This is a genomic window from Streptococcus parasanguinis (genome assembly GCF_047463195.1).
Taxonomy (GTDB): domain Bacteria; phylum Bacillota; class Bacilli; order Lactobacillales; family Streptococcaceae; genus Streptococcus; species Streptococcus parasanguinis_R.
Window position 1 is genome coordinate 1 of record NZ_JASHEI010000006.1, and the last position, 57,671, is coordinate 57,671.

The following is a 57,671-nucleotide window of genomic DNA, read 5'->3' on the forward strand; positions in this document are numbered from 1 at the left end:
GGTTCGCTATCTCCGTTCTGTCTGCGTGCTAGCACTTGTCAATCACGGACAGCTATCGCATGGGCGGAAGTAAATGCTAATCTTCGTCGTTTTACTCCTTGACTAGCAAACTTACCGCCTCAACATGTGGAGTTAGTCAACATCTATATTATATAACAAAAATGAGTGAGTTGTTGTTTAAAATTAAACTGTAGAATGAAAATATTTAAAAAAAGTAGATCACTTTTAGAAGTGTCCTACTTGTATTATTTTCATTTAAAAAGGTATAAATTCTCAACAAAAGGGGGTTACTCCCGCGCCTGCGGGAAGGACAGAAAAGAAATGCCGCCAAATCAAAGTTTTATTTTTGAAATTTATTAGAAAATACCCACTCTTTTTTTACTTACAATTATTTTAATAAAAAAAGAACTTACCTGTCAAACAAAACGTTAATTTATAGCATCTTTGTCTATCTTAGTTATAATGTTTATCAAATCTGATTTGAGCATTTCTTTTGCTTATCTTATCAAGACCGCGATAGCCCCGATTGGCACTTCCGCTTGGTCATAGGCTTTCTGGGCTTCCTTCAACGCTTCCCGCATAAAGAATTCTTATTGCTGAAGTTCCATGTTCTTACTGATAGACGCGCTTTGTCACAACTAGACTATGCGGTCTCTCAAACTCCTTATCTAAGTAATTTTGGTACGTCCCTGGGGAAATAAATCCACGGGCGCTTAAAATATCCGTTCCTGCTGTTCCGACAATCGTATCGGCTAGCAGTACACAGTTGGTACTCATCACAAAATACGTCTTGAATTTTGAAGAGGTGAATTTATATAAGAGTGCATCTGCTTCTTGTTTTAGCTTGTAGGCATACATTGGTTCTTCTTTGTCAATTCCTGGGTGCTTCGGTTTTACCATTTGCGGTGGATCCCAAGGCACTGTCAGCGACATCAGTTTGGCGATTTCCTTATCGATGGCCGCAAGTTGTTCGTCCGACAAGGCGAGGCCATAGCCAAGTAAGGTCTTATGGTTTTCGCGTTTACAAAATTCGATGTATTTTTCACGGTCGGCACTGAAAAGGACCCCGTCCCCCATCGATCCAAAGAGGCGCTCTGAATTCGTATCGTAGTTCCCAAATGAAATAATGCGTCCCTTATAACATAGGTCGACATGCCCCATGGCTCCAAACCCGTCTTTTGTGACGTGAATAAACATCTCTAAGTTTGGTTCTGCATTTTCTTTGGCACGGTCGTAAATTTCAGAAGCTGTTTCGCCTTCATTTAGTTCAAGGGCATCATTGATTTTTTGTAAGGTTGCTCGAGGAATCAGTGCAGCAAACACGAGCGGCATCCCACGACGCAAGCGTCTGCGAAGGACTTTCTTTCCAACTTCGGCCTCGAAGAACCAGCCGTCCCGAATATTGCTAATTCCAAGCCCGATGAAATAGAGCGAAAGGAAGAACATTTGCAAGTTGCCGTCGCCCCCAAGCGCAATTAAAGTAGCTACCCCTACAACTGAAAGCCAAATCGTATCAAAGAGCAAGCGAAATCGCGGACGAATTCGGTCTTTACGATAAATATAGTAGGTCACACCGCTAATACCAGCATTCATAACCTGGTTAAGTCCCATCAAGAAGCTTACAATCGAAATCGGCAATGATAGGAAGAATTGGTTTCCTGCTAAAAATCCGTAAAGGAAAAATTTAGTAATATTCAGCCATAACGGGTCTTTAGCCGCCGCCTTACTAAACCAACGGAATAAGAAATTCCATAGTTCATAAATCCATAAGAATGTTAAAAACAGACGTAACATCAATTCTGGGACGCTTGGTCCGAATATAAGGAGCAACATCCCAACAACAAGGAACGCAATCCCTTCAAAGAGGAGCTTTCTCCCCGTAATTCCTAAGTCGCTAATTTTCTTCATCAATAATACCTCCTACAGCTACCACTGAAGCAGCTTGTTCATGTTTCTCCACCCATTCTTTCACGAAACGGTAAATCACGGCAAAAATTGGTATGAAGAAAATCATTCCTACTAAACCAAAGAGATTTCCACCGATTAACGCAGCAGCAAGGGTTAGAATCGTTGGCAAACCAACGGAACTGCCGACAACCTTCGGATAGACGACATTTCCTTCCACTATTTGAACGATCATAAAGACGACAAGTGAAATGAGTGCTTGAATTGGGCTTTCTGTAAAGGTGAAAAGCATTCCAATTCCGCACGCCATAAACGGCCCGATATACGGAATGAATGAGAGTACTCCGGACAGCACCCCAACAAGTCCTGCATATGGCAACCCTACAAGAGAGTATCCAGCAAAAATCATAACCCCAACGATTCCCGCCTCGATGATTTGACTCATCAAGAAACGGTCATACGTATCCACGATGACTTCCCCAACATAAGTAATGTGCTCGATTTTATCTTTTGGCAAGACCACATTAAGAATGCGAAGCGTTAAACGTGCGAGCATTTCCTTACTTGCGAGAATATTAATCATGAAGAAAATCCCCATAATTACAGAGAACACATTTGAGAAGAGCCCTGAAATATTCGTTGTAAATCCGCCAAGGAATGTAATGACAGACGATACGATATTGCTTTGACTTAGTGAGTCGGTAATCTGACTCACTTCACTGGATTGCATTAATTTTGAATGTTGTACAAAATCCGCAACCACGAATAGTAAGTGATTTACACTATCGCCCAGTTGCGACACGGTTTTAGCAATCATCGGCGCAATAATCCAAATCAACAGCGAAATAATCAGAAGCAGAATCACAATAATGCTCAGGATTGCGACACTTCTACGCAGCTTTTGCGGGAAGTTTATCTTCTCCAACACTTGTTCAATTCGCTTCATTGGCACGTTTAAAATAAATGCCAAAATCATCCCTAAAATAAGCGGGAACATCATCCCAATAAATTCGGAAATCCATGTGAGGATGGCGCTAAAATTCAAGACGACAAGTAACGAAACAGCCGCCAGAGCAATCATTGAACTGCACCCTAAAAGTTAGACAGAAAAATCTAATTTTTGGGGTGCTTTTATTATGAAATTAACTTTTGAAGATAAAGTTCAAATATATGAATCAAGAAAGCAAGGAGAGAGTTTTAGGCGACTTTCAAATCAATTTGGGATAAAGATTTCTAATCTTCAGTACATGATTAAATTGATTGATCGTTATGGAATAGAAATCGTAAAAAAAGGAAAGAATTGTTACTATTCTCCTGAACTAAAACGAGAAATCATTGATAAAGTCTTACTTGAAGGTCGTTCACAAAGAAGTGTAAGCCTTGATTATGCTCTTCCAAACCAAGGAATGCTTCCAAATTGGCTGGCACAATACAAGAAAAATGGGTATACTATTGTTGAGAAAACAAGAGGAAGGATACCTAAAATGGGACGTAAGCCAAAGAAGAAACCTGAAGAGATGACTGAGTTAGAGCGTCTTCAAGCAGAAAATGAATACCTGAGAGCGGAGAATGCTGTTCTAAAAAAGTTGAGAGAACTCCGATTGAAGGAGGAAAAAGAGAAAGAAGAAAGACAGAAATTGTTCAAGAATTAATCACTGAGTTTTCGTTAGATATTCTTCTAAAGGCCGTTAAACTCGCTCGTTCGACCTACTATTATCATTTGAAACAGCTAGACAAACCAGATAAGGATCAAGGGCTTAAAGCTGAAATCCAATCTATTTTTACTGAACACAAGGGAAATTATGGTTATCGTCGGATACATTTAGAATTAAGAAATCGTGGCTTTTTGGTCAATCATAAGAGGGTTCAGCGGTTGATGAATGTCCTCAATTTACAAGCTAGAATCCGGCAGAAGCGAAAGTATTCTTCTCACAAAGGAGATATTGGTAAGAAAGCCGACAACCTTATTCAACGCCAGTTTGAAGCTTCAAAACCAATGGAAAAGTGCTACACAGATGTGACAGAATTTGCCATTCCAGCAAGCACTCAAAAACTCTACTTATCACCAGTATTAGATGGTTTTAACAGTGAAATCGTCGCTTATAATCTTTCGACGTCGCCAAATTTAGAACAAGTGAAAGCTATGTTAGACCAGGCCTTTACTGAGAATCATTACACAAATACAATTCTCCATAGTGATCAAGGATGGCAGTATCAACACCAGTATTATCATCGTTTTTTAGAGGATAAAGGAATTCAACCGTCCATGTCACGTAAGGGTAACAGCCCAGACAACGGCATGATGGAATCCTTCTTTGGCATTCTTAAGTCCGAAATGTTTTATGGGTATGAGAAGACGTTTCAGTCACTTGAGCAATTAGAACAAGCTATTGTAGACTACATTGATTATTACAACAATAAACGAATTAAGGTCAAACTAAAAGGACTCAGTCCTGTGCAATACAGAACTAAATCCTTTGTGTAAATTCATTGTCTAACTTTTTGGGGTCAGTACACATCACTGCCCAATCTTTTCTAATCTTATCCATACTATAATTCCTTTTTTAATTGTTCTAAGAGCGCATTGCATCCCAATGTCACATCGCGGTACGTCGCATCAAAGTCTCCTGTATACCACAGATCGGCAATATCGCGTGCAACTCCTGCCACTTCTAATAAGCGAGCCCGTTTACGTGTTCTTCCGACTTGACGAAGCCTTACCGTAACCGTTCCTTCAGAGTCACAATACTTGTTAGCATTATCCACAAGGAGAGTTACAAGTTCAAAGAGAGACTTTTCCTCGGCTTTCACATGGATATCTGGGGTAATATCCATAACGAAGGATTTGCCATCTCGGACGACAGGTCCCTTAAAGTCCTCGGCTGCATCCTCTGTAATATAGGAAAAATCCACATCTTGAAGAACAATGTCCGGCTGCTCCTCCAGACGAGATAAAGCCACAAGAGATTTAATTAGATTGGTCAAACGTGTCACCTGGTCGTTAGTAGACTTGGTCCATTCGTTTTCTCCAGTCATGAGTTCCTGTAGCTCCGTATTAGCAGAAATAATAGCTAACGGGGTTTTCAATTCATGACCGGCATTGGTGATAAAACGCCGTTGCTTTTCATATTCTCTTCTAGCAGTGTTTGGCAATAAGGTCACGGACTTTATGCATTGCTTTTCCTGGCTAAGTATGCGATTATCTCACTATTAATAGCAGCAACATGATTTCTGATGAAATTACTATCATCACTATATCCAGGATGCCCATTAAGCGAATAGAAAACAATAAGCATCAGAAAAGGTAGGGAAATTAAAAAAATAATCAGCTTATTGGATTTTAACACGGGGCTCCTCGTTACTTTTTTACATGTTTACAACTCCTCAATTTTAATTAAGGATAAAATCTTGTAGTACTCTGGAATTTGTGACATTCTCATAAACACAAAACCAAACCAGGATATAAGGCCATTCACAATCAATAATGCCCCCTTCGGTACCATTACTAGTTCCAATTTTAAAATATCCTTACAAAATGACTGTAAAAGTGATGGTGTCATCTTTGTAGGAGGCAAAGAGACGCCCTTTAAATAATTTGACCATGCTTTGAGCCATGGATAGGCCTATGCCAAAACCTTTAATTTCCTTGTTATTATGAGATTCTTCGATACGATAAAAGCGCTCAAAAAACTTACTATAATCGACTGTCTTACCATCTTTATAGGTATTTGACACTTCTAAGCGAGCCCGTTTACGTGTTCTTCCGACTTGACGGAGTCTTACCGTAACCGTTCCTTCAGAGTCACAATACTTGTTAGCATTATCCACAAGGAGAGTTACAAGTTCAAAGAGAGACTTTTCCTCGGCTTTCACATGGATATCTGGGGTAATATCCATAACGAAGGATTTGCCATCTCGGACGACAGGTCCCTTAAAGTCCTCGGCTGCATCCTCTGTAATATAGGAAAAATCCACATCTTGAAGAACAATGTCCGGCTGCTCCTCAAGCCGAGATAAAGCCACAAGCGAATTGATTAGAGTGGTCAATCGTGCCACCTGGTCGTTAGTAGACTTGGTCCATTCGTTTTCTCCAGTCATGAGTTCCTGTAGCTCCGTATTAGCAGAAATAATGGCTAAAGGTGTTTTCAATTCATGACCAGCATTAGTGATAAAACGCCGTTGCTGTTCATAATTTCGAATGAAGGGGCGAATGACAATTCCTGATAAGGCACTGACAATGATGACAAAAAAGATTAAGGCAAACAGTGATAAAAGAATAGAAAGATTGAACAAGGATTGGGAAGAATTATAATAATAGGTCGTGTCCAGAAAGACTACCAAAATCTTATCTTTACTGACCTTGCTAACTTGATAGCTAAGATTGATATTTTTTTCTCTAATCGTTCCAAGATTATTGGTCAAGCGACAAACTTTCAGGGCATATCTAGCCGCTTCCTCGTCGTTTATTAGAGACGTATGACTGGTATCCTGGCTAACAACCTTATCACCCGACAAGGTCACGCTGAAAAATTGAAAACTGTCCGAAGGAATCTCAAGTCCTTTATTGGTCTCAATTTCTGTGGTTTTTCCAAAGCTTCCATTATTTTCCGTGAGTGTGTTGAGGACCTTGCTAATTTCCTGCTCCGTCTGAAAGGAACTCACAGCATTGATGATTCCTACCGTAAAGATCAAGATAAAGAGGATAGACAAAGAAGCAATTGTTATAAACTGAAGTCGTAAACGTCTAAACATGGACTACTCCTTTCTAAATTTGCAGAAGGCAGAAGTCACCACCCTTTTCACCAAGAATACTGATATCAGCTTGAATAGCTTGCAATTTCTGGCGCAGATAGGAAATATAAACCCAGACAATTGACTCGTCCACATCTTCCTCATCATCCCAGATAGTTTTAAAAAGGTGATCAGTGGTTAATTGCTTAGCAGGGTTGAGCATGAAGTGGGCCATTAACTTGGTCTCTCTACTTGAAAGTCTTATAGCGTTGCCAGCTACCAACTCCTGCTCCTCTTGGTCCAAGCGAACAGAACCAAGGGTCAAAATTTTGGCAGTAAAGGTTTCACTAACACGACGCTCTAGCGACCGCAGACGAGCCAAAAGTTCCTTTAGGGAAATCGGCTTGGTCAGGTAATCATCTGCCCCAGCATCAAGTCCTGTCACACGATCATCAACTTCAGCCATGGCCGTCAACATAATGACATGAGTAGTATTCCCAGAGGAGCGAATCTCTTTCAGGGCCTCAATACCTGTTTTGATAGGCATCATAATATCCATAATGATTACTTGATAGGCATTCTGTGCAGCTAGGTCGACTGCCTTTTGACCATTAAAAGCCTGATCAACTTCAAAACCTTGATGCTCAAGTGCCGCCTTGTAAACTCGAGATAAGGCTTCCTCGTCCTCAGCCAATAAAATTTTCAGAGCCATTCTAGTCACTTCCTTCTTGAATTAAGTTACGGATGGTCTGCATGGTCAGGTCACATGAAGCTAATTCATCTGCACAGCGCTTAAGCTCACGGGTAATCATTTCTGAATTCTTGATGTCATGTTTATACTTCATCTGATGCTCCAAACTGGCCCACGAGTCCTGAGCGATGGTCCGAAGCTGAACCTCAACAAAATAGGTCCCTTTATCATTGCCTAGGACATCTGGAAAATTTGTCTCCATTTGCAAAATGAGGTGATAAGAGCGATAGCCGTTAGGCTTGGCAGTTGAAATATAATCCTTCTCATTGTAGACCATGACACCAGGAATAGCCTTGATTACTTCGATGATCTTGTAAATATCATTGACAAAACCACAAATAATACGGATTCCAATGCTGTCACGAATTTCCTTAAGGGCAGACTGGCTGGTCTCAGGCAAATTCTTCCTACGACACTTTACACGCATGGAGTCGCTTTCCTTAATCCGTGAAATGAAATGTTCATAGAGTTTAAAACCTGTTTCTTTTTTGCTAGCAATATTAGCCGCAATAATGGGGTCTGTTATTTCTTGTAAAATTTTGGGGAGGTATTGAGCATACTCCCCATAAATATTTTGATTTGACATATACACCTTCTCTAATAGCTTTTCTTCATTATAACATAGATTGGCTTAAAAATAAGGAATGAGCATGAGATTGTGACTATGACTTTTATGCCCACCAAATCCAAACTTACTTAGTCCATCATTAACAAGCAAATCACCGTATCTAATCAACAGGGCTAGGCATTCCTCTCTTGAACAACCATCAATATAATAAACATCCTTATGGGATTCCTTGATAATATTCTTTGCTATCAGTTTTTCTCTATCAATACTGACAGGCAATTCCAAAAAAAAAACAATGGCTCGTCATGAATCGCAATAAAGTGTTGAAAAACCTCTAATATTTTTTCTGCGTGTACATTCGCCGTCAAATGATGTTCAGTTAACTTTGTAAATGCTTCAAACAGGTTTTCTACCAAGCTAACTCGGTGACCTTTTACTAAATTCAACATTACACTTCCTCCAGAGAATTTAAACAATATTCACATTTATAATTTCATTATACCATTAAACCCCTAAAAAGACTGCAACTTCCCAGTCACAGTTTCTTATAAAAATACCTCAGTTCCTTCAAGGAAAGTTACTACAATTTGTCCAGCTTCTGAAATAGATTGATAGCATGTCAGACTATAGTATCCAGAAGCCATACTTGAACTATTACTCTGATTCTTACCCTCTATTCGATTAGAGAAGCTACCTTCACGCTTTTCATTCTCCCTTTCGTTCAAAGGTTTCTAATCTTTTACAAGCAGTGATACCGCCTCAACGTGGGTTTTAGAGGACTAAATGGAGTCTGAATTGCCTGATAGAGATGTAGTATTGATTAAGCAATCAACAAATAATGTACAAAACAAAAATAAAGTACACTGCTTAATGAGTGTACTTTATCCTTCTAATTCAGTTTTATCAATGGTTTAGCTCTAGTTAAGTCGATTAGTTAAATGAATTTAGGCTATTGCTTTTTATAACGACTATAAATTGTATGCTCAATGCTATAATTTATCTTCCGAATCTACTTCTTCATAATTTATCGGAATTAAAGCAACTTCACTGCTTAGACTAGTTTGTTTTTCATTTTCACTTATTTGAATGGCATTTTTGAGTGAAAAAATAACTTCTCTTACAAGATTTAATAAATCTAATGCAAACTCTTGAAGTTCAAATTCAGTTAGATACAGTCTAGTTTCATTATTATCATCACTTCCATCAAAAAAATTCAATGTTATATTAGTAAATCTGTGCTCTAAATAATTTCTAATAATTTTCAATCGCTTTGAGTTTGGATTAGCTGTTAAAGAATTATCACCATTATCAAAATCTTTCTCTATCCAAAATATAGATGACAGACCAATATTCTTATTCAAACATTTATTTAAATCGCTATTAGGCCTCCAAATTGAATGAAAATTTACTTGTCTAGTCTCAATTTTTAGAGAATAATATTCATTTATAAACATTGCAACTTTATCTAATAATGAATATAGTGTTTTAAAAGCAGCTTTTAAACCTTCAACTCTGATAGAGTATTGTACGTAGTCTAGACAATCAATAAGATTAACATTCTCGTCAGCATAATGAACCGAATCAATCTCAATGCTATCAAAACAGAGGTAACGCGCATAAACATATTCTTGCTTAATTTGATTAAACATAGAAATATATTTGTTTAAATCTTCATCCGATTGAAATAATAAACTTGGTAGTAAAAGATTGTCATCATATCTATTTATATCGTCAGCTTGTAAGTCATTAAGTGGATTAAGATACAGCCCGTTGTTCCAACACCATTCACGATACTTTTGTGAATTAGGATTATAATCAATTGTTTTACAAGAACATTCATCTAAATCTTTATAATCAAGATATTGTTCGTAAAGTTTAATAAATTGCTTTTCTGCATTATCAACTCTGTTTGGATCTGAAACAGTTATGCTTGTTTCTATTAAACTCTTAATTTTTTTAATAAAGTGAAGGTGTTCGTTATCACTCAAAAAATTACGATAATGATGTAAACAAATAGCCAAGTTACCACTAGCCATTGTGAATTTTGGATTGATTTGTATACATTTACAATACATCTTAATAGCTAACTGTTTTCTACCACAAGCATCTAATAGATTTGCGTAATTGGTGTATAGTGAACATAATGATGGGTGAACAAATCTATTGTTCTCAGGATTTATATCAATATTATTTAAAATTTCGATAGCTTTTCTAAAGTAATAAATTTGTTGAACTATACAATCGGTATCTATGTTGAATACTAGGTTATCACTTAGTTCAAATATATCACCATATGCTGTCCCAATAGAATAAAATAAATGAATTTTGGAAATATCATCAATAGTATTTTCCATATTTTTTCCAAATTCTATTAGTCTATGGATTTCCTCTATATTTTTATCTTTAAAAGCATTATCGAAATCCATTGACAATTTAAGTACACTATGATTAATTGGATTATTTGTTAACATCTTCATCCCAAACTAAATATTTCGATTTTAAATTTGATTTTCCTTTATTTTCTTGTTCTTCAACTAATATATCAGATAAAAACTCTTTTATCATGTCCCAATTAAAATTCTCTTTAAATCCTCTACTACCATCAGAAGGAACATTTAATGAAAATGTTGCAAATACGGTTTCACAAGTTCTTCTTGGAAATTTTGCTAAGTAAGAATCAAAAAATGAATTTGAATACCTATAATGATGGCTATGAATAAAGTCTTTCCATGTATTTAGCATAGTCTCTTCGTCTATAATATCTATTACGGAAACTTCTTCAAGTGGTCGGTCTTCAATATTTCCCCATGCTTTTTTCATTAAATTAACAGCATCTACATCGCTCTTAGGAGCACTGTATCCAAAAATAGTTAACATATATGAATGATCGACAAAGTAATCTAATGCTTTCCAACACCAATTTATGTATCCATCGGAAGAATAGTCTTTGTTTTTTACGGGATACAATAATTTTGTTGGATTTAAATTTTTATAACATGTTGGGCAATAGTAATCTACTGTTCCAAACTCAGTATGTTCTTCACAAAAACCGACAGCTACATTCCCATGTAAACAAAGAATTTGTGGCAGGTTCAGAGTAATTTTTGAACAGCGAACATAAGCTTGTATAAGTAAAGGGTCCCAATTAAACGTAGCTATGCAATCTTTATTAGTTAAACTTAATATTAAAAGATCATAAATTGTTGGTTCATCAGGTAACTCCAACGAAGCAAAATAATCATAGAGTCTTTCTTCTAGCTTCCTAACTATTTCAGAGCACTCTTCTCTCTCAAATAATTCTGAATAGATATCTTCCAAATTTTCGCTCTTTGTCTGTAATTCAACACCGGCAAGAATTTCTTCTAAATTAAGTTTTTTTAGCAATCCATTCATAACTGAAGAGCTTTTCCCATTTTTATCACCATCTGGAATTGCTGCAATAGTAGCACCAGCGCCTAGAATAACTGTATGCGATCTCATCTCATTTCTCCTGAAAGTCTTTTGACACTATTATACCACTGTATCTACTTTATCTATGCTTCAAATACTATTATTATAGCCATAAATATTTTAAATAAAATGCACAATTGAACCGTCACTCCTTCTACTGTTACTTGAGTAAAAAATGTACAAATCAATTTCTTAGATTTGATTATATGATGCACTATAAAACATACAAAATACCACTCTAGAATAATGTACAAAACAAAAATAAAGTACACTTTTTAAAGAATGTACTTTATGCTTCTAATTCAGTTGTATCAATGGTTTAACTCATGTTAAGTCAATTGTACATAAACTTTTAGTTTTTATAGGTTTGTTTTGTATCTCTTTCTATCCTAGATCCCTTTTAAACACAATAAAATCAGCAAATCTCATGGATTTACTGATTGTTTTCTTCTGTAACTTATTTTTCTACATATCGAAATGGAATCTTGCTACCACAGAGCCAATTATAGACTCGATCATTGACTTGAACATTCATAGCTTCGTGGGCATATTCTGGCATGAATAAATGCTCTTTTGGACATTCTAATCGATTATAAATGGCAAACTGCGTTTCAGGATAACAGACATCATCATCCAACCCTGTAATCATGTGAACCTGTCCTTTGATGCGATGGGCAAAATTTTTCACATCAATATAGGCCAATGTCTGCATCAAACGATCTTCCGTTTCATGAAATGGATCGTGGAACTTGAAAAAACGGAAAAGCTCATCATAGGCTTCGCTGGTGTTCCCAATCTCTAATACACGTCTGAAATCCGATAAGAATGGATAAATGGCTACCGTTCGTTGGATTCGGGGATTCAATCCAGCAGCAACCAGAGCAAGGGCACCGCCTTGAGATGCTCCGTAGCTGGCAAGTTTGCTGTCATCTACTTGAGGAAGGCTGGCTACAATTTCAATTAACTGGTAAAGATCTAAGTAGACATCCTTATAAAAGAGCTGATCCGGACCTTCCACGGCTCCGCGTATAATCTGTCCTTTTACCGTATTTCCAAGTGGTGAACGATCTCCGTCTGTTGAATAGCCTGACTGCCCTCTTACGTCCATAGACACAACACCATAGCCAGCTACTGTATAAGCCAGCATGTCGGACCAATCCCAACAACGGCCCATATAGCCATGAAAATGGAAAATAACGGGAACTTTTTGATCCGTTTTGGGGAGAACAACCCGCGCATAAACAAGCCCATCTCGTGTTCCTTTAAAGGTTAATTCATAACATTGAACATTTGGAATGCTGAAATCTCGTTCTTCGAGCTTGTATTCAGGCAGTTCAGTCATCTTTGCTAGGGCTTGATCCCAAAAGCTATCAAAATCATCAGGAACATCATCCCGTCCCTTGTAAACTTTCATTGTCTCTAGTAATTTAGGATCCTTCATAAAATCCTCCTTAGGTATGTGTAATCGCTACCAAAAATGTACCATATTTACTTAAGGATTGCAAGAGACAAATAAAAATTACATAACCGAAATTATGTAATTTAATTATAGATTCAAAAATAGACTTAATTGTTTCACTAGATCTGGATTAGTGGGTAAAGCTGAATGATGAGCCTTACGACCGTTTAAATTCACTTCTGTATAGGCCTGATTGTCAAAAATAGATTGTGCTGCTTGTGCGCTAGAAAGAGGGACGATGCCATCTGATTTTCCAGCAAAGCTACCGACAAAATTAAGGACTTGTACTTCTTTTCCCAGGCGATGCTTCCATTTTTGAAAATCGTCAAACATTTCTTGATTGAATTGGTAAGGACTGCCAATAATAGCCAACTTGCTGACGTTTACCTTCTTTTTCTCTAAAAAGCCACTTTCCAATAAACCAGTCAAAACCAGTCCACCATTAGAATGCCCTACTGCCTTGAACTCTGAAAAATGATAGTGATCAAGAAGGTAGGTTAGAGCTATCTTAAGGGATTCAACTTGCTGCTTGATATTGCTGTAGCCATCTCGATTGTTCTCAAAGCCAATCACAATCATCGGATTCGGCTCTTTCGTATTCAGTCTTCCTTCCATCTCTATAGACTCATCTTTGTTGACTTTTATTTTTAAAAGACTTTGCTTTTTTCTAGAAAATCGATGGAGCATGCGGATGGTTCCATTGAATCGCTGGATACTGGCTGAACTCCCAGGTACAAAGATAATCGGTCTGATCGGAGGTTTCTTCGACCCTTTTGGGAATTCAAAGGGCTTGCTGTGCGAAGAAAACAATCTTGCAAAGAAACGAATGACTTGTTGAAATAGTTTTTTTAACATGTTTCCTCTAGTAGTAGTTTCTAAAAGAACCCAGAACAGTGTGTTCCAGGCCTTTATTAGAAACGATTATTTCCGTTTTTTCTTATTTTTGCGCATTTGTTTGGCCATCTTATTCATCGCCCGTTTCATCATAAATTCACCGGCTTTTCCTTTGAGACCACCACCGAACATTTGGCTCATATCAGGCATTCCAGCGCCTCCGCCAAGAGCTGACAAGTCAGGCATGCCACCTTGTCCCATCATCCCTTCAAGAGCAGACATATCAGGCATTCCACCAGGCATGTTCTTCGGCATATTATTTGGATTGAGCCCCATTTGTTTCATCATCTTGTTCATATCGCCAGAGAGGACGCCTTGCATCATCTGTTTGGCTTGATTAAAGTCCTTGATGAATTTATTGACTTCGACAAAGCTGTTTCCTGAACCAGCCGCAATCCGACGACGACGGCTTGGATTTAACAAATCTGGATTTTCACGTTCAGCTGGTGTCATGGATGATACGATCGCACGTTTACGAGCAATTTCTCGTTCATCGACCTTGAGGTTCTTCATGGCTGGATTGTTGGCCATACCTGGAAGCATCTTGAGCAGATCTTCCATTGGTCCCATGTTTTGAACTTGGTCTAACTGATCGATGAAATCGTTGAAGTCGAAGGTATTTTCCCGCATTTTTTCAGCGAGTTCAAGAGAGCGTTTCTCATCGTATTCTTGAGAAGCCTTCTCGATCAGTGTCAGCATGTCCCCCATACCGAGGATCCGACCAGACATACGGTCTGGGTGGAAGGTTTCGATATCGGTGATTTTTTCACCAGTACCAGTGAACTTGATTGGCTTCCCAGTAATCTGACGAACAGAAAGGGCCGCACCACCACGGGTATCCCCATCGATCTTGGTCAAGATGACCCCGGTCACTTCGAGTTGTTCGTTAAACTCACGCGCCACATTGGCCGCTTCTTGACCGATCATGGCATCGACAACCAAGAGGATTTCGTTTGGCTCAGCAAGGGCTTTGACATCACGCAACTCGCCCATGAGTTTTTCATCGATTTGCAGACGACCAGCCGTATCGATCAAGACATAGTCATTGTGGTTGGCTCTTGCCTGTTCCAAACCTTGGCGAACGATCTCAACTGCAGGCACTTCAGTACCAAGTGAAAAGACAGGGACATTAATTTGCTGACCAAGCGTCTTTAACTGGTCAATGGCCGCTGGACGATAGATATCGGCCGCAATCATCAAAGGACGTGCGTTTTCTTCCTTGACCAATTTGTTGGCCAATTTCCCCGCAAAAGTTGTTTTACCAGCCCCTTGAAGACCGACCATCATGATAATGGTTGGAATCTTTGGAGATTTGATAATTTCTGCTGTTTCTGAACCCAAAATCGCTGTCAATTCTTCATCAACAATCTTCACGATTTGTTGGGCAGGGTTCAAGGTTTCGATGACTTCATGACCTACAGCCCGCTCGCGGACCCGTTTGATGAAGTCTTTTACAACAGGGAGGGCAACGTCCGCCTCTAAGAGGGCTAGACGAATCTCTTTGGTCGCTTCTTGGACATCCGCTTCAGAGATTTTCCCTTTCTTACGAAGATTTTTAAAGACGTTTTGTAAACGTTCGGTTAAACTTTCAAATGCCATTATTTTCTCCTATTTTTTCAATTCAGTGGAAATCGTCTGAAATGTTGCAAACATTCTAGTTCTTCGGGTGTGACTTCTTTCATGATTTCATTTGGATATCCCCAACAGCTAAAACCTATTTGCATAGCTTTGGAGATATCATTGGGCGAGATAATCTGTAGTCGAGTAGGAAATACTTCCTCTGCGACTAATAGTTTGCAAGGTATTCCTTGATAAATGACGAGACTGCCCATAATCACTCCCGATTGTCAATGCTTGATAAAATTTCAACCTGCTCTTGTAGAAAAGTATCTTCCGGATAGCGTTCTAAAATCTGATCAAAAATCTGGCTGCGTACAATGTAATCGGAATACATATGGAGTTTCATTTCGTAATCTTCCAAAATCTTTTCTGTACGTTTAATATTGTCATAGACCGCTTGACGGCTCACTCCAAACTCTTCTGCAATCTCAGCCAAGCTGTAGTCATCTGCGTAATAGAGCTCGATGTAGTTCATCTGCTTGTCCGTCAAGAGCGCTGCGTAAAACTCAAAGAGCGCATTCATTCGGTTGGTTTTCTCAATTTCCATACCTTTCATTATATCAAAAAAGCCCGCTAAAGACTAGCGGGACTTGATGCTTTTTGAGCTTGAAATAAGAGGATTCATCATTAGAGCTTCAGTGCCAACATATTGACCGTCATCCCTGCTGCAGTTCCCATCAAGAAGATGGTATCTCCTTCCTTCACATAGCCATGATCCAGTGCATAGGCTAGGCCGAAAGGCACGGCTACCGAAACCATATTTCCATAATCACTGACAATATTGAGGTACTTGTCTTTGCTAACTCCTAATTTGTCCATGACGAGTGGTAAGGCACGGCTTGCTTGGTGAGGGATAATGTAGTCTACAGCATCTTTAGAAATGCCTGATTTCTCTTGGAATTCTTGAAACATTTCTGGAATAACACGGGCAGAAAGCAAAAGAATCTTCTTCCCTTTCATATCAAACATGAAATCAGTCTTGGTTGCTTCAGAGTACAATTTCGGATGATAAGCTGTCAAACCACCACGAATTTCGGTATCATGGGCTCCCTCAGACCAGGTACGTTGCATACTGGCAATGATTCCTTTATCTTCCTTTGTTGCTTCAAAAATAAAGGCTGCAGCTCCATCGCTAAACAGTTCAAAGCTTTCTTTTTGTTTAGGATTAAGCCCTAGGCTCCCTACTTCACTAGATACAATCAGAACCCGACGGTATTCACCACCTTCAATCAGATAAGAAACAGTGCTTAAAGCTGATACAAAACTGGTACAAGTGGTATTGATATCCATAGCAGGAATCGTCAGTCCCTTGGCCACGCGCTCATGGATAAGAGCAGCTGTACAAGGAATGGGCTGAACACCAACCGCACTAGCCGAAACCAGGCAATCGATGTCTGCCATTTCAAGCCCCGCATGGTTTAAAGCAGCCTCAATCGCACGCGCTGCAAGATCAATCTGTGTTTCTTCTCCTTCTTTCACGCGGTAACGAGTCTGGTCTTTGAAAGTCACTGTATGAGCTGGAAGCGCTGTTCCATAGCCTTTAATTTGCAAATGTCTTTTTACAGTAGTCATAGGAATCTCCTTTTATTGAAGTCGTTGAACACGTTTTAATTTACGTGTTGGATCCCATTGGTAATCGATAAATTGAATACTTGGGAGGATGAATTGTTTTTGCTGAGCTAAGAGTTCAAATTGAGCAAAGATCGCTTGCTCCATAGACTCTGTCCGTTGACTCAAGGCAATGGTAATGGATCCATCTGCCAACTGAGTTACTTGATAGTCCTGAATATTTTCGACAAAGAGAATACACCGTCGAATAAAATCCGGATAGATCATCTGGCTACTGCCATCTTCTTTTTTGAAATAGAAGATATCGTCCGATCGTCCTTCGATCTTTGCGATTCGAGTAAAGACGGAACCACAAGGGCAAGGAGACTTTTCTTCCACCAAAATATCATTGAGGCGGTAGCGATAGATAGGTTGACTGCTTCGTTTGAAATCCGTAATAATCGGATAAAAGCGGCTATCATCTAGATACTCTTTTTCGACATACAAAATATCTTCGTTAAGATGTAGATTGCCTTCTGAACAGGTACAAGCTAAAAATCCCTCTGTCGCTTGGTAGACCTGATCAACTTTGTCTAGTTGAAAGGCTTTAGCGATGGTCTGTGCATCTCGATCTTCTAGGATCTCTGCGACAGAAACAACCTTAACGGGTTGAATCGCAAGTTGCTGATTGCTGACAAAGTTAGCCAACTCAATCAAGGTGGAAGCTGGTGCAACCACAATAGTTGGTTGATAGTCTTTGAGACGCTCTAAATGCTCCTTGCTATCCTTGAAAATATCAAAATATTCCAAGCGGATAAGGCCTGAGTTAATGGTTTGATAGAGTTCATTGTCCGCTCGTAAGAAAAAGGCAATGCGATGACCAAATAGTTTTCCTTTCGGAAGCATCTTGGCTAAGATCGCTGCAGCCCACATACTTCTCTCTTTTTCTGTGGTGACAAAAACTCCTCGGTGGCCTGAAGTCCCAGAAGACAAGCCTACTGCTACTTCTCCATTCATCTCAGTAAAATCTCGCGTCTGTTCTCCGCGAATCGCCATTTCTAAAGCCTGATCTCGATCCACCCCTAGGGTATTGAGTTCATTGAAATGTGTCATCATGAAGGTTTTATCCATCGTTCCAAAGGATTCGGGAGAATGGGCTTGAAAATAGGGAGACTGAGAAGTGATAAAAGCATGGTAGCGCGCCAATTGCTTATCTTGATATCGCTTCAAGGCCTCTTTTGAACGGAATCGGTGGCACCATCTGGTTTCAATAAAGGTTTTCAGAAAGACTGTTTTTTTCATTTAAAATCCTTTCAATCCGTTCTTGCGGGTCGTGGCTGACCACAACTTGAATGCCATCTTGCAAGAGTGTTTCCAGCAACTCAGATCCTTTAAGATAAGCCTTCTTATTATCCTGAACCAAGGAGGGGATGAGACGCATATGCCCTGTGTAAGGCAAGAGGTCCACTCCCCAAGAAAGATCCGCTCCAATAAAGAGCTTGAGCTCATCCAGATAAAGACAGCCTTGTCCTCTCGCATGTCCATCGATGGACGAAACAAGAATGCTCCCATCTCCAAAAAGATCCGCGGTCGGGCGATAGGGGAATGCAGGATGTCTTTGATTTGCTTTGAGACAAGTTACCCGATCTTTGAAATCAGCTGGCAAAAACTCTTTAAAAATCAGATCTTTAAATTTAGGTTTTTGGTACACCTCATAGACTTCCTGGGTAACAAAGAAATGAGCATTTGGAAAAAGTGCCGCTCCGCCGAGATGGTCAGGGTGCAAATGCGAAAGAATCACATAGGAAATGGCTGCTGGATCAATCCCACGCTCTTGCAATAAATAATCGATCTGGTCTTCTTTTTTCATCTGCATTGGGGTGGCTAGACGGTACCAGAAATACCGTGCTTTTTTCTTGATCTCATAATGATAGCCAGTATCGTACAAAATATAGCCTTTTTCACGATGATGAATCAAAAAGACACCTGCTGGAAATTGCATTTTTTCATTCGGAATCCCTTTAAATAAGAGACCAGAATGACTGCTGCAATAGCCTGCTGGAAAATAATCAATGTGTTTGATCATGTTGGACATAGTTGTCAATCCCTTCTTCAATGGTCATTTTTGGATAGTAGCCAAGTTCGGTTTGGGCCTTTTGAATATCGAGAGTTTGGCTATATCGAAGGAGATAATAGGTATAGCGAGTCAAGGGGGGTTCGGCTTTCAGATGAAAGAATCGATACACTCCTTCAAGGCTATAGGCCGCACCTGCTACAAGACCTGCTGGAATTTTCCGATAGCGAATCGGTTCTCCCAATCCTTTTAGTGTGGTTTCGATCAAATACTTAAAGGTCTTTGGTTCCCCATTTGTAATATTATAAACCTGCCCGTGTGCTTCTTTTGCTTCCAGAGCCAAGCGAATGGCTAGGGCAACATTTTCCACACAGGTCATATCCATGAGCTGCTCTCCTCCTCGAATCAACGGAATTCCGATTTTTCGACTGAGGCGTAAGACACGAGGCAAAATACTGGTATCCCCTACGCCGAATAATCCTCTTGGACGTAAGATGATACTTGGCACATCTGGATAGTCAGAAAAAAGTTTTTCAGACGCCAATTTGCTTCGGATGTAATTGTTGAGGTGATTTTCTTTTGGAGCATCACTTTCCATGATGTTTAATTGATCTTTTCCAGCTGTGTAAATACTAGGAGAAGAAACGTAAACCAAGCGTTTTACCGCATATTCACGGCACAAGTCAAGGACATTTTGAGTACCAACTACATTAGCCTGATAGAATGCCTTCCAAGGTCCCCAAGCTGAAGATAAAGCTCCTGCATGAACCACAGCATCAACAGACTGAAAGGCTTGTCTTAATTCCTCAATAGAACTCAAATCCCCTTTGATAAATTGGACGCACTCACCTTCCAGAGCCTTCCCAACTTTTTCGTTTCGGCCAAAGGCTACAATGGAATAGTTGTATTCCAACAACTCCTTGATCACATATTTTCCAAGGAAGCCAGTCGCACCTGTTACAAGAATTTTCATAGTTTCCCATCCGTTCCACGTCTTAATAATCGTTGAATCTCAAACTCCAAGGTATCCAACGGCTTGTAGGTTTTTGAAAGTTTGTTTAGTCTCTCTAACTTTTCCCAAGATTCTTTTTCTAATAAGGCATTAAAACCTGCTTGAATCTCTTCGGTGCGATTGCGATGTGCTTGAAAAGCAATTCCTGCTTCTACTCCTCGAATCGCATAGTCAAATTGGTCATAATCATGTGGCAAGATCAAGGCTGGTTTTTTAAATTCGATACACTGATAAAAGATTCCAGCTCCTCCATGGTGAATGACATAGTCCATCTGCGGAATATATTCTTTGTAGGGCAGATAAGAGACGACCGTCACATTTGGCGCTACTTCTTCTTTAGAAAACTCTTTTGCCCCATCTCCTAAGGTGACGAAAAAGTGGCATTCTGGATGCTTTTTGGCCAACTGCTGGGTTTGTTCTAGCAAATTCTCCTTTGCCCAAGGTAACTGGGTTCCACATGTCACGAGGACCTTCGTCTTGTCCTCGTAAGGACTGAGATCTAAAGGATAATCTTCTGCTTTTTCAAGAGAAGTTCCCAAAGGGCCAAGCCACGCATATTGATGAGGGAAGTGTGTCTTCAACTCTAGCTCCATCATCCCAATTCCAAAGATGGCATAAGGAGAGTAAATGGTCTCCACTCCATTTTGATTGTACAACTTGAAATTGTAACGTTTTAAGCGTTTGCGTAAGAGGAAAGCCCCACAGTATTTTCCAATGCGCGTGAGTTTACGGCATAGTGCTTGGATCTTCTCTTCCTTCTTCGTGCGCGCGATTCCCATCCCTCCGAAGAAGCAAGGAGGACCATAAGGAGTTTCGATAGCAAATTGGGTTGCCATGGTGGTAATCCAAGGAATTTCCAACTCTTCTGCCACAAAGCCTGCTGATAGAGTGATAAAGTCAGCAATGACAATATCTGGACGGTTGACACGCCACTCCTCTAGCAATTGATCCGATACATGATTAATCAAATCAAGACTCCTAGACAATTGCCGATAAGCTGAAAAGAGATTGTGTTTTTTATCGTTATTAGCCACACGTTCAAATTCTTCTACTTTGTCCTCTAGAATCGGAACGACCGTGAAGCCGAGACTTTCTGCGACGGCTTTTTTCTGAGGTCCTGTGAAAACTCGGATCTCCATCGAAGGATCATCTAACAAGGGTTTAACGAGATTTAAAGTTGGGTACAGATGCCCACTCAAGGGAACAGCTACCACATCAATTTTTATTTTTTTCATTTTTTCCTGCCTTATATCTCTTATTTAAGCTTTAAAACCTGCTTCTATCTATTAATTCGTAAAAAAAATCAAAAATTGAAGAAAAAATAAAATTTTTTTTAAAAATTTTCAATGTTGCCTTTACTATCACTATTTAGAAAGAATGAGTTCTCACTAAAAAAGCTCCCAAATGCCCGGAGAATCTGCCTCGGACATTTGAAGAGTTTTCTATTTTTACGATTTGCGAGCCTAGTTATTTTCCAAATAAAATTCGAACCGCTCTCCGACATACTGACTTTTTACATACTCAAAAGCCGTCCCATCTTCAAAATAAGAAACCTGTGTCAGACCTAAAATAGCCTGGCCTTTTGAAATCTGTAAATAGTCCGCAATCTTATCCTTGGCCAGTCGCGCATAGATGGTCTGGTGCGACTTTCCAATCTTATAACCATGACGCTCCAAGGTTTGGAAGAAATGGCTGGTTACCTCTTCTCGATTGAAATTCTTAATAAATTTCTCTGGAATAGAGGCCACTTCATAAACAACAGGGATTCCATCAGCATACCGGACCCGTTCCATCCGAATGATGGTCTCAGTCTTATCGATGCCCAATTTGTCCACTTCTTGGAGGCTAGGAATGGTTTTCCGGTAAGAAATCACTTGGCTAGAAGGTTCCTTGCCTTGCGATTTCATAATTTCTGTAAAACTGGTTGTGCCCCGCATTTTTTCTTGAACGCGCGTGCTGGTGATAAAGGTACCACTTCCTACCCGTCTTTCAAGCACTCCTTCTTCAACCAGAAGGGTAATAGCCTGCCTAAGCGTCATCCGACTCACCTGAAATTTCTCAGCTAGATCGCGTTCGCTGGGAAGACGCTCCCCGATTTTCCATATTTTTTGATCAATCTCAGACTTAATCTGATCATGAATTTGAATGTAAGCTGGAATCATAACCTTGCTCTTTCTCTGTGTTATCTCTATTGTAGCGTAAAATTCCTAATTCTTCAATCAGAGATTGGTAAAGACAAGGCTTTTGTGTTAGAATAGAGGAAAGTAAATTTCTTTAAGAAGGGGATAAGATGACAAACCTATCAACTGATTTGCATGATGTTGAAAAAATCATTGTGCTTGACTACGGTAGCCAATACAATCAGCTTATTTCACGGCGTATTCGTGAAATTGGTGTCTTCTCAGAATTGAAGAGCCATAAGATTTCTGCTGATGAAGTTCGTGCAATCAATCCAGTTGGGATCGTTCTTTCAGGCGGACCAAACTCTGTATACGAGGAAGGGTCTTTTGATATCGATCCTGAAATTTTTGAACTCGGTATTCCAATCCTTGGAATCTGTTACGGGATGCAATTGTTGACCCATAAATTGGGTGGGAAGGTCGTTCCAGCAGGTGACGCTGGTAACCGCGAATATGGTCAATCTGAACTGACTTTGACAGAATCTTCTGCTCTTTTTGCCGGCACACCAGATAAACAATTGGTCTTGATGAGCCATGGAGATGCTGTTACAGAAATTCCGGCTGACTTTATCCGCACTGGTACTTCTGCTGACTGTCCATTTGCATCCATTGAAAATCCAGATAAGAAAATCTACGGTATCCAATTCCACCCTGAGGTTCGTCACTCTGTTCACGGTTATGACATCTTGCGTAACTTTGCCTTGAACATCTGTGGGGCTAAAGGCGACTGGACCATGGACAACTTCATTGACATGCAGATCAAAAAAATCCGTGAAACCGTCGGAGACAAACGTGTCCTTCTTGGTCTTTCAGGTGGTGTTGACTCTTCCGTTGTTGGGGTTCTCCTTCAAAAAGCCATCGGCGATCAATTGATCTGTATCTTTGTAGACCACGGTCTTCTTCGTAAAGGAGAAGCTGACCAAGTGATGGAGATGCTTGGTGGCAAGTTTGGTTTGAACATTGTCAAAGCAGATGCTGCTAAACGTTTCCTTGATAAATTGGCTGGTGTATCTGATCCTGAGAAAAAACGGAAGATCATTGGTAACGAGTTTGTATATGTCTTTGATGACGAAGCAAGTAAACTTAAAGATGTGAAATTCTTGGCACAAGGAACTCTCTATACTGACGTGATCGAGTCAGGTACAGATACTGCTCAAACCATCAAGTCACACCACAATGTGGGTGGACTTCCAGAAGATATGCAGTTCGAACTGATCGAACCACTCAACACTCTTTACAAAGATGAGGTTCGTGCCCTTGGTACAGAGCTTGGTATGCCAGACCACATCGTATGGCGCCAACCATTCCCAGGTCCAGGTCTTGCCATCCGTGTTATGGGAGAAATCACTGAAGAAAAACTTGAAACTGTTCGTGAATCAGACGCTATCCTCCGTGAAGAAATCGCCAAAGCTGGTCTTGACCGTGATATCTGGCAATACTTCACTGTTAACACTGGCGTTCGTTCAGTGGGTGTTATGGGAGACGGCCGTACTTACGACTACACCATCGCTATCCGCGCTATCACTTCGATCGACGGAATGACAGCTGACTTCGCTAAGATTCCTTGGGAAGTTCTCCAAAAAATCTCAGTCCGTATCGTAAACGAAGTTGACCACGTTAACCGTATCGTCTATGATATCACAAGTAAACCACCTGCAACTGTAGAGTGGGAATGACATAAGCAAATATGTCGCTGCTATAAAACCATTGAAAACAGTGGGTTTTAGCGATTAAATGGTGCAAAACACTCTTGAGTGATACTATTTTGATACTAAAAGGTTGAAATAGTACGTTCAAAAGGAAGTTGTTGAAAGTAGCTGAATTGTTTAAAAAGCCTTCCACTGATATGGTGGAAGGCTTTTGTGGAAATAGTGTGAAAGGTAATTTGGGACGTGCAGATGGACAATAAATATATCAAAATAAATATCTTTCCAATTATTGCTGAAGTACTGTTTATATTAGCATGCTTGCTATTTCAAGGATATTATATATACATCAATTTTTTGTTTTATATAATTTTAGCAATATATTTCTGGTTAGGAAAAGATTTTTTAATCAAAGAGTGGATAGCTTCTATAAAAGGGGGGATTGCTTTTTGGAAACAGGTTATATTGACGACATTATTCTTTTGTCTTGCTTTCGTATTTACAAATATCTTAGAAAATATGTTCCCATATCTTAGTACGGAAATGATTCATTTGAAAGCGGATAATTGGTTAAAACTTATTCTATTTGCAGCATCTACAATAATACTGCCACCAATCGTAGAAGAGGTGTTTTATAGAAAGAACCTTATATCTTTTAAAAATGGGAAAATGTTAATTTTGACAACCTTGTTTAGCATGTTTGCATATGCTTTAGAACACACATTTTCAATTTGGGGAGTTTTCTTATGCATGATATGGGCTTTCCCCTTAAGCATATCTTACATTAAAACCAAAAACATCTATGTTACAATGACGTCACATTTTATATGTAATTTTGTTATAAACGGAATTGCTGTTGTTAAAATATGTGATTATCTATTGAATTGATTATCTGCACAAAACAATATTTACATTGTTAAAGCACATAACTTTAAGATTGTAAAATCTTTCAGCTATGTGCTTTTTTTGTGCCTATTTTATATTCGGTGGAATTTTGGCTCCAATGCTACTTTTATAGAACTTTAGATCGCTTTCCCAAAAAGGAATGTAATCTTTTTCAGGTTGTCAGGAGTGCTCTATTTTTTTTCATTTATCCAACTAAGCCACTAAAGAATTTAACAATTGCATTCCAGATGGCTCCGAAGAAGCCGGCAATGGCATTCCACGCATTTGTGAAGAAGTTCCCACTGTCTTTTAGAATAGCATTGGTATCAAAATTGAGATTGATATTATTAAAGGTATCGCCTGCCTTGTCTACGATACTATCTTTCAAGTCCGACAAGGTCTTCGTAAAGCTTTTGCTACTGACGATGCTACTCTTTGAGAGGTTTACTGCGAAATTCACGATCAAATTGATTTGGTTACCCGTCACAGTTGTGTCCAGCTTATAATTTTTCAGGGTTTCTTCGACGATCTTTCGAATATCATCTTTGCTTAAATCCTGATTGTTCTGTTTGGCATTGGCTACTGCGGTTTTAATGTCGGTCAATGCTACGTTTAACTTATCCGCATCGAAGTTTTTCTTACCAGCGTTTTCTTCATTGATCCCGGATAGAGTCTTTAACTCTTCTTGGGCCAGATCTTTGCTTTCTTGAGAAACTTTGGCACCATTTTTCTCAAGCGAGTAATAGATCCCAGCCAAGGCACTTTCTCCGGTCACTTGGATAGGGGAAGCTACTGTAATTTGAGCATGCTCCAATCCAAGTGTAACGGCTGCATTACGATACATATCTGCAGTGACCTTGGTGATATTTTGAGGTGTCACGATATTCACTTCTAGTGGCTTATTTTTGCCTAATTTTTGAATTTTAACAGAGGAATAAAGTTCCAAACTATCATCGTTGGCAACGTTCATAATCGAAGAATAAACCTCTGGTGTCATGGTCTTCCACTCTTCTTTATCTTTTGAACTATCGTAGTTCAAGAGACTCAAGGTTTGTTCGATTTGACTTTGGTCCAGCGAATAGCCCAAAACATAGTCTGGTTTGACATAGGTTTCATCGACGACTTTCTGCACATTGCTATCTGCAGAAACACGTGGGACAGCTGTAAACAAAGCCAAAGTCGTCGTTACAAACAATGCAATCTTCTTTAATTTCATCTTTTTCTTCTTTCTAATTCAAATTATCTCTGGGTATCTCATATTACCTTTCTCACCTCACTAGAGATGAAAAAAGAAGTAAATAAAGAATTTACCCACTTCGATTTTCATTATACAGTTGATTTCTTAAAACTAGCTTACAGTTTTTTTAAGAATGCATGACATTTTTATTTTCCCTAAAAACCGGAGGCAGAACTGATCAGCTTAAAAAAAGAGCCAAGCGGCTCTCTTTAAAATGATTAAAACCATGAAAATAACTTCATAATCGTCATATTGGTTTCTACTAAGCGAGAATAATAAATGTTACCCCCATTAATGTAGAGTTCCATCCCGTTTAAAAGAGAGATAGGGTGGAGGTAAAGATAAGTTTCACCGGTTACATTGCCAAGACTTGGCGCTACTACATCCCGTGAATAAGCTCGGGCCAACTCTAGGGAATTTGTCCCACCGTGTTTAGCCACATAATCAATGTAGTCTTTCCCGAAATTATAGGCTTGAACGGCTGTCCAGCTATCAACGCCTTTTTTCTTGGCTTCTTTTAACTCATCTGAAAGAGTCTGAATACCTTGGCGAATACTGGCCTTATTATCACTAATGGTATTGGTTTCACCACTTGCACTCTCACTTGCCTGCATGACATCGTCCTCTCGACCTTTGGTCTCCGTATAGATCATAGCAAGAATGAGGTTTTCATTGGCCGTGGTGTCCTCCTCAGCAAGGACTTCTCTAACCAGGGAGCGGTACTGCATGACTTGTTTGACATCATGGTGGATCTGAATTCCCTTGTAGATTCCAAATATTAGTAAGATGAATAAGAAGATCTTCACTATACGTTTAATCATTATTTACTCTGTATATCCTCAATATTTTTGATCAAAATAGAATAGGTTCCGTTATCGTTTAGAATAAATTCAACAGATTCTGCATCTTCATAGACATTATTCGGAACGATCAGTTCAATTCCATTGGACAATGACAATTTCTGATTTTCGAACTTCTTCAACTGGCGACTTGCATCAATCTCTTCAAAGGTGACAGGCTCTGGTACAGCTTCTTTAACTTGGTCAATAAAACTGAGGCGAGCTGTCAGATTGTCGTCGAAGAGATCATCCGCTAATTTCTCTGGAGAGAGTTTATTTTCTTCCTCAATATGGTTAAAAATAGCAGTTTTAACCTTTGATTGAAATTGAAAATCATCTGTGTTAAAGCTTTCCGCAATCTTCTGGGCTGTTTTTTCTAGCGCCTTGATCGATTTTTTAGGAGAGATCTTGGGTTGCGCCTGCAACAGATTCTCAGAAAAATAGTTCAAGAACGTCCCGTTGTACTTGATCCGTTTTTCAATCAAGTGGTATTTGCGACTTTGAAGATTGATGACCAAGGCCTCATCAGCACCAGTGCCAAAACCAGGTAGATTATTTTGCGTCAGCTTAATCGGATTATCCACTTCACCACCAAGATGCGTCAGGGTTTCCCGTAAGGCAATCCGAAGAAAGGCAAAATGGTCCACCCCTTCTTTTGAGAATTGAATGAACACCAAATCATTGGTCTTTTGATTCTCAGAGACGACAAATTCTTCCTTCCAGCGATTCGCTACTGCTACCGAAGTTTCTAATAGGTCATCTGAAATCATCTCAAGAAAAGGATTGTCCTCTTCGAAAATACCGGTCCTGGCTTCATCAGAGTAGACCCGTTCAATCTTTTTGCGCAAGTATTCCTCAATTTTAGGTGTGATATTGAGAAATTTATCTGCTAGATAGAGATCGGTATCGTCAGGGCTAAATTGATGAATGATGGCTTTTTTTACGTAAATATCCATAAGATGGTTTAGTCCTCGTAAAGTGGAAAGGCGTCTGTCAAGGCTTTGACTTGGCTACGTACTTCGTCTAATACTTCTTGCTTGTCCGCATTCTTCAGCGCTTTGATCATCATTTCAGCAACGGTGCGACTTTCTTTTTCACCAAAACCACGAGCGGTGATGGCTGCTGCACCAATCCGAATCCCACTGGTCTTAAATGGAGACAAGGTTTCATAAGGAATAGAGTTCTTGTTGAGGGTGATATTGACTTCATCCAACAAGTTTTGCGCCACTTTCCCATTTTCAACGACTTTAGTGACGTCGACAAGGAAAAGGTGGTTCTCTGTTCCGCCTGAGATGACGCGGAAATCAGGATCTTGCAAGAAGACATCAGCCATGGCCTGACTGTTCTTAATCACGTTGGCTGCATACTCTTTAAAGGCAGGATCCAACGCTTCTTTGAAAGCGACAGCTTTGGCTGCAACGACATGCTCCAATGGTCCTCCTTGAATACCAGGGAAAATAGCAGAGTTAATTTTCTTAGCTAACTCCTCATCATTAGTCAAGATCAGGCCTCCACGAGGGCCACGAAGGGTCTTGTGAGTGGTCGTTGTCGTGATATGGGCATAAGGAACTGGACTTGGATGGAGACCCGCTGCCACGAGACCAGCAATATGGGCCATGTCAACCATGAGCTTAGCTCCTACTGCATCTGCAATCTCACGGAATTTAGAGAAATCAATGATATGAGAGTAGGCTGAGGCACCAGCAACGATGAGTTTTGGCTTCACTTCTTGGGCTTGTTTTAAGATGGCATCAAAATCCAAGAGCTCTGTTTCAGGATCTACACTATAAGACACAAAGTTATAGGTTTGACCAGAGAAGCTCACAGAAGCTCCGTGCGTCAAATGTCCACCGGCAGCTAGATCCATCCCCATGACGGTATCACCAGGCTCAATCAAGGCCATATAGGCAGCACAGTTTGCCTGACTTCCTGAATGCGGTTGAACGTTCGCAAATTTAGCGCCAAAGATTTCTTTGGCCCGTTCGATCGCGAGACTTTCGACCACATCGACCACATCTGTCCCGCCATAGTAACGACGACCAGGATAGCCTTCGGCATATTTATTGGTCAGAATAGACCCTTGAGCAGCCATCACTGCCTTAGAGACGACATTTTCAGAAGCAATCAATTCAATATTGTTTTGTTGACGCTCTTCTTCTTTAGCGATCGCATTCCATAGGTCTGCATCATAGGCTTTGTAATCTTCTTTATCAAAAATCATAGGTCTACTCCTTTATAAAAAATTATTTATGTACATTATCACTGAGGAAGTTTATCATCCTCAAAGGAAAGCTCTGGCACTTGTGCAAGCAAATCAGCTTGTGTAATCGAACCTTGCCGCAAAATCCTGGCTTTAGAACCAGAGATATCCAAAATAGTTGAATCTTGGCCAGTCAAGAAGTCATCATCCTCTATACCAGGAACCACTTGATCAAATTCGCTTACAATAGCCTCATACTTTGTTCCACTTGCATGACCTGAAAGATTAGCCGAGGGACCAACCAAAGGACCGTACTTACGAATTAATTCCAACGTTTTTGGGTGAGCCGGAATACGGAAGCCAACTGTATCCAATCCTGAATGAATCCAGCCAGGTACCTTGTCATTCGCCTGAAGGATAATAGTCAGAGGTCCTGGTAAAAATGAATCAACCAGTTTTGTTAAATAACTAGGTTGATTTTTCGAATAAAGTCGAATCGCTTTTTCATCGGCTACATTTAAATTCAGAGCCTTGTCTCTAGGTCTACGTTTTAACTCGTATATATAATCGACTGCCTCTTGATTCAAAGCTTTGGCAAAAATACCATAGACTGTTTCAGTTGGCAGAATAACCGCACGTCCTGCTTCTAATTCTTTCTCAATGTGATCCATTGTCTACTACTACCATTCTATCTTGTCCAAATTGGTCTTTCAGAACGCGAACGCGTTTGTCGGGAAATGCCTCTTGAAAAAGCTCTTTTACCTTGCTTCCTTGCTTATAGCCAATTTCTAGGTAAATCTTTCCATCTGGTGTTAAAACACTTGGTGCTTGCTGGGCAATCTTTTCGTAGATGGCATATCCATCACGATCCGCAAAAAGAGCTAAGTGGGGTTCAGAGGCTAAAACATTGGCTCCAACCTCTTCTACATCATCCCGAGAGATATAGGGAGGGTTGGATACAATCAGGTCATAAGGACCTTCTAGTTCGTCCAGTACATCTGACGACTTGAAGGCAAGGACTGCTTCTAGCTGCTTGGCATTTTTTTGAGCCAGGGCTAAAGCCTCTTCTGATACATCGCTAGCTTGAACCCGCCAGGCAGGTCTAGCAAGGGCTAAGCTAATAGCGATAGCACCACTTCCTGTACCAATATCCAGAACTCGTAAGGCTTTCTCATCGTTTTCTTCGAGAATTAGAGCCACCAACTCCTCTGTTTCTGGGCGTGGAATCAGCACGCGCTCATCCACTGTAAAAATATGGCCACAGAATTCTGCACTGCCAATAATATATTGGGCTGGGACGTGATATTTCAACTGCTCAAAGATGGATTCAAGCAAGGCCTGATCCTCTACTTCCACTTCTTTTTGCAAGGCAAGGACAATGTCTGTAAAAGTCCAGTTTTTTAAAGCTCGATACGCGAAGGAGAGGCTTTCTGCTTCCTCTCCAACGGCTATTAATTCTTCTTCATACTGGGCTAATAATGGTCCCAACAACATTATTTGTTCAACTCTTCTAGTTTTTGTGTTTGATCATACAAGACCAAAGCATCGACCACTTCATCTAATTTACCAGATAGGATGGTGTCCAATTTTTGAAGGGTCAAGCCAATCCGGTGATCGGTCACACGGTTTTGAGGGAAGTTGTAAGTCCGGATCCGCTCTGAACGGTCACCAGTCCCGATAGTAGACTTCCGCTCAGCGTCTTGCTCGTCTTGGGCAATCTGAGCAAAGTGGTCAGCCACACGCGCACGGATAATCTTCATGGCTTTTTCGCGGTTCTTCTGTTGTGTCCGTTCTTCCTGCATCTCGACCTTGATATTGGTTGGCAAGTGGACGATTCGAACGGCTGTAGCGACCTTATTGACGTTCTGTCCACCCGCACCAGATGCGTGGTAGATGTCAATCCGAAGGTCTTTTGGATCAATGTCATACTCGACTTCTTCGATTTCTGGCATGACCAGAACGGTTGCTGTAGAGGTATGGACACGACCCTGGCTTTCTGTCACAGGAACCCGTTGTACCCGGTGGGCACCAGATTCGTACTTGAGTTTTGAATAAACCGATTGACCAGAAACCATGGCTACGACTTCTTTAATCCCGCCAACGCCATTGTAGGAAGCTTCCATGACTTCAAAACGCCAGCCTTGGCTTTCCGCGTATTTTTGGTACATCTGCAAGAGGTCGCCAGCAAACAATTGTGCTTCGTCTCCTCCTGCTGCTCCACGGATTTCCAAGATAATGTTCTTGTCATCGTTTGGATCTTTTGGAAGAAGTAAAATCTTCAGTTTTTCTTCGTACTCTTCTTTTTCAGCCTTAGCATCTTTTAACTCTTGCTTGGCCATTTCTTCCAAATCAGCGTCTCCGCCTGCTTCTTTAATCATTTCCTCAGCGTCAACAATGTTTTGAAGGACTTGCTTGTACTCACGGTAAGCTGTCACCGTGTCACGGGTGGAAGCTTCTTCTTTTGAAAGCTCCATAAAGCGTTTGGTATCAGAGACCACATCTGGGTCACTCAGTAATTCTCCTAACTCTTCGTATCGGTCTTCTACAGCTTGTAGTTGATCATAGATATTCATGTTTGCTCCTTAATTCTTGGTTGTTAGATCATAGATTGCTACAATTTCGTTTTCTATGACTTCGCCAGTTTCTTTAAATCCATAATGGAGATAGCAAGATCTCGCTTGATTATTTTCCGGTTCATAAGATAACCAAAGACTTGTTGCTTTTCCAGCTGGCTCTGTTCGAACAAAGTCAATGACTGCATCCATAGTCGGTTTAAAATAGCCTAAACCTTGAAATCGTTTATCGATCATAAAACGAAATAACAAGTAGTTCCCCTTGCTGATCCCAATTTTCTGGTCATAGGCAATCATAACAAAACCAACTAATGCTTCCTTATCATAAACTGCTAAGGGAGCTATAAAATCACCATTTTTATCATATACATAGGCTTCAGCTAAACTAATGGAATTGGATGCAATAAAATTCCTTTGGTTTGGATGAACTTCTAGATTTAAAACGTCAAAATAATTCTCTATTGTAATATCTTTTAAACAAATAGACATTATTATCCTCTCTAAAACGTTCTAGACGCTTTCGGTTGGTATGTCTGGATTAAAATAATGTTTGCGGCAAACGGAGATATAGGTCTCGTGTCCACCGATCTGGATCTGCTCTCCGTCGTAGACAGGTTTACCTGCTTGGGTACGCAAAACCATGGTCGCCTTGCGGGAACAGTACTGGCAGATGGTTTTGATCTCCTCGATCTTGTCGGCTAACAAGAGGAGGTGTTTGGAACCTTCAAAGAGTTCATTTCGGAAATCATTTTTGAGGCCAAAAGCCATGACCGGCACATCCAGTTCATCAACGACTCTTGCCAAGTCATAGACATGGTGGCGTTTCAAAAACTGAGCTTCATCGATTAAGACACAGTAAGGTTTGATCGTTTGGTTTTTAATAAAGCCAAAGATATCGGTTTCCTCTTCGATCGCAACGGCTTCGCGTTTCATACCGATCCGGCTAGAAACCACTCCTACTCCATCTCTGGTGTCGATTGCTGATGTCATGATAACGACGCTCTTGCCTTGCTCTTCATAATTATGGGCCACCTTCAAGATCTCAATGGTTTTCCCCGAGTTCATGGTCCCATATTTATAATATAATTGTGCCATTTTCCTTCTGTTCTCTCTAAAATGTGTTTCATTATCATTTTACCATAATTTTGCTAAGCTTTGTATCCCAAAATGTGATAAAATAGTCCTATAAAAAATTTAGGAGGTGGCCATATGCCATTTGTACGAATTGACCTATTTGAAGGACGCACATTGGAACAAAAGAAAGCCTTGGCCAAGGAAGTAACCGAAGCTGTTGTCCGCAATACTGGTGCTCCTCAGTCAGCTGTTCACGTCATCATTAACGATATGCCTGAAGGAACCTACTTCCCTCAAGGTGAAATGCGCACCAAATAATGGTTCCACTAAAAAAGCCTTTCTTGCTTGTGATATCACATAGCAGGAAAGGTTTTTTCTTATTTTTCTTGGGCTTGACGTTCTGCTTTCCGTTCTTCGAATTCTTCGTCACTCATCAAGGTTCCGCCGACATTGGCTGATTTGGCAAAGGCTGTATAGCGACGTAACCAACCGCTGGAAATTTTTGATTTGAAAGGTTTCAAATGTTTGCGACGTTCAGCAAGAGTTGCATCATCGACAAGTAGATCAAGGGTACGATTTGGTAGGTCAATCACGATTTCATCCCCATCTTCAATTAAGGCGATATTCCCACCTTCTGCTGCTTCTGGAGAAACGTGACCAATCGCAATCCCACGAGTAGCTCCTGAGAAACGACCATCCGTAATCAGTGCCACATCCTTACCAAGACCGCGTCCGACAATCTTAGAAGTTGGCGCTAGCATCTCTGGCATACCAGGTCCACCCTGAGGACCCTCGTAACGAATGACAACGACATGTCCCTTCTTGACTGTTCCATTGTCAATCAACTCAAGGGCTTGATCTTGTGAATCACAACAAATAGCTTTACCACGGAAAGTGGTCACAGATGGATCGACCCCACCGACCTTGATAACAGCCCCATCCTGAGCGATATTTCCATAAAGGATCGATAAACCACCTACAGGTGAAATCGGATGCTCAATTGGATGGATAATTTCTTCATTTTTGATTTCAGCACCAGCTACGTTTTCTTTCAAGGTTTTACCTGTAACTGTGATACGATCACCCTTAATGGCACCTTTTTTGATCAACTGATTGATAATGGCTGGAACACCACCAGCTTCATGCACATCATGCATCGTGTAAACACTTGAAGGGGCAATTTTAGAAAGATAAGGTGTCTTCTTGGCAATCTCGTTGATATCTTTGAGATCATAGTCAATCCCTGCTTCACGCGCAATTGCGAGCGTATGAAGCACAGTATTGGTAGAACCACCCATGGCCATATCGAGCGCAAAGGCATCATCGATGGCTTCTTTGGTCACAATATCCCGTGGACGGATACCCTTTTTAATATTCTCTACCAATTGTTTGGCCGCTTGGCGAACCAATTCCCGGCGTTCATCTGAAACGGCTAGGATAGTACCGTTACCTGGAAGAGCAAGGCCTAATACTTCCATCAAACAGTTCATGGAATTGGCAGTAAACATACCAGAACAAGAGCCACAGGTTGGGCAGGCATTTTTTTCCAAGAAATCCAGCTCATCCATGCCCATATCACCAGCTTGATAAGTACCGACAGCTTCAAACAAACTTGAGAGAGTCGCCTGATGCCCCGTCATGTCAACGCCACCCTTCATAGGTCCACCAGAACAAAATACAGCTGGCACATTGGTCCGCATGGCTGCTAAAATCATTCCTGGTGTAATCTTATCACAGTTAGGAATATAGAAAACACCATCAAACCAGTGGGCGTTGATGACTGTTTCAGCAGCATCTGCGATCAACTCACGAGATGGCAAACTGTAACGCATCCCGATATGGCCCATCGCAATCCCATCATCGACACCGATTGTGTTAAATTCAAAAGGAATCCCACCAGCCTCGCGGATAGCTTCCTTGGCAATATCAGCTAACTCACGCAGGTGAACATGGCCTGGAACGATATCAATATAGGAGTTACAAATGGCAATAAAGGGCTTTTGCATATCCTTTGCTGATTTTACTTGCCCTGTTGCATAAAGGAGACCACGCGCTGGTGCTCGGTCGATCCCCATTTTGATCATATCACTTCTCATCTTGTTCTCCTTCTAGTTCTTCATTTCTACCTCATAATCTTACCACTTTGACATCAATTGTCAAGAACTTTCAGAAAATTTATAATATTCACGGTACACAAAAAGCCTGGTTTCCCAGACTTCATTTTAGTTTGTTTGCTTTTTTTCGATTTGCCAGAGCCGAAGCTGGTAACAAATTCCACTCACGACAAGGCTAGAAATAAGACCGATCCAATAAGCATAGGGACCCAAGTTGGTCACATGATCAAGGAAAATCCCTAGTGGGATAGAGATACACCAATAACTAAAAACGCCTAATAAGAAAGGAACAGTCGTATCCTTATAGCCCCGCAAAATCCCTTGTAGGGGTGCTGCAAAGGTATCGGCTACTTGGAAAAAGAGACTATAGGTCATGAAAATCGCTGTTTGCTGCACAAAGACTGGATCCTTGCCATATAGCCCTGCTAGTTGGAAGCGGAATGTATAGAGAAAGACGAGAGTGACAATCGCAAATCCAAAGGCTGTCAGTCGTCCCAAACGGCAATATTGTTTGACCACTTCTGGTCTTCCTGCTCCCAGTTCGTAAGATACGATAATCGCCATGGTACTTGAGATACTAACCGGGAAAGCATACATCAGGGTAGAAAAATTCATGGCTGATTGGTGACTGGCGATGGTTAATGATGGGAATTTTGCCATCAACAGACCAACCAGCGAGAAGATGATGACTTCTGCAAAAACAATTCCACCGATTGGAAGCCCAAGGCGCAGTACTTCTTTCATCCCTTTAAAATCATAAGGCTGTGGCTTCCACAATTGGAAAGGTGCTACCTTAGGGTGCTTGCACAAGATCAAAACTGCAATAGCCAGCAAGACCCAGTAGGCCAGAGAGGTTCCAAGACCTGCTCCTGCTCCTCCCATCTCAGGAAAGCCAAAAGCTCCATAGATCAAGATATAGTTAAAACAAGCATTCAAAGGCAAGAGCAAGAGCATCAAGTACATCGATAAACGCGTCATTCCCAACGTATCAAGGAAGGTCCGCACGATGCTAAAGAGCAACAAGGGTAAGATTCCTAGAGAAAGTAAATATAAGTAGCGAATGGCTATTTGAGCAACAACATTTTCTAAGCCGATCTGCTTGAGAATCATGGGCGCAATCCCCCAGACAAAGCCTATTAAGAGAATGGCCATACCAAATGACATATAGAGGAATTGGTAAAAATCACCAGCAATCCGTTCTTTATTTCCCTTGCCTAAATGATGCCCAACAATCGGCGTCAGCGCAGAGACAATCCCTGTCAGGAAAGTAAAAAATGGATTCCACAGACTGGTAGCTGTAGAAACACCAGCCAAATCAAGGGTCCGGTACTGACCAGTCATGGCTGTATCGACAAAGCTGGCCGAATAATTGGCCAATTGATAGATCAAAATCGGCAAAAATAGACTCAAAAACAAGCGTAAGCGCTCTTTAAAGTGATAGGTTACATACATGATTCTAACTCTCTTCTCATCAAATAAGATTTTCTCCTCTTCCACTCTACTATATGTTTCTTTAAAAGTCAAAAAAACCGAAGATCCAAGGACCTCCGGTTCATGTGAGATTAGTGTTTGTTACGGTTTAAAATAGCATTGAGAACGATCGCCAAGACACTGGCAACGACAATTCCGTTCGCAAAGAACATTTGGAATCCTGTTGGAAGGCCGTTGAAGAGAGTGCTGTTGTTCAAACCAACCCCTGCAGCAATCGATACAGCAGCGATCAAGAAATTGTTCTCATTGTGTTCAAAATCAACACGCGCAAGGATCTGCATCCCTTGAATCGATACAAAACCAAACATGACTAGCATCGCTCCCCCAAGAACTGGACTTGGAATGATTTGTGCCAAAGCACCAAACTTAGGAAGGAGACCAAGAAGAACAAGGAAACCAGCCGCATAGTAGATTGGAAGACGAGTCTTGATACCAGACAATTTCACCAAGCCAACGTTTTGTGAGAATCCGGTGTAAGGGAAGGTGTTGAAGATACCACCGAGGAGAACGGCCAACCCTTCAGCGCGGTAACCATTGCGAAGGCGCGTGCTATTAATTGGATCTTTAGTAATATCAGAAAGTGCAAGATAAACACCTGTTGATTCAACCATAGAAACTGTCGCGATGATACACATCATGACGATTGAGGTGATTTCAAACTTAGGAGCTCCAAAGAAGAAAGGCGTTGGAACGTGAACAACTGGTGCTTGAGCCACAGGTGTGAAGTCTACCAAGCCCATAGAAGCCGCAATGGCAGTCCCTGCGATCAAACCAATCAAAATTGAAATGGATTTAATAAAACCAGTCGTATAGATATTAACAACTAAAATGATGAGAATGGTCACTACAGCCAAAATCAAGCTTTGAACGGTTGGTTTTGGCGCATTATTTCCCATATTTCCAATCGCTACTGGAATCAAGGTCAAACCAATGGTGGTAATAACGGATCCCGTTACAATTGATGGGAAGAGATTGGCAATCTTAGAGAAGAAACCAGAGACAAGGATGACATAAATCCCTGAGACAATCAAGGCACCAAACATGGCACCACTACCATGGCTAGCCCCGATCATACTGAGAGGCGCTACAGACTGAAAGGCAACTCCAAGGACTACTGGAAGTCCGATCCCAAAGTATTTATTGAGTTGCACTTGAAGGAAAGTTGCTACCCCACACATGAAGATATCTGTAGAGATGAGGTAGGTTAGTTGATGATCGTTATAGCCCAAAGCTCTTGCGATCATGATCGGCACCAAAATAGATCCCGAATACATAGCCAAAAGGTGTTGCAAGCCTAGAACGGATGCCTGTGAATGGCTTTCTTGTTTTTGCATTAGATGTCTGCCTCCTTAAATACAACTTGACCATTTTCAAAACGGTCCAAACGTGCGAGGGATACAACTGGATATCCCAACTCTTCTAACAATCCCCGTCCATCTTGGAAGGATTTTTCAATGACGATTCCAACGGCTTCCACTTGAGCACCAGCTTGTTCGATGATTTGAATCAGGCCTTTGGCTGCTTGGCCATTTGCAAGGAAATCGTCAATGATCAAAACCTTATCAGATGGATCCAAGAATTTACCAGCGATTGACACGGTACTAGTGACTTGCTTGGTAAAGGAATAAACCTCAGCCGTCAAGATGCCCTCATTCATGGTAATGTTTTTCGCTTTCTTCGCAAAAATCATAGGGACATCTAGTGCTTCCGCTACATAAAGGGCTGGCGCGATCCCAGACGCTTCAATGGTTACGACTTTGGTAATACCCGCATCTTTGAACCGGTCCGCAAAGGTCTGGCCAATTTCTTTCATGAGTTTGAAATCCACTTGGTGGGTCAAAAAGGAGTCCACCTTGAGGATATTCTCACCTAAAACGTTGCCATCTTTTAAGATGCGTTCTTCAAGTAATTTCATACTTCCTCCTACTTTCTATAAAATCCGTTACTTATTCACAAAACACAAAAAGGCCTGCAAAGCAAGCCTTGAATATCCTCTCACAAAAGGATTTATCTCGACTTACTTATTGTTAGGTGTTCCGGCACCTTGTAGAAACATCACGCCCATTCGTGAAATAAATAAGTAATTCAATTAGTGTGCATCGCCATTCCAGATGGAATTCTTAACGATCACATAGTCAACATGTTTCAAATCTGCTAATCTCCGACCTCCAGCATATGAGATCGAACTTTGCAAATCTTGTTCCATTTCTGTCAAGGTGTCTTGCAAATGACCCTTGGCAGGCAATAAAATCTTCTTGCCTTCGACATTCTTATAAGCACCTTTTTGGTACTCTGAAGCAGATCCATAGTACTCTTTGAAAGACTCTCCATCGATCTCTACTGTTTTACCAGGACTTTCGATATGACCTGCAAAAAGAGAACCAATCATGACCATAGACGCCCCGAAACGAATCGATTTGGCAATATCACCATGGGTCCGAATCCCACCGTCCGCAATAATTGGCTTACGCGCTGCTTTTGAGCACCAGCGAAGGGCAGCCAATTGCCAACCACCTGTACCAAATCCAGTCTTCACTTTGGTGATACAAACCTTACCAGGACCAATCCCGACCTTAGTCGCATCAGCTCCCGCATTTTCTAATTCACGAACAGCTTCAGGTGTTCCAACATTTCCAGCAATGACAAAGGTATCTGGCAATTCCTTCTTGATGTGTTGAATCATCCGAATGACACTATCCGCATGACCATGTGCGATATCAATGGTAATGTACTCAGGTGCATCTGCCTTTAATTGACTCACAAAGTCGTATTCGTATTCCTTAACACCAACCGAAATGGATGCGATTAAACCTTGATCATGCATGCGTTTGACAAAAGGAATCCGACCTGCTTCATCAAAGCGGTGCATGATGTAGAAGTATCCACCACGCGCCAACTGCTCTGCTACATTCTCATCCAAGATCGTCTGCATATTAGCTGGAACAACTGGTAGCTTGAAGGTATGCTTTCCAAATTGAACGGTTGTATCTGCTTCAGATCGACTATTGATGATACATTTGTTGGGGATCAACTGAATATCTTCATAGTCGAAAATAGGAAATTCATTTAACATAGATTGAAAAATCTCTTTTCTAAAAACTGACCTACCTATGCGCAAGCGCATCGCTACGTCTCTTGACGTTTCCTTGATAGATTATACCAAAGATACGGACTTAATGCAACGGGAATGATTTTATAGGAAATAACGTTCGGAAATTACAAAATAAAACCTGTTTCAAAAAGAGGAACAGGTTTTATTTATGAACATTTTGGAGCCAATTGTTCACTTCTATGGCGATGGCTTGGGGAGCCTCTGTATACAGTTCGTGCCCCAAGTCTTCTAGCAAGACTTGCTTGATCTTGGGATCTAGTTGATTCAGAGCTGCTTTCCTCCATTCAGGTTCTTCTTGGTATCGAGGGCCAATAAAGAGGACGGGCTTGTCCGAAAGTGAAATCTGGTCAGCCTTGATGCTACGTCGCAAGCGCAATAAGGCCAAGACTTTTTCTAGATCTAGATTTAATTCATATTGTTCACTCGCTGGATTCCAGCGATAGCTAGCCTCTACTGCTTTTCTCGCTATAGGCGTAGGATCTGTTCCATCACCGAATTCTGCTAACACGGCTTCTTCCAATGTCGAAAAGACTTGCTGCTGCATGAAGGACGATGTACCATCTAGTTCTTCCTCCAAAGGCAGGATCTTTTCCATATCCAGGTAGCCCCCATCCAAGAGAATCAGAGCCTTGATTTGATGGAACGCTGCAGCCAGATAGCGAGCCAAATCTCCACCCAAGGAATGCCCCAATAAAGAGATCTCTTCATCTTGTACAATCTTACCTTGAAACCAAGCATGAAGATCTTTTTCTGTCTGAATCATTTCTCTGTATGGATCTAGAAAGGTCACAGGAAAGCCTAGCTCATCCATTAGTGGAGCCAGATGGTAGCTATTACCACCTAGGCCACCGATAAAATAATACTGCATGTGTTTTGTCCTTTCTTTTTCATTCTATTTCATTGGTTAGCGCTACTCTCTCGCGTCTCCTTTATGGAGTTCCGTATTATAAACAATTTCTGCACCAGGGCTTCCTTTATCATCCTTTACGACTCCTATTAACTGACCATCTTCTACTAATAATTCAATATTTTCATCTGTACTACTTGCCTCTGTGAGTATAGCTCTCTTAGGCAAATGCTCCTCATTTGAAACGTCTACAGGTTTGCCATTTGAGTCCAGTAACTCAATGACTTCATTGCCACCTCCATCAAAATCAAGAACAATGTCTGAAATCAATCCATAACTTAATGGAATAAATTTCTTTATTTTATCTCCCAGAGTAGCTTTATTTCCATACTTGTCATAGATCGTCGGACGCACATAGGCATTTGAGAATGTTGACCCTTCTTCAGTAACGTAGATTGGGGAGAACTCAATCTTCTCAATCCCAGTATAGTGTTCTTTGATGTAGGTTCCGATTTGTTCTTCTAGCAAAAGAAAACCATGCTTATAGAGCTTTGTTGTTTTCGGTCCAAGATTCGGCTTCGTTAGTTTATTGTAGACAAAGTAACTACCGGATAGGATGAAAATTAAAATAGCAATGATCTTTACCCACTTTCTGCTCATCAGTCGCTCCTCCTTCTATCTACTTCAGTATAGCATATTTGGTTGGCTTTCCATCGCTATTCCTAACGAAACGGAATATAAAGATTTGAAATGTGGCGAAATTTTAAAGCATTTCACAGTCTCATGAAATACTTTTAAACTGTATTATTTTTATATGAATAGAAGACTAGTTCCTTCAGTTTTCTTGGTCTCTTCAATCCAATATTGCTCCTCTTTGGGGATCAAATGATCAAAACGTCCTGAAAAAAACTTCCATCCGTTTGGCACATATCTTTCGTAGTTTTTCATCCCCAGATGGTTTGAATAAAATTCTTCTTTATCAAAATCGATGAAAAGATCCGGAAGCAAGGCTTTTCCTTCCAGAATAATCTCTGAATTCAAGTTCTCCTCTTCCATTGAACGTTTGATCATTGAGATCAATTCTTCAACCGTCACCTTCAGCCAATCATCTTTATACATTTCTAAGTAGCTCTCAAGATTGCTTTTTGTAATCACATGAAGATTCTGCTGAATCTCAGGTAAATAGGAGAAATCAACATCCAGACCTGCTTCCTGGTATGCCTGAATATATTTATCGATATCCATTGTCCACATTTCGTTTGAACAAATATACCAGTTAAACTGATGATTTGCAATAACCCCAACAATATTTATTTCTGGTTTCTCTATCAATTGGTCTTTATTCACTAGTTTTTTCTCCCCTTCTCCTATCTACTTGTTCCGAACTGACAATAGGACTTACTTACCAAACATTATATATCTATGATACCGAATTATATTATGACAAGCAAGTTAATGACCGAGTCGCTAACAAAAAAGCCAGCTAAAAGGGTTTAGCTGACTGATGTCATATCTAATAAATCTTTCTCTGCTCGATCATCTAGCAGAGAAAGCAAGTATCCCACATTCTCTTATATTCTATAAAACAAAAAAGCACTCTGCAAAAACAGAGTGCTATCGTCTTTAATACTTTATATTCCGTTCGACAAACTTGAAGTTGTTTACTTACAGTACTCCTCTATTTTGTAGCTATATTCTTTTAGAAGTCCCCGTGAATAAATTTTTTTATTTTTTGAATCTCTAACTTCATTCCAAAGGATAGCCGCAACTTTTAACTTGTTGGAGTAATGATTGCTAAATTCATCGGCACAAAAGTCTTTTAGAAATTGATTCCATTGGCAAGCTGAATTATCATACTTGGCGTAGTCTGACTCTCCATAGTATATTTTAATCATATCTTGGATTGTAAAATTTATGTTGTTGTCCCGTTTTACTTTTCTCCAAGCAGTTGCCATATCAGCATTAAACTTAAACGGATTAACACCTGTTACAGCTGAAAAATAATCACGAAATTTCTGATTAAAGGAAAACCCACATTCAAGTAATGATGTATTTAGGGTTATTATTTCGGTTTGATTTTTGTTTCTTTTCCTCAAAACTTTTTCTACTCTATTTCCCCTAAAATATTGTTCTATAATATGATTTAATTCTTTTTTTGTACATCTGTATTCTAATCCAAGGTACTTACAAATTTGTGAAAGCTCTTCTCGATACCAGTAGTATCTGTTAAATTCTTCAAATGATTTTATATCTCTAAAATCAGGTCTATGTTCTTCCAAATGCTCGCCTCTACAACTCCAAATTTATCTCATTATACCATAGATAATAAAAGTCATATCAATTTATACCCATGCCACATAAAGCTATAACAGAATATATTACAATCTTGTAATTACTGTATTTCTATTAAGCTTAACATTCTTATAAAATAAATAAGAAAAACAAACGATATAGTCCATCACTAGTAACAAGAAATACTAGAAGTTGAAAGATATAAAAACATTTAAATGGAAAGCATAGCAATAAACAAAACAGTCAGTAAAACGATGGTTTTGTTGTGTTGTTTCACTTGCTTTCTAATTTCCTCTTTTGACTTTATCCGCAGACGCCCTTTGTATTTTGATTTAGTCATGGAACTTCTAATAAGTTCGCTGACGTCCGTACTCACTTAAGGAAAGTTTTTTATATGACTTTATCTTCAATCTGAGACCGTTAAAACCTCTTTGTTTGAATCTTTCTAACTGAATTGGACACAAAAAATCCACTCACTCGGGGTGAAATGGATTGTTTCTTCATTAACGGTTCAACAAGAAATTGAACAATTTTTCGACAATTTTTACGACCAACCAGCATAAGAATCCGATATAGCTAAAATAGAAAATGAGTGACAAAATCGTAATAATCATGGTTTCCTCCTTCGTCGATTGCAAGTACTTGTCTTATTATACCTTTTTATGCAATCGAACTCAATAGAATTTTGAAAATTGTCTGATTATTCTTTTTCTTCTTTAGCTTCTTTGGCGTCTTGATCTGCTTCTTCACTGCCTTTATTGACAGCTGTCTTAAATTCAGCAAACATTTTGCCGATAGACTGGCCCAACTCAGGCAGGCGTTTTGGTCCAAAAATCAAGAGGGCGCCCAGGATGATGATGATCAAACCTGGTGCTCCAATATCACGTAAAATTCCCATTAGTTTCTCCTTTTTCTTGAATAGATGACTTTACTGATGGCGACACTGACTTCAAATAAGAGGATCAAAGGGAGTGTCATGGCCAAGTCACTGATAAAGTCTGCAGGGGTTAACACGACGGCTAAGACCAGCAGAACAAAGTAAGCGTAACGTCGGTAGGTTATTAAAAACTGTGGTGTCAAAAGTCCAATCGAGGTCAGAAAAGCGACCAAAACTGGTAACTCGAACAAGACCCCTAAAGGCAAGGTAGTATGCCATAAGAAGGTTAAATAATTTTGTGCTGTTAATTGGGTATCAAACAGCCCTTCTCCTAAACGCATCAAGACCTCTAAAATAGCTGGACTGACAAAGAAATAACCAAATGCAAGCCCCAGCACAAAGCAAATAAAGCTAGCTGGGATGTAGGCAAAGATTGCACGCGCCTCCTTCTCCTTCAGAGCCGGCCTTACAAATTGCCAGATCTGGTAGACAATAAAGGGCAAGGTCAGGCTAAAGGCTGTGAGATTGGCCAGCGATACATAGATCCAGAGGATATCATTCGGTCCCAGCACCAGCAGTTTTTGATGCAGGCTAGCCGTCAAGGCTTGGTAGAGCTCTCCTCCAAATACAAAGGCTACGATGAAGACGATAATATAACATAAGACCACTGCGATCAATCGTTTTCGAAATTCGACCAAGTGCTCAACAATGGTCATTTCATCTGCTCTACTCTTTGCCATGTTGTCTCACCGTGATGAGGGCGATCAGAGCCACAAACATTAACTGAGGAAGAAGAACTTCCCAGCTTGGATAGATGCCCGCCCAATCGATGGTTGGAAATCCATTGACCAAATGGCTAGGTAGGATATTGGTCAACTGCAGGGCGTGGATGCTGACACCGAGCATCTTGAAGGCCAAAGCGTAAATCAACCACGTCAGAATGAAAAAGATTCGATGAGGTTGGATAGCTTGACTAGCCTTGGTCATGGCCACTGCAATGATGATGAGAACGGCTATGGCAAGCCCGATTCCCAGTAAGAAATTCGCGGTTGTAATCCGCGGAATGATCCCGACATAGAAGAGAATGGTCTCAGCCCCTTCACGAAAGACTGCTAAGAAACTGAGGGCAAACATCGAGACAAAGCTTCCAGTAGCCGTCACGGTCTTCATCTGACGGTCCATAAAGGCATTCCACTGTTTGACAGAGGACTTGCTGTGGAGCCAAATTCCTATGAGAATCATCATGACCACAGCGAAAATTCCAACGCCACCTTCAATGATTTCCCGGTTAGCCCCCGAAGTAACGGCTGGAAAAGCTACTTGCAAAACAAGAGCGATCGCTGCACTGGCAAGAACACCAGCAATGGCTCCACCGTAGACCCATTTGAGGCCTTTCCTCATCTTAGCGGCCTTAAGGGTCGTCACAAGCGCCATGACAATCAGCAGCGCTTCTACTCCTTCACGCAGAAGAATCAACATGGCATCAAAAGCGTTGTAAGAAGCTGTAGTATCGATCGCAGACAGGTCCTTGATCAAGGCTTGTAATTTCTCTTGATAGGACTTTTCTTTCCCCTTGACCATAATGACCGGGGATTCACTTTCTACGCGCGTGTAGAGACTGGGATTGGTCGTGCTAACATCCCCTTCGATAGTTGGCCAGATCGTGATGAACTGCTTCATAGTCGCTGCAGCAGACTTTTCATCCCCAGCTTGGAATTGGCTTTGCGCCTTCTCCAAAAGCTTGATCCCATCGTTCAGCGTCAAATCCGTACTGGCACTGCTAATGGCCTCTCCTTTTACAAAGGCATCAATCCCATTTTTGAGGTCGTCATAAGAGGACTGGATGTTGGTAAAATCGGTAGGCTCTGTTTCAATACTACTGCGCAAGAGGGAAATGGCCGTCTCGATTTTGCCATAGTAGGCTGTGCTGTGATCTCTTACCACCGCTTCGTTTCGCGTCCAGGTATTATTAAGATCTGCATAGGTTTGACGGGTTTTATCCAGATCCTTAGCTGTAATGGCATCTTGTAGGTTCTTAAAATAAGGAGCGAGGCGACTCACGAGTTTGTCTTTTTCCGCCTCTAAATCGACTGGATTTTGCTCTTTTTCAAAAGCTAGCAAGGCTGATGAGATCTTGGTGATATCCTCTTTGGTTATCTCCCCTTTTATAGCTAAAGCTTGGCTAACTTTTTTTCCTGCCTTGGAATCATGGTGGTCCTTGGATTTAAAATCAGCCTGAATCTCAGCGATCAATTCCTTGGCCTTATCCTGGTTCTTATTTTCTACAGCGGTTGTTGCATCTGTGATCTTGATAAAGAGATCGCTATAAGATTCCGCAGCTACTGGATAAGTCCAGAACAAGGCAAGAATGCCTAACAAGATCAAGAGTTTATTCAAAGAGTGCTTGACCAAGGTAGCCTCCTTTCTCTACGCCTGCAAAGCAAGCAAAGAGTCCACTTCCAATATGGGTGATGTACTCGTTCATTTTATCCACTGCACCTAGATTGGTTTGGATTTTAACAAAACTGTTTGGATCTTTTTGAAAGGCGATAAAAATCAAACCAGCATCAAATTGCCCAGTCTGTTCATTGATGCCATCCGAATAGGAATAGGACCGCCGTAAAATCGGACGATCCACTTCTTTGGCCAAACGGACATGTGAATCTACTGGTAGTTTAGATAAATCTACTTCATCAAATTCGTTGGTTTTCCCAAATGGAGCGCCGGACTCCTTGTAGCGACCAAAGGTGTTTTCTTGCTCCTGCAAATTGGTCCGGTCCCAAGTTTCCAAGTGCATTTGGACTAGGCGAAGAGCCATATAGGAACCACCCTTCATCCAGTCCTTACTGTCAGTCCAGACGACCTTATCAAAGTCCTTCTCCGTCGTAACATTTGCTGTTCCATCTTTAAAGCCAAAGAGGTTACGCGGCGTTTCTTTTCTGTCACCAATCGCCGCAAAACCGGACTTGCTCCACTTCATGGTGATGGTATTGCGACCTTTGCGGATGAGATTTCGGACCGCATGAAAGGCTACTTGCTCATCGTCGGCACAGGCCTGAATGACGATATCTCCACCAGTGTATTTGTCCTGCAACTGCTCCTTTGGAAATGGAGGCAAATCACGAAAGAGCTTGGGACGTTTGGACTCTAAGCCCAGTTTCTTTAGAAAGGAAGCTGAAACCCCAAACGTCAGGCTCAAGCGATAGGGGTTGAGTCCCACTGTTTCACCTGTATCCGTTGGTGGCAAGAGGGCATTGGAACCATCTTTTTTGACCAATTCTCCTTCGACTAATTTACTACTATAGTCGGTCCAGTCTTTAAAGAGCTGGATGACTTCTTTTTTGTCCGTCGTGTGAAGATCCAGCACCACCAAGTAGCAAGCCTTCTGCATGGCCGTCGTAATCCCGGCTTGATGCTTGCCATAAAAGGAGATGTCTTCATCCCCATCATAAGCTTTTTTACTAGAACTGTCTTGATTAGCGAAAAAAGCAGATGCACCAGAGAGGCCCAGTGCTAGACCAGCCCCTCCAATACCTGCTTTTTTAAGAAATTCACGACGGTCCATTTTTTTATCTAAAAATTTTTCGTCAGCCATTTTTCTTATTTCCCATCTAAAATCACACCCATTTGAGACAACGGTTCACCAAGTTTGGTCACCGCTTCGGCCAATTCTTTGGTATCTTCCTTGGTCAAATCTGTGTAAGACTTGTAATTTGTTTCATCAGTCATGTGTTTGTCCAATAAATCATTGACATTTTTGAATTCTGCTTCCAAGGTTTTAACCAACTTGGCATCTTTTTTCTCAATCAAAGGTTTAAAGAGTGAGAAAATCTTTTCAGCTCCTTCAATATTGGCACGGAAGTCGTACAGATCTGTATGAGAGAAGACTTCTTCTTCACCCGTGATCTTTTGCGTTGCCACTTCATTGAGCAGATCAACAGCCCCAGTTAGCATCACATCAGGAGTCACATCAACGGTTGCGATCTTAGCTTTCAACTCCTTGATATCGTTCACCAGTTGGTCTGCATATTTGTCAGTGCCATCTGTGGTATTGTTTTCCCAAAGGATGCGTTCAATCCGGTGGAAGCCAGACCAGCCTTCTACTGATTTATTTTCATCCACATAGTCCACCAAACGATAGTCAATCTTCACATCAGACTCCCCAAAGGTTTCAGCAATCGGTTCGGAGCGTTCATAGGCCATGCGGATCAAGGGATATTGTTTTTTAGCTTCTTCCAAATTCCCAGCTTTTAGGGTATCTCGGAAACCTTCTGTATCCTTGAGCAATTGGTCAATTTGCATTTCAACAAAGTCTTTGTATTCAGCTGTCGCATTGTCCAAGGTCTTCTGGTCAGCCTTTGACAACTGCACCGTTGAGCTGGTTTGCGTCTTTTGACTCGACTGTTTGCTAGTAGAATTCGCACACCCTGCTAAAAGAGCAACACTCAATAAGAGTAGACTATATTTTTTCATGAAAGACTTCTCCTCTTTTGTTCTTGGACTTATTTTACCAGAAGTTTTCTCATTTTTCAACAATTGTCTGAAAATTTAATAATAGAAAGACTTTTCTAAGAAACTGTCTTTTACAAAAGAATATCCTTGACTCGTCCAATTTCAGATTCTTTCACCACCACAAAAATGCTATCACCTAGATACAAGCGGGTCGCACCATTGACCGTATAGCTCTTACCACTTCGCATTTGCGTGGTGATCAAAATATCTTGAGGGAGTTCGAGTTCATGAACTTGTTTCCCTGCAATCTTTTCGGATACAGGAATCTCAATCAAGGTCAACTCTCCTTCTTCTTGCGCCTTATCAGGTAAGAGTTGCTCCAGCATGGCTTCATAGACTGGTGCTCCATGGAAGAGATCCATGATCATGTAAGCCAGCAAGGTGACCATACCCAGTGGCATTAAACTACGAATATCACCGACCATCTCTGTTACCAAAATCATAGCTGTTAATGGCGCTTTTGAAATAGCTCCAAAATACCCACTCATTCCTAAAATGATGAAAAAAGGCAGCTGATTTTGAGAGATAAAGCCAATGTTTTGGAGGAAGGTTCCAACGATGGCCCCTAAAAGTGATCCTAATGCTAGTATGGGCAGGAAGATGCCACCTGGTAAGCCACTACCATAGCTCAACATACTCCAGATGAAACGGATCACAAAATAGAGAAGGATGGTCAGCACTGGATACGGTACTCGAGCTAAATCCAAGACCAATTGGTTCCCACCACCAAGAATTTGTGGAAGGAAATAGCCGATTGGAAGAATCGAGACAAAGGCAAATAAGGAAGAGTAATGAGAGGGAACATGAAAAATCTTTTCAAGTAAACGATACAATCGACCGATATTCAGCACCACTACTTCATAGACATAACCTGCTGCCCCCAAAAAGACTCCGAGAAAAAGGTAAATCCAGTACTGAGACAAATGGAGTGGCGGAATATTTTGCGGCATATGAAGTACGGGTGTTTGACCAAAGACATTGAGTGAAATAAAATTAGCAGTCAGACTAGCGGCCAAGGTCGAAATCCAAAAGAATCGAGAAAAATGATGGTAGACTTCTTCCACGACAAATAAAAGTCCTGCTATAGGTGCATTAAAGGCGGCTGCAAGCCCTGCAGCAGCTCCACTTGCAATCAAAGACCGCTCTTCAACTGGGCTGACCTTCAAATGATGGGCCACTCCTTTTCCACCCATAGCCCCTAATTGAATACTAGGACCTTCACGACCAAGCATCAAGCCACTTCCGATGGCCAAGACACCTAGAATATACTTCTTCCACAAGGTATCCCACCAGCTCACTGCTAAGAGTCCCTTGAGCTCTGCTTCGACTTGCGGAATTCCCGATCCCTTGATATCCCGATTGGTGCAAATAAGGCGACCAGCAATCAGTACGATCACCCCATACCCCAACAGCATCGCCAGCAAATAAAGTGGTTGACCAGACATCTCCTTGTAGACGCCTTGAACAAAATGAAAAATATGTTCGATTAAAAAGCGAAAACTTGAGACGATGCAGCCCACAACGATCCCAACCAGAACACCTCTGACAATATGGGCCACAATCGAACTAGAGGCAAAATGAAATTCCTTTTTTAAGGCTTCTTCTTTAGCAGACATTCCCTAACTCCTTCAAACTCTTATCCTATTCATTATACCTTATTTCACTGCCTCTGAATACATGGAAAGACAGAAAAAAACAAAACCACCCTTGTTAGTTTTGTTTAGAATGTAGACAAACCATTTTATCAAGTAAAATAAGTTAAGAAATTCTACAAAGAAATATAAATATGTTCTATTTATTATGGAATGAATAAAGAAAAGTCAAAACTTTCCGCTGTGAGAAAAGTGCCTGAAACAATACAGTTTCAGGCACTCGGAATTATTGAGACCTTAGGCTCAATAATTAGTCATGGAACTTCTACGAAGTTCGCTGACGTCCGTACTCACCTAAGGAAAGTTTTTAATAGAACTTTAGCTATTATTCAGCAGTTAAAGCTGCCATTGTGATGTAGTTGTAAGGTTTGTTGAAGTGTGGCAAGAAGAACAAGTCAGTCAAGGCTAACTTATCAATCGTCACGTGTTCTTGAATAGCAAGTGAGAACATGTGGATGGCCATTGAGATGGCGCTATCACGTGATACCATTTGAGCTCCAAGGATTTGACGAGTGTCTTTGTCATAAACAATCTTGATACCAACCTCATAGTTATCATGTTTAATAAATTCAGGTTTTTGAAGGTCATTGAAGCCTGTTTCAGTGGCATTGAAGCCGGCAGCTTTTGCTTTTTCAAGAGTCAAACCAGTTGAAACCATATGAAGGCCATAGATAGAGATACCGTTAGAACCTTGAACACCGATTCCTTCCAATTCATGACCAGTCGCATTGTAGGCACCAACAATACCTGAACGAACCGCATTAGATGCAAGTGCGATGTAGCTCATTTCACCACGTGCATTGTCATAGATAGTCGCACAGTCACCAACTGCATAGACACCTGGAAGTGACGTTTCTTGTTTCTTATCAACAAGGAAGGCACCATTGCGGAAGAGTTCAATCTTACCATCTGCAAGAGCTGTATTCGGACGGAAACCAACAGCCAAGATGACCATGTCTACATCGAAGGTTTCTTTATCGGTTACAAGACGTTCTACCTTACCATCTCCTTCAACTGCTTGAACAGTTTGTCCAAGAGCCAAACGGATGTTGTGGTCTTCCAAGTTTTTCGCCATGATGTCTGTAAAGTCTTTGTCATAGTAGCCGTTCAAGACAGTGTCCACGATATCCACCAAGACAACGTCTTTACCTAGACGTTCGAAAGCTTCAGCAAGTTCAACACCGATGTAACCACCACCAACTACAGCGATACGATTCAAGTGTTTGCTGTTGTCTTTCAATTTTTCGATCACTTCTTCAGCATTTTGGTACAATTTAACGAATTGAAGATTTTCAAGAGTTGCTTTGAATTCACGGTTACCAGGAACGATTTCAACTCCTTTAATTGGAGGAATGATTGGTGTTGAACCAGTCGCAAAGATTAATTTTTCATAAGATTCTTTGTGTTCTTTTCCATCAACTTCTGCAGTTACCACTTTGTTGTCATAGTCAATTGAAAGAACAGGAGAGTTCATGTAGACTTTTGCACCTTTTGCTTCCAATTTTTCTTTGTCAGAGTAGAAGAGACCTTCTGGACCATCAATTTGCTCACCGATCCAAAGCGCCATTCCGCACCCAAGGAATGAAATATTAGAGTTTTGGTCGAAAACTACAATTTCATTTTCATATCCAAAATTATCTAACATAGTGTTGATACATGCTGTTCCGGCATGGTTTGCCCCTACAACAACGATTTTACTCATAGAAAAAGTCCTACCTTTAATTTAATTTACTTCTTGATTATATCATAAAAATGATATCGGTTACAAGATATTTGCTTAATATTTGTGATCTTTTTTTCAAACCTTCTGAAAGCTTCCTTCCACAGCTTTCAAGAAAAGTCAAATAATTTGTCCGAAAGGATTGTGAAAACGGTCTCTATTTGGTATACTGTAAGTAAGTGAAAATTGGAAAGGATAGATTTTTAGTGGACCTAAGTAGTCGATCCGAACGTCTGATGGGTACCACCATCACCGTTTCGATCTGTGACCCACAAGCGGATGAACTCCTTGCGCATTGCTTTGAACTTCTTCGCTCCTACGAACATCGCTTCAGTGCTAATGATGCAAGTTCTGAACTCATGGAAGTCAATCACCAAGCTGGTGTTGCTCCTGTTCAAGTTCATCCAGATCTTTTTGAACTGATTGCATTAGGTACCTTGCATAGTCAAGCTAAAAATAGCCATTTAAACATTGCTATCGGCCCTCTTGTGCAAACCTGGCGGATCGGATTTTCAGATGCCAGACGGCCTGCACCAGAAGAAATCGAACAAGCACTTTTAAAGATCGATCCCCAGCAGATTCAACTAGACCAAGAAAACTATACAGTCTTTTTGAAACGTCCTGGAATGAAGATCGACTTGGGAGCTTTAGCAAAAGGCTATAGTGCAGATCTAATTGCTACCTATCTGAGAGGTAAGGGAATCAAGAATGCCTTGATCGATCTTGGAGGAAATATCCTAACCGTCGGTCAACACCCTGTTAAACAGCAGCCTTGGCGGATTGGCATTCAAAATCCTTTCGAAAAAAGAGGAAATCACTTACTGGTCCTCTCGGTCAAGGATAAGTCTGTTGTCACCTCTGGCATCTACGAGCGTCATTTAGAAGTCGACGGCCAGTCGTTTCACCATATCTTTGATAGCGCGACAGGCTATCCGGTAGAGACAGACTTAGCCAGTATCACCATTATATCTGATCGATCCGTAGACGGGGAGATATGGACTACCCGCCTGTTCGGGGACTCTCCTACTTCTATCCTCAACACTGTTGAATCACTTCCTGGTATAGAGACCTTATTGGTTTCACAATCAGGCAAGATCGCCTATACAAATGGGCTTCAATCTTATTTATAATTCTGTTATCAGAAAGGAAATTTCCATGGTAAAACTTATTGCGATTGTGGGGACTAACTCCAAACGTTCTACAAACCGTCAACTGCTTCAATACATGCAAAAACATTTTGCTGATAAAGCTGAAATTGAATTAGTTGAAATCAAAGATATTCCTGTCTTTAATAAACCAGCTGACAAACAAGTGCCTGAAGCTGTTTTGGAAATTGTTGCCAAAATCGAGGAGGCTGATGGAGTCATTATTGGGACTCCAGAATATGACCACTCTATTCCAGCAGTCTTGATGAGTGCTCTAGCATGGCTCTCATACGGAGTCTTCCCATTGTTGAATAAACCAGTCATGATTACTGGGGCTTCGTACGGTACGTTGGGATCTTCACGCGCCCAACTCCAACTTCGCCAAATCTTAAATGCTCCAGAAATCAAAGCGAATGTCTTACCAGATGAATTCTTGCTCTCTCATTCATTGCAAGCCTTTGATCAAAATGGAGACTTGGTGGATTTAGATGTCATTCAAAAATTAGATGCCATCTTTGATGATTTCCGTGTGTTTGTGAAAATCACAGACAAATTGCGCAACGCCCAAGAATTGCTTCGCAAAGATGCTGAAGAATTTGACTGGGAAAACTTGTAAGATAGGAGACAGAAAAGAATGAAATTTGTTGGACTTGTAGGATCGAACTACGATCAATCATATAACCGTAAACTTTTGGAATTCATTCGCCGCCAATTTAAGATCAAATTTGAATTGGAAGTTCTTGAAATCGATGAAGTTCCAATGTTTAACCAAGATGAAAAATGGGACGAAAGTTTCCAATTACGTCTTTTATATAACAAAATCACTCGTGCAGATGGTGTCATCATCGCCACTCCTGAGCACAACCATACGATCTCTGCTGCTCTCAAGTCTGTTCTTGAATGGCTCTCTTTCGAGGTGCATCCATTTGAAAACAAACCGGTTATGATCGTCGGTGCTTCTTACTATGATCAAGGGACTTCACGTGCGCAAGTTCACCTCCGTAAGATCCTCGATGCCCCAGGTGTCAATGCTTATACCCTTCCAGGAAATGAATTCCTTCTTGGAAAAGCAAAAGAAGCTTTTGATGCAGACGGCAATATCATCAACGAAGGGACTGTAAAATTCCTTGAAACTTGTTTAGATAACTTTGTGAAATACGTAGGAGTCGTTTCTAAATTGAAAAAACCAAAACCAATTGAACCAGAAGATTTGGATTGCGGAAAACCAATCGCTACTACTGTTACCGAGGTTGATCCGGATGATCCAGATTGGGTAGAAAAAGTTGCAGAAATTACAGGGGCTGTATCTGGTGATACTTATGTCAAATTGGACCACGGTATCCTGACTGTTAATCAGATTGATATGTTCTTGAAAGCTATGCCTTTCGAATTGACGTACGCTGATGACAACAACCAATTCCTCTACTACAACAATGCCCACCAAGATCCAGATACCATGTTTGCGAAACGCGTGCCACCTCAATCAGGTAGCCGGATGTCAACTGTTCACGGATCCCTTCCACCAGCACGTATGAAAAACGTGGAATGGGTGATTGGTACCCTTCGTAACGGTAACCAAGACTATGTTAGGACCATTGTTCCAGGATCTCCTGAAGGCGTGATCAACACCCACAACTACCAAGCTATGTATTATGAAGATGGTTCTTACGCTGGTATCAATGAGATTGTCTTCAACTTCAAACCATGGTTAGATTGGTACCTGCAAACAACCGGACAACGCCTTGTAGGTGGTAGCGGACCATTTGCTCCTGCTGGTGGTCATGGTGATGCAGATGCAACTTCTGGTGCTTCTGATGCTGGAGGACATGGTGACGGAGGCCACGGAGATGCTGATGCCACTTCTGGTGCAAGCAACTAATAAAAAAATGAAGCTTCGTGCTTCATTTTTTTATTTTAACTCCTTGATAATCTTCTTAGCATCTTCGTTTGAAATAGCCCCTAATTGTACATGTCCAATTTTTCCGTGGCTATCTATAAAGACTTCTGTAGGAATAGAGCGAACTTGATAATCTGCAAATGAAGAACCGTCTGGATTGTACAAGACCGGTACTGACTTGTAATCTTGTTGATCAAACCATTTGACGAATTCTTCCTCTGTTTTTTCACCTTGGAGTCCTGGTGCCATAATGGTCAGAATTTCAAAGTCCCGGTCCTTTTCTTCAACTAATTTATTGAGTTCAGGCATGCTTTGGCGACAAGGACCACACCAAGTCGCCCAGAATTTCAAGTAAACCTTTTTTCCTTTATAATGTGAAAGCTTAACTGTGTTCCCCTTCATGTCTTTTAGTTCGAAGTCACTTGCTTCTTTTCCTACTAAGGGATGTTTACTTGAGGTTGTGTTGGTCATGGTTTGATTGCTCATATTGTTCATACCACTCTCACTTGATTGCTCCATCGAACAAGCAGACAGTAAAGCGATTGAGAGGATTGAAAAACACGTATATTTGATAAATTTCATAGGTATAATACCTCCATTTGATTTATGAAAAGATTGAAGACAAGCTATTTAATTGTCCCAAGAGTAATAGAATCCCCATAATAATGATGATGGCTCCACCGATTTTCTTCAGCAACAAGAGATGGGGTTTGAGACGATTGAAATAAGGCAATACAAGGCCTGATGCCAGTGCTAAGAGCAAGAATGGGATGGCCATCCCTAATGTATAGATAAAGAGATAGAGAGCACCCACGAGGGCATCTTGTCCATTGGATGCTGCTAATGCTAGAACCGATCCTAATACAGGGCCAATGCAAGGCGTCCAACCAAAACTAAATCCAAGACCAAGAAGAAAGGCTGAAAACAACTCATTCTTCTGTTTGTTGGCTCCAAAATCTACTGATTTTTGCTTCTCAAGGAAATGAAAATGAAAGACTTCCATCTGATGAAGACCAAGGATAATGATCAGCGCTCCCATCACGTAGCGGAACCAGTTGGTATACATAACCTGCCCCAATAAGCCAGCTCCGAAACCTATGATAAGGAAAATAACAGAAATACCTGCGATAAAACACAAGGTCTTAACGATGCCATGCCAGCGTATCTTTTTCCCAAAAATCTGAACGGATTTTTCCTGATCACTTCCTAGCAAAACGCCTATGTAGACCGGGAGCAAAGGAAAGACACAGGGAGAGAAAAAGGAGAGAATCCCTGCCAGAAAGACAGTGAAAGAGAAAACGATTTGATTCATAAAATGCTCCGTATATTGATATGTTAGAAATAGTATAACATGCCCTTCCTTAAATTAAAAATTTCTGCTACGTTTTGGTTTTAAAGAATCCATTTCGTTACTAGTTTCAAAATCAAAAAAACTCTAAAGCAGGTAACTTTAGAGTTTCTAGTAAATCTTATTATTCTGCACTTTGTTTATTAGGCAAGAACAGAGCAAGGACAATACCAACGACTGCTGGTAATAACCATGGGAGGGATTGGGCAGCAAACGGCAAGTGCTTAATGATATTAGCGAGTCCTGCAAGTTTAAAGGTACTTGCCAGAACATCTGCAATCGCAACCAAGCTAACTAGGAAAATAGTCAGCTGCATTCCTGGTTTTGATAGTTGAGTAAATTTATTCACAATGACAATCAATACAATGGTAATGGTGATTGGGTAAAGAATCATCAAAACAGGCAATGAATAGGCAATAATGGCACTCAAACCAAGATTAGCAATGGAGAATCCAATCAAGGTAAAGAGGGTTGCATAGATTTTGTAGGAAATTTTAGGGAAAGTGTTATGGAAGAATTCCCCTGTCGATACGATCAAACCGGCTGTTGTGGTAAAGCAAGTCACCGTCACCATACCTGCAAGGAAAATTTGAGCAACTGGGCCAAAGATAGCCTTGGTTGCTTCTGAGAGGACATAAACACCCTTATTGGCATCGGAAGCCATCACTTCTGCTGGAATTGGGAAGTGATTTCCAAGATAACCCAATCCAATATACAAAATACTAAAGCCAATGGCTACGACGATCCCAACGATCCAGATGGTTTTAATGTATTCTTTCTTGCTGGTGAAACCAAGTTGATTGAGGGTGGTCACCGCAATCACACTAAAAGCCACTGAAGCAAGGGCATCCAAGGTATTGTACCCTTCGAGGAAACCTTGCCCAAAGGCAGATGCTTGGTAGGCTTCTGTTGCCACTTGAGGCGCGTGTCCGCTGTAGTTGAGAGCACCAAGGACAACGAGTACAACAATCAAGATAGCAAAGACAGGTGTTAAAATCCGACCAATACTATCTAGGATTTTAGAAGGATACAAGGCAATCAAATAGGCCAAACAGAAATAGATCAAGGTAAAAATGAAGAGACCAAGTCCTCCATTGGCATTTCCTAACAAGGGGGCAATCCCAACTTCGTAGGAAACGGTAGCTGTTCTTGGAATCGCAAAGAAGGGACCAATAGACAGATACAAGGCTACCAGATAAACGATGGCAAACCAAGGAGCAATTTTTCGTGAAATCTCATGGATATACCCTTTAGGATTGAGTGTCCCAATAATCAAGGTGATAATCGCAATCCCTACTCCTGATAAGACAAATCCAGCAATAGCTGGCCAAAAATGGCTACCCGACTGGGCACCTAGCGCAGGTGGAAAGATCAAATTCCCTGCACCAAAGAAAATACCAAATAACAGCAAACCTGTTAAGGAACCTTTTCGTAACATGTGTTCTCCTTTACATTTGTCAATCTTCTCTAGTATAACAGCTTTTATCCGCCACGGCAATTCCTTTTTTCTGAATCTATTGATTTTCTCAATTAGCAGTTAAGGCTTTTAACAACATTGAACGATTGTGGAGTTAATGAGCATCTCTTAGTAAATTATGTTACAATTGAACTACTACTATATTTAGGAGTCATCATGTTTCTATATCTATTCTGGTTGGTTCCAGCTACCATTTTTTTATTTTTCTTTTTGAACGACCGCAGACGACTGATCAATGCTTATCTCTTTTCAATAAGTTTCGGCATTTTTCTCCTGATTTCTGCCCTTCTACTAGTTGTTCGTACCGAGCTATGGTTTAACCAAAAGGTTGCCATCATTATCTTTTCAGTACTTGCTATTCTTGTTTTACTCAGTATTATTTTCTCAACTGTTTTTCTTCTTTTTAACGGCCGGCAAATGATGTCTTTTGAAGGCAAAAGGTTGGCTAACCTCCTCTCACTCCTATATGGGATCTTTATTATCGGCACCTTGGCGCTTCATTTCCTTCCTTATTTCCCAGGGAAAGATCTCTTGATTTATC

General features: G+C 40.7%; 55 protein-coding genes, 1 pseudogene and 1 riboswitch (1 of these 57 running past the window's edge). Of the genes and pseudogenes, 8 read left to right on the forward strand and 48 right to left on the reverse strand.

The features are described from left to right. Positions 1-612: 612 nt before the first annotated feature. Both QM870_RS06205 and QM870_RS06210 read right to left on the reverse strand, forming a co-directional pair. Positions 613-1,908, reverse strand: a complete 1,296-nt coding sequence (locus QM870_RS06205; RefSeq protein WP_414276937.1) for a hypothetical protein — start codon at positions 1,906-1,908, stop codon at positions 613-615. Next, positions 1,895-2,986 carry an AI-2E family transporter gene (locus QM870_RS06210; RefSeq protein WP_414369056.1) on the reverse strand — a complete coding sequence of 364 codons (1,092 nt, stop codon included), beginning with the start codon at positions 2,984-2,986 and terminating at the stop codon, positions 1,895-1,897. The genes QM870_RS06205 and QM870_RS06210 overlap by 14 nt, the downstream gene beginning before the upstream one ends. A 55-nt stretch (positions 2,987-3,041) precedes the next feature. Here QM870_RS06210 and QM870_RS06215 point away from each other — a divergent pair. Further along, a protein-coding gene (locus QM870_RS06215; RefSeq protein WP_129825003.1) for an IS3 family transposase occupies positions 3,042-4,390 on the forward strand; the annotation gives its coding sequence in 2 pieces (ribosomal slippage) (positions 3,042-3,483 and positions 3,483-4,390; 1,350 coding nt in all). A 181-nt stretch (positions 4,391-4,571) separates the two neighbouring features. Here the strand turns inward: QM870_RS06215 and QM870_RS06220 are convergent. From QM870_RS06220 to QM870_RS06305, 18 genes and pseudogenes are all read right to left on the reverse strand, one after another. Next, positions 4,572-5,040 (reverse strand): annotated as a pseudogene (locus tag QM870_RS06220) (sensor histidine kinase); the annotation flags it as partial. A 393-nt stretch (positions 5,041-5,433) separates the two neighbouring features. Continuing rightward, a complete protein-coding gene (locus QM870_RS06225; RefSeq protein ID WP_414369058.1) occupies positions 5,434-6,657 on the reverse strand; it encodes a sensor histidine kinase in 1,224 nt (407 codons plus the stop codon). Between the two features lie 13 nt (positions 6,658-6,670). After that, positions 6,671-7,348 carry a response regulator transcription factor gene (locus tag QM870_RS06230; protein ID WP_255777579.1) on the reverse strand — a complete coding sequence of 226 codons (678 nt, stop codon included), beginning with the start codon at positions 7,346-7,348 and terminating at the stop codon, positions 6,671-6,673. Position 7,349: 1 nt separating this feature from the next. Further along, on the reverse strand, positions 7,350-7,973 hold the full coding sequence (locus QM870_RS06235; RefSeq protein ID WP_139724020.1) for a GTP pyrophosphokinase: 624 nt from the start codon (positions 7,971-7,973) through the stop codon (positions 7,350-7,352). Between the two features lie 230 nt (positions 7,974-8,203). Next, on the reverse strand, positions 8,204-8,404 hold the full coding sequence (locus QM870_RS06240; RefSeq protein ID WP_414369060.1) for a hypothetical protein: 201 nt from the start codon (positions 8,402-8,404) through the stop codon (positions 8,204-8,206). 540 nt (positions 8,405-8,944) lie between these two features. Further along, complete coding sequence (locus QM870_RS06245; RefSeq protein WP_414369061.1) at positions 8,945-10,432, reverse strand: LA2681 family HEPN domain-containing protein; 1,488 nt, start codon at positions 10,430-10,432, stop codon at positions 8,945-8,947. Continuing rightward, positions 10,413-11,435 (reverse strand): hypothetical protein, encoded by a 1,023-nt coding sequence (locus QM870_RS06250; RefSeq protein ID WP_414369063.1) that lies wholly within the window; start codon positions 11,433-11,435, stop codon positions 10,413-10,415. The genes QM870_RS06245 and QM870_RS06250 overlap by 20 nt, the downstream gene beginning before the upstream one ends. Before the next feature lie 427 nt (positions 11,436-11,862). Next, complete coding sequence (locus QM870_RS06255) at positions 11,863-12,846, reverse strand: acetylxylan esterase (RefSeq protein ID WP_414369065.1); 984 nt, start codon at positions 12,844-12,846, stop codon at positions 11,863-11,865. Between the two features lie 105 nt (positions 12,847-12,951). After that, positions 12,952-13,719, reverse strand: a complete 768-nt coding sequence (locus tag QM870_RS06260) for an alpha/beta hydrolase (RefSeq protein WP_023918132.1) — start codon at positions 13,717-13,719, stop codon at positions 12,952-12,954. 66 nt (positions 13,720-13,785) lie between these two features. Next, positions 13,786-15,357, reverse strand: coding sequence for a signal recognition particle protein (ffh, locus tag QM870_RS06265; protein ID WP_024055635.1), 1,572 nt, complete (start codon positions 15,355-15,357; stop codon positions 13,786-13,788). Between the two features lie 17 nt (positions 15,358-15,374). Next, positions 15,375-15,590, reverse strand: coding sequence for a 2-oxoglutarate:acceptor oxidoreductase (locus QM870_RS06270; RefSeq protein WP_414369067.1), 216 nt, complete (start codon positions 15,588-15,590; stop codon positions 15,375-15,377). A gap of 2 nt (positions 15,591-15,592) precedes the next feature. Further along, complete coding sequence (locus QM870_RS06275; protein ID WP_003001435.1) at positions 15,593-15,925, reverse strand: putative DNA-binding protein; 333 nt, start codon at positions 15,923-15,925, stop codon at positions 15,593-15,595. 80 nt (positions 15,926-16,005) lie between these two features. Continuing rightward, positions 16,006-16,950 (reverse strand): 3-oxoacyl-[acyl-carrier-protein] synthase III C-terminal domain-containing protein, encoded by a 945-nt coding sequence (locus tag QM870_RS06280; RefSeq protein WP_414369069.1) that lies wholly within the window; start codon positions 16,948-16,950, stop codon positions 16,006-16,008. Positions 16,951-16,962: 12 nt separating this feature from the next. After that, positions 16,963-18,228, reverse strand: coding sequence for a F390 synthetase-related protein (locus QM870_RS06285; RefSeq protein ID WP_414369071.1), 1,266 nt, complete (start codon positions 18,226-18,228; stop codon positions 16,963-16,965). Further along, positions 18,194-19,021, reverse strand: coding sequence for an MBL fold metallo-hydrolase (locus tag QM870_RS06290; protein WP_414369072.1), 828 nt, complete (start codon positions 19,019-19,021; stop codon positions 18,194-18,196). The genes QM870_RS06285 and QM870_RS06290 overlap by 35 nt, the downstream gene beginning before the upstream one ends. Continuing rightward, positions 18,996-19,973 carry an NAD-dependent epimerase/dehydratase family protein gene (locus tag QM870_RS06295; RefSeq protein ID WP_414369074.1) on the reverse strand — a complete coding sequence of 326 codons (978 nt, stop codon included), beginning with the start codon at positions 19,971-19,973 and terminating at the stop codon, positions 18,996-18,998. Before QM870_RS06295 ends, QM870_RS06290 begins: the two co-directional genes overlap by 26 nt. After that, positions 19,970-21,247 carry a glycosyltransferase gene (locus tag QM870_RS06300; protein WP_414369076.1) on the reverse strand — a complete coding sequence of 426 codons (1,278 nt, stop codon included), beginning with the start codon at positions 21,245-21,247 and terminating at the stop codon, positions 19,970-19,972. The genes QM870_RS06295 and QM870_RS06300 overlap by 4 nt, the downstream gene beginning before the upstream one ends. 228 nt (positions 21,248-21,475) lie before the next feature. Then, positions 21,476-22,174 (reverse strand): GntR family transcriptional regulator, encoded by a 699-nt coding sequence (locus QM870_RS06305; RefSeq protein WP_003016564.1) that lies wholly within the window; start codon positions 22,172-22,174, stop codon positions 21,476-21,478. Positions 22,175-22,302: 128 nt separating this feature from the next. Here QM870_RS06305 and guaA point away from each other — a divergent pair, with 128 nt between their 5' ends. Both guaA and QM870_RS06315 read left to right on the forward strand, forming a co-directional pair. Then, the gene (gene guaA, locus QM870_RS06310; protein WP_003001420.1) at positions 22,303-23,868 is read left to right on the forward strand and encodes a glutamine-hydrolyzing GMP synthase; all 1,566 of its coding nucleotides are present in this window, start codon (positions 22,303-22,305) and stop codon (positions 23,866-23,868) included. A gap of 222 nt (positions 23,869-24,090) precedes the next feature. Further along, positions 24,091-24,726 (forward strand): CPBP family glutamic-type intramembrane protease, encoded by a 636-nt coding sequence (locus QM870_RS06315; RefSeq protein WP_414369078.1) that lies wholly within the window; start codon positions 24,091-24,093, stop codon positions 24,724-24,726. A 202-nt stretch (positions 24,727-24,928) separates the two neighbouring features. On the opposite strand, the gene QM870_RS06320 is transcribed toward QM870_RS06315, so the two are convergent. The 9 genes from QM870_RS06320 to QM870_RS06360 form a co-directional block, all read right to left on the reverse strand. Further along, positions 24,929-25,939: a DUF1002 domain-containing protein gene (locus QM870_RS06320; protein ID WP_414369080.1), complete on the reverse strand. Its 1,011-nt coding sequence runs from the start codon at positions 25,937-25,939 to the stop codon at positions 24,929-24,931. A 239-nt stretch (positions 25,940-26,178) separates the two neighbouring features. Next, on the reverse strand, positions 26,179-26,781 hold the full coding sequence (locus tag QM870_RS06325; protein ID WP_003007284.1) for a lysozyme family protein: 603 nt from the start codon (positions 26,779-26,781) through the stop codon (positions 26,179-26,181). Next, a complete protein-coding gene (locus tag QM870_RS06330) occupies positions 26,781-27,755 on the reverse strand; it encodes a nucleoid-associated protein (protein ID WP_414369082.1) in 975 nt (324 codons plus the stop codon). The genes QM870_RS06325 and QM870_RS06330 overlap by 1 nt, the downstream gene beginning before the upstream one ends. Before the next feature lie 8 nt (positions 27,756-27,763). Then, positions 27,764-29,020 (reverse strand): serine hydroxymethyltransferase, encoded by a 1,257-nt coding sequence (gene glyA / locus QM870_RS06335; protein ID WP_195529454.1) that lies wholly within the window; start codon positions 29,018-29,020, stop codon positions 27,764-27,766. A 38-nt stretch (positions 29,021-29,058) separates the two neighbouring features. After that, positions 29,059-29,670 (reverse strand): L-threonylcarbamoyladenylate synthase, encoded by a 612-nt coding sequence (locus QM870_RS06340; protein ID WP_150906069.1) that lies wholly within the window; start codon positions 29,668-29,670, stop codon positions 29,059-29,061. Continuing rightward, positions 29,657-30,493, reverse strand: a complete 837-nt coding sequence (gene prmC, locus QM870_RS06345) for a peptide chain release factor N(5)-glutamine methyltransferase (RefSeq protein ID WP_414369084.1) — start codon at positions 30,491-30,493, stop codon at positions 29,657-29,659. The genes QM870_RS06340 and prmC overlap by 14 nt, the downstream gene beginning before the upstream one ends. Further along, positions 30,493-31,572 carry a peptide chain release factor 1 gene (prfA, locus tag QM870_RS06350; RefSeq protein ID WP_003007273.1) on the reverse strand — a complete coding sequence of 360 codons (1,080 nt, stop codon included), beginning with the start codon at positions 31,570-31,572 and terminating at the stop codon, positions 30,493-30,495. Before prfA ends, prmC begins: the two co-directional genes overlap by 1 nt. 9 nt (positions 31,573-31,581) lie before the next feature. Further along, on the reverse strand, positions 31,582-32,061 hold the full coding sequence (locus QM870_RS06355) for a GNAT family N-acetyltransferase (protein ID WP_155169212.1): 480 nt from the start codon (positions 32,059-32,061) through the stop codon (positions 31,582-31,584). Positions 32,062-32,082: 21 nt separating this feature from the next. Then, entirely contained in the window at positions 32,083-32,667 is a 585-nt protein-coding gene (locus QM870_RS06360; RefSeq protein ID WP_023918101.1) for a thymidine kinase, read from the reverse strand. 114 nt (positions 32,668-32,781) lie between these two features. On the opposite strand from QM870_RS06360, the gene QM870_RS06365 reads away from it, so the two are divergent. Beyond that, positions 32,782-32,964: a 4-oxalocrotonate tautomerase gene (locus tag QM870_RS06365; RefSeq protein WP_001117401.1), complete on the forward strand. Its 183-nt coding sequence runs from the start codon at positions 32,782-32,784 to the stop codon at positions 32,962-32,964. A gap of 59 nt (positions 32,965-33,023) precedes the next feature. Here the strand turns inward: QM870_RS06365 and ilvD are convergent, their stop codons facing one another. The 16 genes from ilvD to nox all read right to left on the reverse strand — a co-directional run bounded on the left by ilvD (position 33,024) and on the right by nox (position 51,245). Then, on the reverse strand, positions 33,024-34,742 hold the full coding sequence (gene ilvD, locus QM870_RS06370; RefSeq protein WP_414369086.1) for a dihydroxy-acid dehydratase: 1,719 nt from the start codon (positions 34,740-34,742) through the stop codon (positions 33,024-33,026). Between the two features lie 126 nt (positions 34,743-34,868). Then, positions 34,869-36,212, reverse strand: a complete 1,344-nt coding sequence (locus tag QM870_RS06375; RefSeq protein WP_129299274.1) for an MATE family efflux transporter — start codon at positions 36,210-36,212, stop codon at positions 34,869-34,871. A gap of 110 nt (positions 36,213-36,322) precedes the next feature. Next, positions 36,323-37,585, reverse strand: a complete 1,263-nt coding sequence (locus QM870_RS06380) for a nucleobase:cation symporter-2 family protein (protein WP_414369089.1) — start codon at positions 37,583-37,585, stop codon at positions 36,323-36,325. Further along, a complete protein-coding gene (locus QM870_RS06385) occupies positions 37,585-38,166 on the reverse strand; it encodes a xanthine phosphoribosyltransferase (RefSeq protein ID WP_414369091.1) in 582 nt (193 codons plus the stop codon). Before QM870_RS06385 ends, QM870_RS06380 begins: the two co-directional genes overlap by 1 nt. 89 nt (positions 38,167-38,255) lie before the next feature. Continuing rightward, a riboswitch (purine riboswitch) is annotated at positions 38,256-38,351 on the reverse strand. Next, complete coding sequence (guaC, locus tag QM870_RS06390) at positions 38,341-39,324, reverse strand: GMP reductase (protein ID WP_414369093.1); 984 nt, start codon at positions 39,322-39,324, stop codon at positions 38,341-38,343. (Overlaps the previous riboswitch by 11 nt.) A gap of 181 nt (positions 39,325-39,505) precedes the next feature. Then, a complete protein-coding gene (locus QM870_RS06395) occupies positions 39,506-40,231 on the reverse strand; it encodes an alpha/beta fold hydrolase (protein ID WP_414369095.1) in 726 nt (241 codons plus the stop codon). A gap of 42 nt (positions 40,232-40,273) precedes the next feature. Next, on the reverse strand, positions 40,274-40,870 hold the full coding sequence (locus QM870_RS06400; RefSeq protein WP_023918094.1) for a hypothetical protein: 597 nt from the start codon (positions 40,868-40,870) through the stop codon (positions 40,274-40,276). 150 nt (positions 40,871-41,020) lie between these two features. Further along, the gene (locus QM870_RS06405; protein ID WP_023918092.1) at positions 41,021-41,557 is read right to left on the reverse strand and encodes a hypothetical protein; all 537 of its coding nucleotides are present in this window, start codon (positions 41,555-41,557) and stop codon (positions 41,021-41,023) included. A gap of 314 nt (positions 41,558-41,871) precedes the next feature. Next, entirely contained in the window at positions 41,872-42,489 is a 618-nt protein-coding gene (locus QM870_RS06410; protein WP_023918090.1) for an SAP domain-containing protein, read from the reverse strand. Between the two features lie 713 nt (positions 42,490-43,202). After that, positions 43,203-43,400 carry a Sec-independent protein translocase subunit TatA/TatB gene (locus QM870_RS06415; RefSeq protein WP_023918087.1) on the reverse strand — a complete coding sequence of 66 codons (198 nt, stop codon included), beginning with the start codon at positions 43,398-43,400 and terminating at the stop codon, positions 43,203-43,205. Further along, the gene (gene tatC / locus QM870_RS06420) at positions 43,400-44,119 is read right to left on the reverse strand and encodes a twin-arginine translocase subunit TatC (protein ID WP_201087620.1); all 720 of its coding nucleotides are present in this window, start codon (positions 44,117-44,119) and stop codon (positions 43,400-43,402) included. The genes QM870_RS06415 and tatC overlap by 1 nt, the downstream gene beginning before the upstream one ends. Continuing rightward, positions 44,106-45,791 carry an FTR1 family iron permease gene (locus tag QM870_RS06425; RefSeq protein WP_414369098.1) on the reverse strand — a complete coding sequence of 562 codons (1,686 nt, stop codon included), beginning with the start codon at positions 45,789-45,791 and terminating at the stop codon, positions 44,106-44,108. The genes tatC and QM870_RS06425 overlap by 14 nt, the downstream gene beginning before the upstream one ends. Further along, positions 45,769-46,974 (reverse strand): iron uptake transporter deferrochelatase/peroxidase subunit, encoded by a 1,206-nt coding sequence (gene efeB, locus QM870_RS06430; RefSeq protein ID WP_013903545.1) that lies wholly within the window; start codon positions 46,972-46,974, stop codon positions 45,769-45,771. The genes QM870_RS06425 and efeB overlap by 23 nt, the downstream gene beginning before the upstream one ends. 5 nt (positions 46,975-46,979) lie before the next feature. Continuing rightward, positions 46,980-47,852, reverse strand: coding sequence for an iron uptake system protein EfeO (gene efeO, locus QM870_RS06435; RefSeq protein WP_414369100.1), 873 nt, complete (start codon positions 47,850-47,852; stop codon positions 46,980-46,982). 110 nt (positions 47,853-47,962) lie between these two features. After that, positions 47,963-49,507, reverse strand: a complete 1,545-nt coding sequence (locus tag QM870_RS06440; RefSeq protein WP_414369102.1) for a ClC family H(+)/Cl(-) exchange transporter — start codon at positions 49,505-49,507, stop codon at positions 47,963-47,965. A 361-nt stretch (positions 49,508-49,868) separates the two neighbouring features. Then, positions 49,869-51,245, reverse strand: coding sequence for a H2O-forming NADH oxidase (nox, locus tag QM870_RS06445; protein ID WP_223345096.1), 1,377 nt, complete (start codon positions 51,243-51,245; stop codon positions 49,869-49,871). Positions 51,246-51,469: 224 nt separating this feature from the next. On the opposite strand from nox, the gene QM870_RS06450 reads away from it, so the two are divergent. Genes QM870_RS06450 through QM870_RS06460 form a run of 3 tightly spaced genes read left to right on the forward strand, consistent with a single transcriptional unit; the run spans position 51,470 to position 54,287 of the window. After that, positions 51,470-52,393 (forward strand): FAD:protein FMN transferase, encoded by a 924-nt coding sequence (locus tag QM870_RS06450; RefSeq protein WP_239682948.1) that lies wholly within the window; start codon positions 51,470-51,472, stop codon positions 52,391-52,393. A gap of 25 nt (positions 52,394-52,418) precedes the next feature. Beyond that, positions 52,419-53,024, forward strand: coding sequence for an NADPH-dependent FMN reductase (locus QM870_RS06455; RefSeq protein ID WP_414369104.1), 606 nt, complete (start codon positions 52,419-52,421; stop codon positions 53,022-53,024). An 18-nt stretch (positions 53,025-53,042) separates the two neighbouring features. Beyond that, on the forward strand, positions 53,043-54,287 hold the full coding sequence (locus QM870_RS06460) for an NAD(P)H-dependent oxidoreductase (protein WP_195529461.1): 1,245 nt from the start codon (positions 53,043-53,045) through the stop codon (positions 54,285-54,287). Positions 54,288-54,317: 30 nt separating this feature from the next. On the opposite strand, the gene QM870_RS06465 is transcribed toward QM870_RS06460, so the two are convergent. From QM870_RS06465 to brnQ, 3 genes are all read right to left on the reverse strand, one after another. Further along, positions 54,318-54,887: a TlpA family protein disulfide reductase gene (locus tag QM870_RS06465; protein WP_195529462.1), complete on the reverse strand. Its 570-nt coding sequence runs from the start codon at positions 54,885-54,887 to the stop codon at positions 54,318-54,320. Positions 54,888-54,909: 22 nt separating this feature from the next. Then, positions 54,910-55,617: a thiol-disulfide oxidoreductase-associated membrane protein CcdA2 gene (ccdA2, locus tag QM870_RS06470; RefSeq protein WP_049497920.1), complete on the reverse strand. Its 708-nt coding sequence runs from the start codon at positions 55,615-55,617 to the stop codon at positions 54,910-54,912. A 160-nt stretch (positions 55,618-55,777) separates the two neighbouring features. Beyond that, positions 55,778-57,091 carry a branched-chain amino acid transport system II carrier protein gene (gene brnQ, locus QM870_RS06475; protein WP_195529464.1) on the reverse strand — a complete coding sequence of 438 codons (1,314 nt, stop codon included), beginning with the start codon at positions 57,089-57,091 and terminating at the stop codon, positions 55,778-55,780. A 195-nt stretch (positions 57,092-57,286) separates the two neighbouring features. Between brnQ and QM870_RS06480 the strand changes: the two genes are divergently transcribed. Beyond that, positions 57,287-57,671, forward strand: the 5' end (the start) of a protein-coding gene (locus QM870_RS06480) for a YdcF family protein (RefSeq protein WP_414369108.1). It continues 635 nt past the right edge of the window; the window shows 385 of its 1,020 coding nt (coding positions 1-385); it begins with the start codon at positions 57,287-57,289; its stop codon lies off the right edge, out of view.

Bases quoted from the DNA above. Each gene is read 5' to 3' on its own strand.
- QM870_RS06205 (WP_414276937.1), bottom strand. From the start codon at position 1,908: ATGAAGAAAATTAGCGACTTAGGAATTACGGGGAGAAAGCTCCTCTTT.
- QM870_RS06210 (WP_414369056.1), bottom strand. From the start codon at position 2,986: ATGATTGCTCTGGCGGCTGTTTCGTTACTTGTCGTCTTGAATTTTAGC.
- QM870_RS06225 (WP_414369058.1), bottom strand. From the start codon at position 6,657: ATGTTTAGACGTTTACGACTTCAGTTTATAACAATTGCTTCTTTGTCT.
- QM870_RS06230 (WP_255777579.1), bottom strand. From the start codon at position 7,348: ATGGCTCTGAAAATTTTATTGGCTGAGGACGAGGAAGCCTTATCTCGA.
- QM870_RS06235 (WP_139724020.1), bottom strand. From the start codon at position 7,973: ATGTCAAATCAAAATATTTATGGGGAGTATGCTCAATACCTCCCCAAA.
- QM870_RS06240 (WP_414369060.1), bottom strand. From the start codon at position 8,404: ATGTTGAATTTAGTAAAAGGTCACCGAGTTAGCTTGGTAGAAAACCTG.
- QM870_RS06245 (WP_414369061.1), bottom strand. From the start codon at position 10,432: ATGAAGATGTTAACAAATAATCCAATTAATCATAGTGTACTTAAATTG.
- QM870_RS06250 (WP_414369063.1), bottom strand. From the start codon at position 11,435: ATGAGATCGCATACAGTTATTCTAGGCGCTGGTGCTACTATTGCAGCA.
- QM870_RS06255 (WP_414369065.1), bottom strand. From the start codon at position 12,846: ATGAAGGATCCTAAATTACTAGAGACAATGAAAGTTTACAAGGGACGG.
- QM870_RS06260 (WP_023918132.1), bottom strand. From the start codon at position 13,719: ATGTTAAAAAAACTATTTCAACAAGTCATTCGTTTCTTTGCAAGATTG.
- ffh (WP_024055635.1), bottom strand. From the start codon at position 15,357: ATGGCATTTGAAAGTTTAACCGAACGTTTACAAAACGTCTTTAAAAAT.
- QM870_RS06270 (WP_414369067.1), bottom strand. From the start codon at position 15,590: ATGGGCAGTCTCGTCATTTATCAAGGAATACCTTGCAAACTATTAGTC.
- QM870_RS06275 (WP_003001435.1), bottom strand. From the start codon at position 15,925: ATGGAAATTGAGAAAACCAACCGAATGAATGCGCTCTTTGAGTTTTAC.
- QM870_RS06280 (WP_414369069.1), bottom strand. From the start codon at position 16,950: ATGACTACTGTAAAAAGACATTTGCAAATTAAAGGCTATGGAACAGCG.
- QM870_RS06285 (WP_414369071.1), bottom strand. From the start codon at position 18,228: ATGAAAAAAACAGTCTTTCTGAAAACCTTTATTGAAACCAGATGGTGC.
- QM870_RS06290 (WP_414369072.1), bottom strand. From the start codon at position 19,021: ATGTCCAACATGATCAAACACATTGATTATTTTCCAGCAGGCTATTGC.
- QM870_RS06295 (WP_414369074.1), bottom strand. From the start codon at position 19,973: ATGAAAATTCTTGTAACAGGTGCGACTGGCTTCCTTGGAAAATATGTG.
- QM870_RS06300 (WP_414369076.1), bottom strand. From the start codon at position 21,247: ATGAAAAAAATAAAAATTGATGTGGTAGCTGTTCCCTTGAGTGGGCAT.
- QM870_RS06305 (WP_003016564.1), bottom strand. From the start codon at position 22,174: ATGATTCCAGCTTACATTCAAATTCATGATCAGATTAAGTCTGAGATT.
- guaA (WP_003001420.1), top strand. From the start codon at position 22,303: ATGACAAACCTATCAACTGATTTGCATGATGTTGAAAAAATCATTGTG.
- QM870_RS06315 (WP_414369078.1), top strand. From the start codon at position 24,091: ATGGACAATAAATATATCAAAATAAATATCTTTCCAATTATTGCTGAA.
- QM870_RS06320 (WP_414369080.1), bottom strand. From the start codon at position 25,939: ATGAAATTAAAGAAGATTGCATTGTTTGTAACGACGACTTTGGCTTTG.
- QM870_RS06325 (WP_003007284.1), bottom strand. From the start codon at position 26,781: ATGATTAAACGTATAGTGAAGATCTTCTTATTCATCTTACTAATATTT.
- QM870_RS06330 (WP_414369082.1), bottom strand. From the start codon at position 27,755: ATGGATATTTACGTAAAAAAAGCCATCATTCATCAATTTAGCCCTGAC.
- glyA (WP_195529454.1), bottom strand. From the start codon at position 29,020: ATGATTTTTGATAAAGAAGATTACAAAGCCTATGATGCAGACCTATGG.
- QM870_RS06340 (WP_150906069.1), bottom strand. From the start codon at position 29,670: ATGGATCACATTGAGAAAGAATTAGAAGCAGGACGTGCGGTTATTCTG.
- prmC (WP_414369084.1), bottom strand. From the start codon at position 30,493: ATGTTGTTGGGACCATTATTAGCCCAGTATGAAGAAGAATTAATAGCC.
- prfA (WP_003007273.1), bottom strand. From the start codon at position 31,572: ATGAATATCTATGATCAACTACAAGCTGTAGAAGACCGATACGAAGAG.
- QM870_RS06355 (WP_155169212.1), bottom strand. From the start codon at position 32,061: ATGTCTATTTGTTTAAAAGATATTACAATAGAGAATTATTTTGACGTT.
- QM870_RS06360 (WP_023918101.1), bottom strand. From the start codon at position 32,667: ATGGCACAATTATATTATAAATATGGGACCATGAACTCGGGGAAAACC.
- QM870_RS06365 (WP_001117401.1), top strand. From the start codon at position 32,782: ATGCCATTTGTACGAATTGACCTATTTGAAGGACGCACATTGGAACAA.
- ilvD (WP_414369086.1), bottom strand. From the start codon at position 34,742: ATGAGAAGTGATATGATCAAAATGGGGATCGACCGAGCACCAGCGCGT.
- QM870_RS06375 (WP_129299274.1), bottom strand. From the start codon at position 36,212: ATGTATGTAACCTATCACTTTAAAGAGCGCTTACGCTTGTTTTTGAGT.
- QM870_RS06380 (WP_414369089.1), bottom strand. From the start codon at position 37,585: ATGCAAAAACAAGAAAGCCATTCACAGGCATCCGTTCTAGGCTTGCAA.
- QM870_RS06385 (WP_414369091.1), bottom strand. From the start codon at position 38,166: ATGAAATTACTTGAAGAACGCATCTTAAAAGATGGCAACGTTTTAGGT.
- guaC (WP_414369093.1), bottom strand. From the start codon at position 39,324: ATGTTAAATGAATTTCCTATTTTCGACTATGAAGATATTCAGTTGATC.
- QM870_RS06395 (WP_414369095.1), bottom strand. From the start codon at position 40,231: ATGCAGTATTATTTTATCGGTGGCCTAGGTGGTAATAGCTACCATCTG.
- QM870_RS06400 (WP_023918094.1), bottom strand. From the start codon at position 40,870: ATGAGCAGAAAGTGGGTAAAGATCATTGCTATTTTAATTTTCATCCTA.
- QM870_RS06415 (WP_023918087.1), bottom strand. From the start codon at position 43,400: ATGGGAATTTTACGTGATATTGGAGCACCAGGTTTGATCATCATCATC.
- tatC (WP_201087620.1), bottom strand. From the start codon at position 44,119: ATGGCAAAGAGTAGAGCAGATGAAATGACCATTGTTGAGCACTTGGTC.
- efeB (WP_013903545.1), bottom strand. From the start codon at position 46,974: ATGGCTGACGAAAAATTTTTAGATAAAAAAATGGACCGTCGTGAATTT.
- efeO (WP_414369100.1), bottom strand. From the start codon at position 47,852: ATGAAAAAATATAGTCTACTCTTATTGAGTGTTGCTCTTTTAGCAGGG.
- QM870_RS06440 (WP_414369102.1), bottom strand. From the start codon at position 49,507: ATGTCTGCTAAAGAAGAAGCCTTAAAAAAGGAATTTCATTTTGCCTCT.
- nox (WP_223345096.1), bottom strand. From the start codon at position 51,245: ATGAGTAAAATCGTTGTTGTAGGGGCAAACCATGCCGGAACAGCATGT.
- QM870_RS06455 (WP_414369104.1), top strand. From the start codon at position 52,419: ATGGTAAAACTTATTGCGATTGTGGGGACTAACTCCAAACGTTCTACA.
- QM870_RS06460 (WP_195529461.1), top strand. From the start codon at position 53,043: ATGAAATTTGTTGGACTTGTAGGATCGAACTACGATCAATCATATAAC.
- QM870_RS06465 (WP_195529462.1), bottom strand. From the start codon at position 54,887: ATGAAATTTATCAAATATACGTGTTTTTCAATCCTCTCAATCGCTTTA.
- ccdA2 (WP_049497920.1), bottom strand. From the start codon at position 55,617: ATGAATCAAATCGTTTTCTCTTTCACTGTCTTTCTGGCAGGGATTCTC.
- brnQ (WP_195529464.1), bottom strand. From the start codon at position 57,091: ATGTTACGAAAAGGTTCCTTAACAGGTTTGCTGTTATTTGGTATTTTC.